Origin of the sequence: Pseudoalteromonas sp. 3D05, assembly GCF_002723455.1 — a bacterium.
Taxonomy (GTDB): domain Bacteria; phylum Pseudomonadota; class Gammaproteobacteria; order Enterobacterales; family Alteromonadaceae; genus Pseudoalteromonas.
The window spans coordinates 1-57,671 of sequence record NZ_PDUS01000013.1 but is presented as its reverse complement, the minus strand read 5'-3'; the positions used below and the strand labels follow the sequence as shown (position 1 = coordinate 57,671).

Below are 57,671 nucleotides of genomic sequence, written 5' to 3'. Positions count from 1 at the left end.
ACAAGTTATGTGTCACTTTTAAACTTATTGCCGTAAAACAAAAATAGTAAAAACAGCCTTACAAACCACAGCATAATTGTATATTATTAACTCACTTACCTTATTGGAGTTTGCGCTACGATGAATAACTAACATCTGTTGAAATTCGTTTTATTTATTTGAATTTACAGGGTTAGTGGGCGCAAAATTCGTCATATTTCTCGTTATCGACTTAACGAACCATAGTTAGTTTCATAGCTTTGCGCGCCATGCCCTGCTCATATCAGAGGCATTATGCAGTCATTACAAATCCATAATTTAAGCTATCAACACCCTGATGGCCATGTACAATTTAAACAGCTTAACTTTTCAATCAATAAAAAAATCACCGCGATTATTGGTGCTAATGGCAGTGGAAAATCAATTTTGGTAAATATTTTAGCAAACCAACTACAACCTAGTACGGGACATGTTGAGTTTAATGGCACACGTTTATTTGTATCACAGCAATTAAGTGATCACTATGTACAAGGCGCCTCAAACACCATTGCTCAACAGTTAGGAATAGATAAAAAACTGGCGGCTCTTGCACGTATTACACATGGAAGTATTGCTGAAGCGGACTTTGCGTTAGTAGGCGACGATTGGTTATGTGATCAATATTACCAGCAACAGCTATCAAGCATAGGTATTAATGCTCCCATCAACACCCCAATTACTCAATTAAGCCCAGGGCAACAACGTTGCTTAACACTCTATTGCGCATTAGCTGCTAAGCCAGATCTTTTAATCTTAGATGAACCTAGCAATCATTTAGACCGTGTAGCAAAGCTGTGGTTAATATCACAGTTACATACATTTAGAGGGCAAGTAATTATTGTTAGCCATGACAGCCAGTTACTTGAACACAGTGATGCTATTATTGAATTGAACAGTCGAGGCTACCACTACGAAACAGGCAACTTCACCCATTTTTGCCAGCAAAAAGAATTACAGCAAACCGCGCTGAAAAAACAAATAAATCACTTAGCAAAAGAGCAAAAAAAACATCAACAACAAACTCAAATTAACCATGAAAAAGCACAACAACGAGCCGCACAAGGCAATAAGCACCGCCGTAGTGCTAGCCAAGCTAAAGTCATGCTCGATTTTAATAAAAATAAAGCACAAGCACGTAAAGGCGCTAATGAGCGCTTAGCATCGACAAAGCTCAATGCCCTCGCCCAGCAGCACCAAGTCCTTAGGCAACAACAACCCCACAAGATTGAAAGCAACCTAACATTCACTCAATCGACCAGTAATAAACGCCTACTGTTCATTGACAAACTATGCTCAGCACAAATAAACCGCAACACCCCCATAACATTACAGGTACTCAGTGGTAACAAACTACATATAGATGGCCCTAATGGCTCTGGCAAATCAACGCTATTAAAGGCTATAAATGATTCAGCGCAAACGCGTATTAATCCAGCTATTCATCTGAACAGTCAGGTACTTTATATTGATCAACAATGTTCTTTTTTAATTCCCTCACAAAGTTTAATGGATGCAGTTCAGCTGCATTGCGGCCTTGAGCAGCAAGTAATACGAAGCGTACTGGCAAACCAAGGATTCAAAGGGGACGACGTTTATCGTCAGGTCGCTCAGTTAAGCGGGGGTGAGAAAATGCAATTAGCGATGCTGATAGCTAAACAAAATGCCTGCAGTCATTTATTGCTCCTTGATGAACCCGACAACCATTTGGATCTAGATAATAAGCGACACCTTGCTAAAAGCCTTGCCGATTTTATTGGTAGTGTTATTTTAGTTAGCCATGATGAAGTGTTTGTAAAACAAACGACAATAACAGCAACACTGACATTTAAGTAACCATGACAGAACTTTTTGGTCATTTGCTGTTCAAACTCATCGGATCACATAATAATAGAGAATAATATGAAAACGCTCGAACTGATTTTAGTATTCGTTATCGTATCTTTGGCAGGCTGCAGTACTATGCTCAGCCAAAATGCGAATCAAGAAACACGCTCTAGTAGTTTGGTGGATTTTCTATATCCTAATGAACAAAGTCGTCAAGCTCATCAACCAAGTATACCAACGCTTAATTTACCTGCCACTGTCGGTATTGCATTTATTCCCAATCAAAACGATGCAGGTATCCGTAGTAATGAAGAAATTGCGTTGCTTGAAAAAGTAAAAAAACAGTTTTTACAATACGACTATATCGACCGCATTGAGGTTATTCCCAGTAGTTATTTAAAAGGAGGTCAGGGGTTCACAACCCTTGATCAAGTATCTCGGTTATATGATGTAGATATAATGGCATTGGTTTCATACGACCAAGTATCGCAAACACTGGAAAACAATGCCGCCTTTTTGTATCTGACCATTGTTGGCTTGTATGTTATTCCTGGTAATGAAAATACGGTTCAAACGTTTGTCGATACCGCTGTTTTTGATGTGAAAAGTAAAAAAATGCTGTTTCGCGCACCGGGTATTAATAAGGTTGATCAGCGTAGTACGGCCGTCGGTATTGACGATACCTTAAACAATCAATCAAACAGCAGCTTTAATTTAGCCGTGGATGACATGATAGTAAATTTAGATGCTGAACTTGGCTCATTTAAAAGCCGAGTAAAAGAAGAGAAAATAGCAAACGTAAACCATAAAAATGGCACGAGTTCAGGCAGTGTTTTTTGGCTATTAGCGCTTCTTGCTGGTGGTTTAATTTTAAAATACCGCCAACAAACCCGCTTTTGCAAAAATGCATCAAACGTCGTTCATCGCTAAAGTTTTAGCATTCGTCTAAAAGGCTATATTCTGCCCTTTTGAATCAGATTAGATAAAGGGCTTATATGCTTTTTCGAGTACTAGGTTTAACGCTAGCTTTTACAACAGTATGTGATTCTTTTGCAAACCAAAACGATATTGAACGCATCACGACAACAGCATCTCGCTCGCAAGTAAATGCCGATCCTCTCCCTTTAGTTGTCAGCAGCATCACCCAAGCAGAACTGGATTTAATTGCCCCCACCCACATTGAACAAGTATTAAAACAAATCGCTGGCGCAAATTTACAGCATGGTAATGGCCAAGAATACCTGCCTGCACTGCGCTCCCCAGTGCTATCTGGCGCGGGCGCCTGTGGCGGTATTTTGACCGCTGAAGATGGCATTCCACTGCGTGCGGCTGGTTTTTGTAATATTAACGAGTTATTTGAAGCCCACACGGAAATGGCAGATCGTATTGAGGTTTTAAAAGGTCCAGGTTCAGCCCTTTATGGTTCAAATGCTGTGCATGGTGTTATCAATGTCATCACGCCAGATACCACTTACGATGAACAGTTACTGGGGGTTGATTTAGGCTCTTATGGTTACAGCCGTTTAAAACTGCGAAGCGGGAAGGACCTTGGTGATCAAGGGGTTGGGATCAACGCCAGTGTAACGCGCGATACCGGTTACCGTGATGATGAAAGTGTAGATCAAGAAAAACTCAACCTACGTCACCGTTATCTAAATGAAGATTTTTCGATTAATACAGGGTTGAGTTATACCCATTTAGACCAGCAAACAGCGGGCTTTATAACTGGCTTTGAAAGCTATAAAGATGACCAAATAGCTCAGCAAAACTTTAACCCTGATGCATTCAGAAAAGCGCGTTCTTTTCGAGTTTGGTCAAAAGCGCAGTGGCAAACCGAAAAAGATAGGATCACCCTGACCCCCTATATGCGCAGGCAAAGCATGACCTTTTTCAAGCACTTTTTACCAGGTACACCGCTTGAAGAAAATAGCCAAAATGGCTTTGGCGTACAGTCACTTTGGCAACATGTCTACTCGGATGAACTGACTGTTAATTTAGGCTTAGACAGCGAATATACTCGTGCTGACTATCTACAATATCAAGATAAGCCAACCCAAGGCTCTGCATTTTTAGTTGCGACAGTGCCGCAAGGCAAACATTACGATTACGACGTAAATAGCACGCTGATTGCGCCATTTATTAGTCTTGATTGGCAATGGCAACAACTTAATGTCAGCCTAGGTGCTCGCTTTGAACGACTCAATTACGACTATACCAATAAAATGTTTACTGGACGTACCGCCGAAGATGGCAGCGAATGTGGGTTTGGGGGATGTCGTTACTCTCGCCCACCCAGTGATGAAAATACCTTCACCAATACATCACCCAAATTGGGCTTGAGTTACCAACTAAGTGCAGATAACTATTTTTACGCAAACCTCTCGCGCGGCTATCGAGCCCCACAAGCAGCCGAGCTTTATCAGTTACAGCGTGAGCAACAAGTGGCTGATTTAAAATCTGAAACAGCAAACAACCTTGAGCTAGGCTTCAAAGGACAATATCAACAATTACACTATGTAGTGTCTGCCTACGCTATGGATAAAGAAAACGTCATTTTCCGCGACAGTGACTTTTTTACAATTAATGATGGGCAAACCCAGCACCGCGGTATTGAATTAGAGCTAGACTATCAGCTTAATCAATCTATACAGCTTAGCCTTGCAGCAAGCCATGCACAGCACACATATGACTATGACCGTGTTTTATCCGGTGTAAACATTAATGGAAATGACGTAGACACAGCACCTCGTAATATCGCCAACTTCCAAGCAAGCTGGCAAATCACTGATAACACATTAGCTTCGATTGAATGGCATCATGTTAGTGACTATTTTACCGACCCTGAAAATCTTCACAGCTATGATGGCCATAATTTACTCAATTTACGCAGTGCATGGCAGCTCTCTAAACAATTAAAACTTACCGCGCGAATTAACAACCTAACCAACACCAACTACGCAGAACGTGCCGATTACACTGGCTTCAGTGGAGACCGTTACTTTCCAGGCAGAGAACGTAACTTCATGTTTTCAGCAAGTTACGCATGGTAATAAATACACCTTTTTAGTTTGCGTGTTTTAGCACTGGTTTTATATTGCTCTTACAAGTGCACTTAAAGTATAGGTGCACTTTCGAACAGCACGCGAGCTGACTTTTTATAATCCATAATTCAAGCCACATTTAGCACCTTATTGGGCCATGATAGCCAAGGTCGATACGGTTAAAGCTACTATTAATGATTGTCACGTTTAATCAATTAAATTACTCAGCCTAAAGCCGTGTGGTTATAATAGCCTCCCCTATTTGTTATTGATGACTTTGATTTTGAATTCGACTCTCATTAAACGTAGTGCTTTTTCTTCTGCTATTTTAATTTTAGGCATTATCTTTATTGCCGCCAACCTACGTGCTCCTGTTACTGGGCTTGCTCCTGTACTTGAACATATTAGTTTTAGCTTTAGCTTAACCCCCTCACAAGCCGGTATGCTAACAACGCTACCGTTAATTGCTTTCGCACTGGCCAGTCCTGTGGCTGCAAACCTCGCTAAAAAACAAGGCTTAGAAAGCTCATTATTTATTGCACTCATTCTAATCGGTTTTGGCCTGGCATCACGGTTAATTGACTCTGTCACAATGCTGTATTTAGGTACTGCTATTATTGGAATTGGTATTGCGATAGGTAATGTGCTGCTACCGAGCTTAATTAAACGTGATTTCCCGCATAAAGTGGCAGTGATGACATCTACTTATGTATTGGCAATGGGGATTTTTGGTGGCTGTTACTCAGCATTAATTATTCCCTTAGCTGAATATAAAAATATTGGTTGGCAAATTGCACTAGCCTGTTATGGGCTACTCACTCTAATTAGCATTATTATTTGGTTACCCCAATTAAAGTCTCACACTAAGCCCACAAAAGATTTATTGGCGAGTGTTCATAACAACAAAGTATGGCAAGAGGCGCTCGCGTGGCAGATTACATTACTACTGGGCTTAAACTCATTTTTTACCTACATTATGATTGGCTGGTTACCAAGCATTTTGCTTGAAGCAGGCCACTCAAACCAGTATGCAGGTGCTCTACAGGGGTCATTTCAGATAGCTTCCGCAATCCCTGGTATTATATTAATCCCACTACTGGCAAAGCTAAACGATCAACGTATTTTAACTAGCTTATTAGCATCAATAGCCGCAACATGCTCACTTGGACTACTTTATTTTCCAGAGTTTGCTGCGCTGTGGACTATTACATTAGGGTTTTGCTCAGGTGCTTGCTTCATTCTCGGGTTGTCGTTTATTAGTTTACGAACCCACGATACAGATCAAGCAACTTCACTGTCTGGCATGGCGCAATGTTTAGGCTACTTGCTAGCAGCTGCAGGCCCTCTTATTGCTGGGTCATTACATAGTTATTTTGGCAATTGGGCAACCACCTTATGGTTGTGTGCTTTAGCAAGTGCACTCTGCGCTATCTTTGGCTATCTCGGGGGCCGCAATATTACGATGAAGCACACACTACAAAACCCTTAAATAAAAAATGCGCTATATGAATAACCATATAGCGCATTCTTATCATTTATATGATTTGTCTAACGCACTGCTAACACAATTAAACCAGGTACTACAAAGAACGAACCCAACACATAGCCCAGTGCTGCCGATTTATTTTTAGTGCCTACCTCAGCCAGCTTCTCAGCTAGTTTAATTGGAATCTCACGCAATACTGGAATACCGTAAATAAGCGCTACAGCAAACACATTAAACATAACATGCACAAGTGCGATAGTTAGCGCCACTTCAGCCATTGGGCCAGTTATAGATGTTGCAGCTAATAAAGCAGTAATAGTTGTACCAATATTTGCACCCAAGGTGAACGGATAAATTTGGCGCGTAGTAAATACACCACTCCCTGCAAGTGGAATCATCAAGCTTGTTGTTGTTGATGACGATTGCACCATAACCGTTACAGCCGCACCTGATGTAATACCCGCGACTGGGCCACGACCTATCGCGCCATGTAAGATATCTTTTGCCTTACCAACAAGTGCCTTTTTAAGAAGCTTACCTAACGTTGTTACTGCAAATAAGATTAAACAGATACCCGCAACGACCATTGCTGCGCCTAACATTTTTGTATCTAAGAAGCTAAATGCGTCTTTTATTACACCCACAGCAGGTTTCACTAAAGGTTTTACGAAGTTATAGCTCTTTAATGATAAGTCAGCGTCACCTACAAACAAATGCGACAACATGGCTGAAAGCTTTTGTAATAAACCAAACATGATTTCAAGCGGTAAGAAGATAGCAACCGCGAACAAGTTAAAAAAGTCATGAACTGTTGATGCTGCAAATGCACGCTGAAATTCATCTTTTGAGCGAATATGACCAATTGATACCAAAGTATTTGTTATGGTTGTACCAATGTTTGCACCCATTATCATTGGGATAGCAATACTTAAAGGTAAACCACCTGCCACAAGTCCAACGATGACTGACGTTACAGTAGAAGACGATTGTACTAAAGCGGTTGCTAAAGCACCTAGTAATAAAGCGATAAACGGGTTAGTTGCAAACGCAAAAATTTCTTGTGCGCCTTGAGTACCACCTGACGCTAACTTAAAACCACCACTGACTGTACCTACGGCAACCAGTACTAAATAAACTAAAAAGGCAATGGCTGCCCAGTTAAGTGTTTTAATTAATAGCGTGTTCTGCTTTGATTCACTCATGATTAAATCTCAATTGTTGTCTTGCCGATTGTGGCATTTTGATGACGTTTTTGTTTCAGGGCGCATTAGAACACTCCAATATTACAGAAATATTTCATTCAAATTAACAAGCGCTCGTAAAACAAACATTCATGAAGTGAGAACACTAAACCAAGATCAAACAGCGCTAACCAATTAAACTTTAAATTTAATTATCAATAAGTTAACACCAGTATTGAACTTTACATTGATTTACAGAGCAACTGACAACGCTTTATTCTATTTATCAAATAAATTGTATTTTTTTATCTAAGAGGCTTTGTAATTGGTCGGCAGTTTAATGCCATATATAAGAATAGAAACAACAGACAGGTAAAAGGAAGGGGTAATATACCCAAGCCACCTGAAGGTACGAGCGTCGTTGGAATTAAACGCGATTTAGGCGCTAGTAATAGTGGCGCTATTGTTAAAAGCAATAACGCACTAGAACGCGCCTTCAATGAAAGAGCATTACTCTTTGGTCATTGAGAAGCGCGAAACAAAAATGCCATTGGTACACAGTACTAACGGTGTTTGTATTGTGTTTTACAATGGCTTCGCATGATGGCTGGATCACGTAACTTTAAATGCTTTGTTGTGCGGCCACTATGTCGCTTGCGCCATACTTTAAATGAACCGCTAGAAACATTGCTGCGCATAAAAGAAACAAGCTGCGAGTGGTTTAAACCAAAAAGGTCTTCAATAGCTTCAAACGGCGTACGATCTTCCCACGCCATTTCAATAATTCGAGAAGTTTCACTGTCACTAAATTGCATAATTTCCCCAAATTACGTTCATACGCAGTCATTTCTACTTTAGCTCACCTTATTGAACACTTATATCAACTCGCCATGGTGGATTTAAGCGATTGCCTCCGGCCCAATACAGCTTAATTAGGTTTCCTGATGGATCTGTCAGTTTAGCCTCTCGCCATAAGTAACGCTGTTCAATAATCTCGGTATCAAATTTAATACCTTTCGCTTTTAGTAACTCAACCCACTCAGTGAGTGTGTTACTTTCAAAGTATATTGTTGCCCCATGACTAAACACACCATTTGTTAATACTAAGGAAAATGTAGCGTGATTAGCGCATTCAAAGCGCGAGTAATGGGGTGTTTTTACAATTTGCGTAAAGCCCAAAGTCAGGTAAAAAGCGTTGGCTTTTTCGATGTCAGTGACAGGTAAAGTGATTTGATTAAGATTCATAGTCGCTACCTAAATATAAAGTTAAGTAACGACTTTAAAACCTCAACAAAACTTGAGGTCAACTAGGTATTAAGAAGATTGATAACGATTCGCCTGCTTGATACTGGCAAAGTCATTAAACCGCACACCGTGTTTCTTCATAACCTCAAGAACCTTTTTACTGATCATTTGGCGTAAATAGAACGGCTGATTTGGCACAAAATGATGAATAGTATGAGTGTGTCCAAAGTTAAAACAGAACAAGTTAAACGGGGCAAATAAACGACTGGTTATTACGTGCGTTTGCTCCAGCATGTTATTAACGCCGCCATAATAATGCATTGATGACGTAACAAAGTTCAACGAACTTGAGCGCACGATATTTGGCACAATCAACACTACCATTAAAAACTCAAACACCGCCATCACATCTAACAATAAAACCGGTGAGTTAGCTTCAAGTGGCATAAATAAGTTCACTAAGTGAAATACAATAACGCTGTATAAAATGGCAAAGTAAGCTGTTGTTATCGGAAAACCAGCATTAAACACTTTCAAAAAGCTAAAGCCTTTAATTTCTTTACTAAAACGCTTTGCATTAACTAAAAGGCCAAGCAAACCATCAACAATCACCAAAGCACGTAAATAAGGGTTTTTAATACCATTACCGACTAAACGCTCTTCTAAATCTTGCTCAGTGCCTGATACCTTATGATGATGTAAATGCATTTTACGGCGATACCACGGGCTGATTGTATTAGGCCGCATCAGCCACACAGTTAACATCATAAAATTATGCAAAAATGGTTTATTACTAAAGTATTGCTTATGGATAAGGTCGTGTTCTAACTCGTGAGAAATTGAGGTGGCAATCGCAGCTAAAATAATACATAACCAAGCAGGTATAATAGCAAGGTAATACAGTGTGCCAACACCTATTAAGGCACTTAGTGAGAGCAATAAAATTGCCATACCTAAGGTATTTTGATGAGCTAATAGCGGATGTTTTTGACGAAGTTTGGCTTCTTCCGCTTTAATCACTTTAACAATAGCTTGAATATTTTCTTTGGCACTCAACGGGGTCATAAATAGCAACTAAAAATCAACGTTGGCCAAATGATACCCGAATAAATAAAAAGCTGCTATAGCGAGAGGAAGAAGCAAAATAAAAGTGCAGTTAGTTTACCCAAGGTGTTTTCAATGGGTATTAATCTTCAAGTTCATCCTCATTTACTTCTCATTCCTTTCTCTTTGTGCAAAAAATTAAGTGAATTATTCACAAAGAGAAAGAGGCTCTGCGCTTTTAGAGAACAAGAAGTAGATGCATGGCATAACAAAGTAAAAGTTTGTACGTTGCTTAACTTACGTTATGCCTCTTATTATTAAGCAGTCATACTTTTAATCAGCGCTAGCTTTTCAATACCGTGCTCAGGGGTCCATCGTTTAAACTCAACAAAGCCATGCTTTTTATATAGTTGAATCGCCGGTTCGTTAACTACGGCAGTTTCAACAACAATAGTCGATGGCTTTATTGGTGCGGTACTCGAAAAGTCATTAAGTACAAAATGCATTAACCTATTCGCAATACCTTTGCGAAAGTGATCAGGGTCAACCACTAAGCTATTTATTTCTAATTGACTATTTTTAACTTCTAGTTCAATAACACCTGCGATTGAGTCACCTACATACAGGCCATAAAAGTGTGTGATTGAATTTTTTATATTATTAGCTGTGCGTAGCAAAGGTGGAAAGTTAAGCGTACCTATTAGTTCAGCTTCAATTTTATATGAACGTTGAAAAGTAGTGTGGATTTGCTCAGCGACTAAAGCGTTCGCATTATTTAATTTGTTAACCAACCGAATAAGCTCTGCATCATGTAATTATATAGTTTAATTTATAAGTGTATTACGTTTTTATAAAGGCTTGCTATTTGAGGGAAACAGCAGGCTGTATAATACGCTCATAAAATAACAGCGCACAAAAGTGTGTTCAGCATGAAGCTAGCGCTGCGGTGTTCTAAACTTGAAAACAACGCAGCTTGCCAGTGAAATGCTATTGTAGCAATCCTCCATCAGCAATATTCCATTCGTGAATATCTGTTAAGATATCGCGTCCAATCTTTCCAGCTTCAGAATACTGGCTATTACCAGCATGAAAACCAATTTTTAGCGGTGGAGCCGATAATTTACTCCAGCCATTGAGTAGGGCATCGTAGTTTTCAACTGACAATGCAATCCCTTCGAACATGCTACGCATATCACTGAGGTTAGAAATATCCCAATCACTTAAGTTTTGATCAAATGAAACCGCATTGCGAAACATACTGTTCATATAGGCGACGTCGGACACATTCCAGCGGCCAATGTCTTGATTAAATGCTGATGCACCATCAAACATATTGCCCATATAAAATACAAACCCAACTTTCCAATCACCTAAATCTTGGTTAAACGACACTGCATTAGCAAATAGCCCTGTCATCCTATAAACACCGCCAACTGTCCATCTGCCAATTGGTTGGTTGAATTGGCTGGCATTATTAAACATACGTATCATGTCTTTTAAGCTCGATGTATCCCAATTGCTAATATCTTGATTAAAGCGCGTTGCACCATCAAACATATGCCCCATTCTTACGACACGAGACACATCCCAGCTTTCAAGAGGTTGATCAAATAAAATAGCTCCTTGAAACATACCTGTCATATCTGTAATGGTAGAAACATCCCAATCGTTTATGTCTTGGTTAAACGATTGCGCATACGAAAACATATAAGACAGATTTGTTACGTTTGATAAGTCAGGTGTATCTAAGGCATTAATAACAAGCTTAGAGCAGTTTATAAATGCACGCTCCATCGACGACCAACGAATATCACCCCACTGCTCGACAGTTAATAATTTGTTCCAATCAGCTTGCGTTTCATCAAAGTAAAAACGTGGAAAGTCACCACTTATTTTAATGGTATAAGTTCCGCTGGTGTCGTATGTGTGGGTAATTGTATTGACAACATTTCGGTCGATATTGCCATCGCCCCACTCTATCTGGAAATTATAACCCTCACCTTTCGTTGTAATTTTAATTGTATTAGCATCTGTCGAGAACAGTTGTGTATTATCCGTTTTCCATGTTGTGATAAATTCACGAGGTATAATCACCTCAACAGTGCGCTCAATACTTGCCGTGTTTCCTGCTTTATCCGTTGCTGTGTAGGTAACTGTGTATACACCTGCTTTATTAACGTCAACTTCACCAAATACTGTTGTACTGATTGCACCGTCAAAGTCATCAAATGCCGACGCCCCTTGTTCAGTGTATTCCTCATTTAAAAATAATTTAATATACCCTTTACCTATAAGAGTAAGCATCGGTGGAGCAGTGTCTTTAGCGTCAAGTACCGTCACTTTTCGGGTAATTGAACTCGTATTACTAGCTGAATCGACTGCAGTATATGTGATTATATAGTCGCCAGGTGTACTTTCATCCACAACGCCTGAAATAGCGACACTGACTGTTCCATCCACATTATCTTGAGCTTGCGCCCCTAGCTCTTGGTATGATTCGCCCAGCTCAAGAGAGATAGACTTTTCACCATTCAACGTTATATTCGGCGCTTGTGTATCATCGGGTGCAACCACTGTAATTGTTCTAATAACACTTGAAGAGTTTCCCGCACTGTCAGTCGCAGTGTATGTAAACGTATATACACCAGCTTGATTAAGGTTCAAAGAGCCTGACACGCTAACACTTACGCTACCATCCTTATCGTCTGAGGCAGACGCACCATACTCCTGGTAGCTATTGCCTATATTTAGTGTAATAGCCTGCGAACCGTTTAAAGTAATAACAGGCGCTGTTATATCTAGGTTTGAATTAGTTTCCGTATCAGCTTTTTCAGCACCACTAGAGCCACCGCCACAAGCAGATAATGTAAACAGAATGCACAAAATAAAAATATGCTTAAAGCTAAATAAGCGATTCGTTGTCATTTTCTTTCCTTTAAAATGCCCCAATGTACGAGTCTTGAGTAAGGGTAAATAAGTTATTAAATTAAAAATAGAGTTAGGTCGCGTATTCTACTATACCCACAATAGGTAATCTGTATTTATTTACCAAAAGGCTTTTGCTGATAAATGTTTTAAACCAATGTCAGAGAAAGTTAAAAATACAGACTGGCTAAAACGATGCTGGATCTTAATAATATTGCTTTAAGTGGCGCTCGCGTCCGCATTTCACTTTTAAACCTGAAACCATAATTCATCCATGAAGCTGCATCCATCGTTCATCCATGAACTCACTTCGAGCAACTGCGAAACTTCGTTTCGGTTTACTCTCACCCAGCGGGCGGACTTTAACTCATAACAGTGCCACTCTAAGTGGCGCTCGAGTCCGCATTTCACTTTCCTATAGGCATAAAAAAACCCCGACCAATTTGGTCAGGGCTATCAAAAGTGGTACCAGCGGGCGGACTCGAACCGCCACTCCTTTCGGAAGGGGATTTTGAATCCCCCATGTCTACCAATTTCATCACGCTGGCATCATTTTTCTTTAACCTTCTAAACACGAGAAGATAAAGAAAAACCACTTTAGAGCTAGGACTTATAAAGCTGTCTTCGTCTCTATACCAAGCATTATACAAACAATGGCCTTAGCGGCAAGCCTTTTTTACAAAAGCGTGAACAACCGCTTAACAATTGAGCAACCATTAACATTGTGCGGTTTTGCAGTCCTAGTATTTGTCACCCTATTTGCTAAACTAGCGCGCATATCAACTTTGTGAGTATATTTATGTCTGGTGACTTTCCAAGTGCGGGCTTTTGGCGCCGCTTTGCTTCATTAATTTACGACTCATTAGTCGTTATTTCATTGTCTATGCTAACGGCTATTTTATACTTTGCAGCAATACAAAGCTTTATTGCTTTGGGTGTTATCGCGCCAACCGAAGACCCTGCCGCTTTAATTCAAGACTCTCCACTACTGTACGGTCTGCGCAGTGCATTATTTGTTGCTGTTAACATTGTATTTTTTGCTTACTTTTGGACAAAGAGCGGTCAAACAATTGGTATGCGCGCATGGCGCTTAAAAGTGCAAACACGCGACGGTAATCTGATCAGTTGGCCACAAGCTATTATTCGTAGCCTAAGCGCATTATTAGGGCTGGGTAACCTGGTGGTGTTAGTGGATTTCCAAAATAAACGTGCATTGCAAGACTATATTGCTAAAACAGAAGTAGTGACATTATCAAAAGAAGAGAACAAACGAATTTATCGTTCATTAGATTAACAGTGTATTTTAAGGAGCTAGTACCTAGCTCCTTTTTTTAATTTCGTTTATTTAGCAGATAAGTCGCAAAACCAATAAATATAATACTCGGTAGTGTTGCGCCTATAATCGCAGGTATTTGATACACCATCACTACTGGACCAAAGATTTCATTAGTTAAGTGAAATACAATTCCGGTTACAACCCCCATCACTATACGTGCGCCCATAGTCACAGTCCTAAGGGGGCCAAATATAAATGATAAAGCAACCAATAACATAACGGCAATTGACACTGGCTGCATAATCTTACGCCATAGCGCGAGCTCATACGTACTCACATCTTGCTCGTTCTGTTCAAGATAGTCTAAGTATGACCAGAGCCCAGTAAACGACAGTGACTCTGGCTTTACAGACACGACTCCAAGCTTTTCTGCTGTAAGTTGTGACTCATAAAATTCTTCATCGAGCTGCTGGGTAATAATTTGCTCTTCACCTATTTGTACCTTACTTACATCACGTAATAACCAGCCATCGTTTCTGCTCACAGCTTCTCGTACTTTAGTTATCTCAGTCAGTTGTAATGAATTATCAAAGTGATACATATTAACACTGTGCAAAACACCATTTTGATCAACATCTTCAATATTGATGAAGTTATTACCATCTTTAGCCCAAACGCCTTTTTGTGCGTTAAATACATCACCACCGTAAATTGCTTGGTTGCGTATTTCTTTGGCTTTTTGCTGTGCCTCAGGTGCGCCCCATTCGCCAAGAGCCATCATGCAAATTGCCATAAACACGGCAGTCTTCATTACTGATATGATGATTTGCAAACGCGACATACCCGCCGCCTGCATTACGACCAGCTCACTATTAGAAGCAAGCGCTCCCAAACCGGTGAGACCACCTATTAAAGCAGCCATTGGGAAAAAAACCACTAAATCACCGGGTAGACTGTACACAGTGTAAAGCAGCGCAGTTGCAATATCATAACTACCACGGCCAACCGATTTAAGTTGCTCAATAAACTTAATTAAGGTGCTTATGCCCACCAAAACCATAAGCGCAAAGCCGGTAGTCTGAATAATGCTTCTACCCAAATATAAATCGAGAGTTTTCATCATGCGCCTAACTCCCGCTTAGTAACAATCGCTTTGAGCCAAGCACCCACTGGCCGCCCTTTTATAATTAAAAACCCACCTATAAATAGGGCTGTAATATGAATCCACCACAAACCAATTGACGGTGGTATTTTGCCATCTTCAACCGCAAATTTTGCAGCATTAAGTAGTATAAAATACCCTAAATACAGACTGATGGCGGGCACTAATTTTGCAAACTTACCTTGTCGTGGATTTACAACGCTTAAAGGAACTGCCAGCAATGTAAGTAATGGTATTGAGAGCGGAATTGCTAAACGCCATTGCCATTGCGCTACGGCCTCAGGCGTATTCATCGAGATTAAATTCATCGTTGGCACAGCTTCTAACTTACGACGCTGATGCTCTACTTCTTGCTCGCGTATTTGCACACTGTAACCATCGAACTCTGTTAGGTTAAGCGCTGGTGTTTGGCCATCAGTTTCATAACGTTTACCTTCGCTAAGCACGAGCTGCTGCTCACCATTTTCTTGCTCAACGACGACACCACGCTGTGCATAAACCAAACGAGCTAAGTTATCTTTTTCACTGTCTGGTAATTGTGCAACAAAAACTTTATTAAGTTCTTTCCCGCCGTTATCAATATTATGAATAAATACAACCGCTTTTTCATTGCCAGTTTGTTGAAATCGACCTGCTCTTAATGCAGACAATCCCGCATCAGCTTTGGCCTGCTCTTTTAATTGGTATTCGAGTTCGCTGGCCCAAGGAGCTACATAGAGTGTTAAAAATCCAGCCATTATTGCCAAACCAATGCTTGAAATAAGCGTAACACGAACAACATACCATTCACTGACTCCACAGGCTTTAAGTACGGTCATTTCGCTATCAGCGTAAATACGGCTATAAGCAAGTATGATCCCAAGAAAAATACTTAGCGGTAAAATTAATGAGGCTAATTGTGGAAGTTTAAGTGCAATCATCGACAGCACTAGCTTAGCGGGAATACCACCTTCGGACGCATCCCCTAAAATAACCACAAACTTTTGTGACAAAAAGATGGTCATTAGGGTTAAAAATACAGCGACCTGAGACTTTAAAACTTCAGTGGTCAAATAACGGAAAATTAGCAATGCTTGCCCCTGTTAAACATCGTGTTTCACTTCAATAGCGGGAAAACTAAGTAAACTTAGCGTTTTACTCTGTTTATTATATGTCATCAGCATTATACCCAAACCACCTCAAGATGCGAGCGTCGTTGTTACTTCTTAAAAGGGAGTGCCATTGTTGCAAAGTAACGCCTTGATATTAAGCCCCTGTGAAACGCTGAATTCTGCATCTTAAAGTGGCTTGGGTATATTTATCCTAGCTAACAACACGATATATTGCTGCTTTAGTGGTATTAATCGAGTCAAAGGTATAAAGTTCAAAAACACATAATGAGTTAAGGTTTTTAGACTAAGATTAAACCAATTAAATTACTTAGCACTAGAAATTTATTTAATTACCCATATTAAGGGTTCTATGACTCAAAATTAGGAGTGACAATGGAATTTAGCGTAAAAAGTGGTAGTCCTGAAAAGCAGCGTAGCGCATGTATTGTAGTTGGCGTTTATGAGCCACGTCGTTTATCCCCCATTGGTGAACAACTCGATAAAATCAGTGATGGTTATATCTCTAATTTACTTCGTCGTGGTGACCTAGAAGGCAAACCAGGGCAAGTGCTGTTATTACACCATGTGCCAAATGTACTGAGTGAACGAATTTTATTAGTTGGATGTGGTAAAGAGCGTGAGCTTGACGACAAGCAATACAAACAAATTATTTCAAAAACCATCAACACCCTAAACGAAACGGGTTCGATGGAAGCAGTATGCTTTTTAACTGAGCAACATGTTAAAAGCCGCGATACTTATTGGAAAGTTCGCCAGGCAGTTGAAACAACGCAAGACTGTTTATACACATTTAACCAATTAAAAAGTAAAAAGAGCGACCCACGTCGTCCACTGCGTAAGATTGTATTTAACGTGCCAACGCGTCGCGAGCTTACCATTGGTGAAAGTGCCATTGAACACGGTTTAGCAATTGCAGCTGGTAGTAAATTGTGTAAAGACGTAGCCAACATGCCACCAAATATTTGTAACCCTGCGTATTTAGGCGAGCAAGCCCAAGAACTGGCAGCCAATTTTGAAAACGTAAGCGTTGAGCTTATTGGCGAAGATAAAATGGCTGAACTTGGTATGAACTCATACTTAGCCGTTGGCCGTGGTAGTGACAACGAATCGGTTATGTCAGTTATCAACTACCAAGGGGGCGCAAAAGAACAAGCCCCTATCGTTCTAGTTGGTAAAGGCCTTACCTTTGACTCTGGCGGTATTTCTCTTAAGCCAGGCGAAGGTATGGACGAAATGAAATACGACATGGGTGGTGCAGCGGGTGTTATTGGTGCAATGCGCTCTCTTGCACAAATGCAACTACCTATCAATGTGATTGGTATTTTAGCAGGCTGTGAAAACATGCCTAGCTCAAATGCGTATCGCCCAGGTGATATTTTAACTACCATGTCAGGGCAAACAGTTGAAGTGCTTAATACCGATGCAGAAGGACGTTTAGTGCTATGCGACGCTCTTACGTATGTTGAGCGTTTTGAGCCAGAAACAGTAATTGATGTTGCCACTCTAACAGGTGCATGTATTGTTGCACTTGGCGCACATGCAACCGGTTTATTATCAAACCATAATCCACTTGCTCATGATTTATTAAAAGCCTCTGAGCAAAGTGGCGACCGTGCATGGCAGCTACCGCTGTGGGATGATTATCAAGATCAACTAGAAAGCCCATTTGCTGATTTTACTAACTTAGGCGGACGCGCAGCTGGCACAATCACTGCAGCCTGCTTCTTGTCTAAATTTACTAAGAAATATAACTGGGCACATTTAGATGTGGCTGGTACAGCATGGCGTAGCGGCAAAAATAAAGGCGCTACGGGCCGACCTGTTCCAATGTTAACGCAGTACTTACTTAATCGTGCAGGTGTAAGCGAAGCCGCACAAGATTAAGATTATTGTTTTTACATTTTAAAAGGCGCTTTTAGCGCCTTTTTTATTGCGTGATTTATAATACCTATAGCAGTGTATTCATTGAAGCAATCGGGCTTTTATGGCAAAATCCATGCTCTAATTTATGCGTACTTCTAAGTACCATATACAATGCTATGGGAAGCCCCGATACAATGAGCATCAACGCACAATTTTTTGTTCTAAAGCAACAAGATGAATCTCAAGCTAACGCGGATGATCATTTTAGCTTAGCGGCACAAATTGCTGCAGAACAGTATCGTCTTGGCCATCGTGTTTTCGTTTTTGTTGATAACACAGACACCGCCCATGCTATTGATGAAACGATTTGGTCTTTTGATCCTGACAGTTTTGTGCCCCATAACCTCCAAGGCGAAGGCCCTAAAGGCGGCGCCCCTGTTGAAATAGGCACGACCCCACCAGTTGGTAATCGTAAAGTTTTAATAAACTTGGCTGATCAGTTGCCGGATTTTATTCGTCGCTTTAACCAAGTTTTTGATTTTGTACCCGTAGAAGCATCAGCTAAACAAGCCGCCCGTGAGCGCTTTAAAAAGCTGCGTCAACTCGGTGCCAATATCACCACGCAAGATATTAATAGCTAACTACTTTAAGTTATTTAGCTAACTCATTTAAGTACTTATTTAAGGTTCTGTGTAATGGATAAAACCTACAATCCGCAAGATATTGAACAGTCGCTATATCAAGACTGGGAAGAAAAAGGCTACTTTAAACCATCAGGTCAAGGTGAAGCATATTCGATTATGATCCCACCACCGAATGTCACGGGTAGCTTACACATGGGCCATGCCTTCCAAGACACCATAATGGATACCTTAACGCGCTTCAAACGTATGCAAGGTAACAACACATTATGGCAAGTAGGTACAGACCACGCAGGTATTGCAACGCAAATGTTGGTAGAGCGTAAACTCTCTGCTGAAGAAGGTAAAACACGTCATGATCTAGGCCGTGAAGCTTTTATCGATAAAATTTGGGATTGGAAAAACCAATCTGGCGGCACTATCACCAAGCAACTTCGTCGTCTTGGCGCATCAGTTGATTGGGATCGTGAACGCTTTACGATGGATGACGGCTTATCTGAAGCGGTTAAAGAAGTCTTTGTTCGCCTTCATAAAGAAGACTTAATCTACCGTGGTAAACGCCTAGTAAACTGGGACCCGAAATTACACACCGCCATTTCAGACCTTGAAGTTGAAAACAAAGACAAACAAGGCCACATGTGGAACCTACGTTACCCGCTAGCGGACGGCGTAAAAACGCAAGACGGTAAAGACTACATTGTCGTTGCAACGACTCGCCCAGAAACCATGTTAGGTGACTCAGGGGTTGCAGTAAACCCAGATGACGAACGCTATCAAGATTTGATCGGTAAAGATATTTTACTGCCAATTGTTAACCGTCGAATCAAAATTGTTGCCGATGAGCACGCCGATAAAGACAAAGGCACGGGTTGCGTAAAAATCACCCCTGCCCATGACTTTAACGATAACGAAGTGGGTAAACGCCATCAAATGCCAATGATCAATATCTTTGATAAAGATGCTGCGGTATTAAGCCAAGGTGAAACTTACACCTTTGATGGTAAAGAGCTTGAGTTTGATGCGCCAATCCCTGAGCGCTTACACGGCCTTGACCGTTTTGATGCGCGAAAAGTAATTATCGCTGAGTTTGAAGAACTTGGATTACTTGAAAAAATAGAAGACCATGCGTTAACAGTGCCTTATGGCGACCGCTCTGGTGTGGTCATTGAGCCACTTCTTACCGACCAATGGTATGTGCGTGTTGCTCCACTGGCTGAGCCAGCCAAAGATGCAGTTAAAAATGGCGATATTCAGTTTGTGCCACAGCAGTATGAAAACATGTACTTTTCGTGGATGAACGATGTACAAGATTGGTGTATTTCACGCCAGCTTTGGTGGGGTCACCGTATTCCAGCTTGGTACGACAACGAAGGCAATGTATTTGTTGGTCGTGACGAAGCTGAAGTACGCCGTGAAAACAACATCGCCGATGATGTAGCACTAAGCCAAGACGAAGACGTACTTGATACTTGGTTCTCGTCTGCACTGTGGACCTTCTCAACCCAAGGTTGGCCTGAAAATACAGATGATTTAAAAACCTTCCATCCGTCTGACGTGCTGGTAACTGGTTTTGATATTATCTTCTTCTGGGTGGCGCGTATGATCATGATGACCATGCACTTCATCAAAGATGACAACGGCAAGCCACAAGTGCCATTTAAAACAGTTTACGTTACCGGTCTAATTCGTGATGAAAATGGCGATAAGATGTCTAAGTCAAAAGGTAACGTACTAGACCCAATCGACATGATTGACGGTATCGATCTTGAGAGCTTAGTGACTAAGCGTACTGGCAACATGATGCAGCCGCAGCTTGCGAAAAAAATTGAAAAGAACACCCGTAAAACCTTCGATAACGGCATTGAAGCACACGGTACCGATGCCCTGCGCTTTACATTAGCAGCAATGGCGTCAACAGGTCGCGATATCAACTGGGATATGAACCGCCTAGAAGGTTACCGCAACTTCTGTAATAAGTTATGGAACGCTAGCCGTTACGTACTTATGAATACCGAAGAACAAGATTGTGGTTTTACAAGCGATGCAGCTAAAGAGTACTCGCTAGCTGATCGCTGGATTTTAGGCCAGTATGAAGCGACCGTTAAAACGTATACTGAGCACTTAGATAACTACCGTTTTGACCTTGCCGCTAATACACTTTATGAATTCACATGGAACCAGTTCTGCGACTGGTACTTAGAGCTCACTAAGCCAGTATTATTCAAAGGTAATGAAGCACAACAACGTGGTACGCGTCACACGCTAATCACTGTACTTGAAAGCTTATTACGCTTAATGCACCCAATGATGCCATACATCACAGAAACAATTTGGCAGCGCGTTGCACCTCTAGCAGGCCTTGAAACAGAGAACACCAGCATCATGGTTCAAGCCTTCCCTGTTTATAATGCAGCCAGTGTTGATGCCAAAGCGATGGAAGACTTAGAGTGGGTTAAGCAATTCATTGTCGCTATTCGTAACATTCGTGGTGAAATGGACATCAGCCCAAGCAAACCACTTTCAGTGTTACTTGCTAATGCATCAGAGGAAGACAAGCGTCGTATTGAAGAGAACGAGAGCTTCTTAGCGTCACTTGCAAAAATTGAAGCATTCACATTGCTAGAGAACAAAGATGATGCGCCAGCTTGTGCGACATCATACGTAGGCAACCTTGAGATCATGATCCCAATGGCAGGTCTAATTGATGTTGATGCTGAACTTGCTCGTATCGCTAAGCAGCTTGAAAAAGCTGAAAAAGGCCTAGCACAAGTGCAAAATAAACTTGCCAACGAAAAGTTTGTTAATAATGCACCTGAGACCGTTCTTGCTAAAGAACATGAAAAATTGGCTGAGTATTCAGACGCTAAAGCCAAGTTACTTGAGCAAAAAACGAAAATTGAAAGCCTATAAGCACTGACGCTAATTTACCTTTCTGAAAAAGCGAGCTTTATAGCTCGCTTTTTTGTTTCTATTTAAAGTCCACCCACTTATACTTTCCGTGATAATTATAAATCACAGGAATCATTTAACAGTGAAAAATACACTCTTTATATCAGCACTATTGGCTATATCATTTTGCTGTACTTCAGTTATGGCAAAAAATACATTCTCTGCTGGCGCTGGGTTTTATGAGTTTGGCGGTCATGCTGGGGTTAAATACAAATATTCAATTGACGATTCACAGGCGCTTTCTGCTGCCGTAGGTGTTATTGGCTATTCACTCGGTTACGAGTACTCTTTGTCAGCACATACCACTGTCGGTCTAAGTGCTGGTCAACAGGTTGCCGTTGCTGAAGATGGCTATGTTGTTGCTAAGTTAAATTACTATTTCCAGGGTATTGATAATACGAGCTGGATACTAGGCTTAAGCGCAGGTGTAAAAGAAGAAGACGGGGACTGTTTAGTGTTTTGTGAAAAGAAAGACACTGAACAAATAGAAGGCACCGTCGGGATACACATTGGGTATCAATTTTAAAAAAGGCAGCGAAAGCTGCCTTTAATTTTTATTAACTCACTTAAAACGTGTAGTTATACTGCGCACCAAATAAATATGCGTGGCCATTTGACTCAAACCCCCACTGTTGCCCTAAGTTATCAGGCTCAGTGAACTTTTGCGTTTTACCACGTAAAATACTCATACCGATATCTAAGTTTGATTGCTCGCTCATTGTGTAGTTAACACCAAACGAGTACCAAAAACGGTCTGTATCTGGAATAGAGATAGACATGTGGTTCTTATCTGCAGGTGACTCATCATAGGCAATACCGGCACGCAATAATACAGCATCGTTGAACTGGTAATCAGCACCGATTGAGTAACGCATTGCGTCAGAGAAGTTCTCTTCTTTTGAGAATACAGGCTTATTAAGGCCTTCAACTTGTGCTTCTAGCTTGTCAAAGCTTTCCCAACCAGTCCACATTACACTGTAATGCAGACCTGTTTTACCATCTAACTGATGAGAGCCAGAAAACTCAGCAATTGCTGGTAAAGTGATTTCCACACTGCCTGGAATACTTGCACCAGCAAGACCATTAAATGGCGCTGACGCAGGCAGTTGATTTGAATATTGACCGTCAAAGGTAATATCAGTTTCACTGCGGTAGTTAAACCCAAAACGGCTATTTTGATCTAGCTGGTACATTGCACCCACGTTCCAACCAAAGCCTGTATCGTCACCTTCTAAATGAACTGCTTCTGTTTGAGCTGGCACACCGAACGGGTTTGCACCAAAGTTACGAATAATTTTTGCATCAGCATAAATATAATTTAGGCCTAAACCAACGCTAAACTGTTCGTTGATTTTATATGAACCACTGACGTTCATATTAACAGTAACAATTTCCGTTTCACCCGCTAATTGACCTGCAGGGTAATCCGCATCGAACTCGGTAGCTAAACCAAAGTTAGAAAAAGCGCCAAAACCGATTGAAAATTTGTCATCTACAGGCATAACAAAGTAGCCCGCTGGAATAACTGCTGAAGGCGCAATGCTGCTATCATTTAATTGATTTGGATTTGTTGATGCATTGTTCGCTTCTGTGCCACGCAAACTGACATCAGGAATTACCGCAATACCTGCGACACTGAGTTGCTTTTCTTTAAAAACTGACATTAACGCAGGGTTACGTGCTACGACCGAAGCATCATCGGCAACAGATGCTTCACCTGCGTATGCGCGTCCAAGGCCTGATGCATTTTGCTCTGCTAACTGAAAGGCAGCGGCAAAGCTGTCAGCAGATATAACAGCAAGCGATGCTGCGATAAGAGTTTTAGTAAATTTCATTGTGTTTCCTTAACCAAACAAAGTTTGGATACCCATGTGTGTTATTTTTAACCTGCGTACAGGTTATTTAGGATCAAGTTACTATATTCAAAACCTTGCTACACTACCTTAATTTTTATCGAAAAACTGTAACAATTCGTTAAAAAACCACATAAAAACCGTTTTTTAACATCGAAGTAACAGTTTTTTAAAACTCATCGGATGAGATAGCAAAACAACCGGATGCAATTAATTATCATTTGCGTTGACTTGCTGTTGGTAGCCAATTAGACTATTTGCAATGTTTTATTCTGGATGGAAAAGCAATGGAGATTGGGTTTATTGCTGTGGCACTTATTCTTTGCGGTGCGAGCGTTTATTGTTTTTGCAAAGCAAATTATTGTGCATGCACCCGAGCTGGCGAATGCGACAATCCCGTAAATCATTATTGGCTAGGTGCGATTGCAGCTGCATTTGTCGCACTAATTTGTTGCTGTGCAGCTCTTCACTCAGAGCAAGGCACATTGCTGTGGCTGGTATTAATGGTGAGTTGTTTTGGCGGCGCATTACTCTCAGCCAAGCATTCAGCCAAAAAAAGCTGCCAAAAAACTAAGCAAGCAAGTGCTCTTTTAACAAACGAGCCAAATTAAGCTGATAATCCAGCGGCTTGATACTTGCGATAATTTTTAAGTCATGGCCTTCTGCCGATAAATCGACGTCTTTTGGTGTTATGTGATGGTTATGCTTTGCATTATAAAACACTTTAACACTGGGTTTGATTGGGTTTTTCTGATTCCCTTGGGTAACTAGACCTAACCGTTCATTAGTCAATTTTACAACCGTACCAACGGGGTGAACACCTAAACACTTTATAAAACGTTGTACTAACTCACTATCAAAAAGATCTTTATTACTGAGTAAATAACGTAGCACATTGATTGGCTCAGTACCAAGTTGATGAGGCCTATCGGAGCTCATTGCATCATACACATCAACAATGGCCATGATCCGTGCTGGACGACTTAATTTATCTGCGCTGATCCCTCGTGGGTAACCACTGCCATCAAGTCGTTCATGATGATTAACTATCATATCAAGCATCAATGGCGTTATGCCTTTTTCGCCCTTAACAAGCCCCAAGCTCTGCACAACATGCTTTTTGATTGCTTGCATTTCAAGGTCATTCACTTCTTCTGTTTTTGAGAAAATACCTTGAGGCAACTTTGCTTGACCTAAATCATGCAGTAATGCCCCCATCGCAAGCTCTTGTACAATCGCTTCTTTGTAACCTAAATATTTGGCAAAAACAGTAACTAAAATGGCGCAGTTAGTCATATGGCGCCAGTTATACATATCTTTATCTTTTATACGCGTTAGTATTGCCATGGCATTGTGATTGCGAAAAACTGATGCCACAATATCTTTAGCAATATCATCTAACAACGCAAGGTTCATTTTTAAGCCTGAGGTCACATCACCATATAAGCTCTGTAATTTTCGATTGTGTTGCTCGTACGACACACTTGCTTTTGTAAACTCTTGCTCAACACTAATTGCTTTTTTTGCTTTTTTTGCTTTTGCTGGCTTCGCTTTTACCGCTGGCTTTTTTTCGGGGGACGCTTGTGGCTTAGGTTGATACTTAGCCGGGATCTTGACATCGCTTTGGGTGAAATCTATAACCAGCTCAGCAACACCTTCAGCGACTAGTCGTTTAATAATCGACTTATCACGAACTAAACCACGTGTTTTTATCTTTATGCTATCAACACCTTCATATTGCTTGCTGACACTGTCTACAAACATACCCGGCACAAGCTCAGAAATAGGAAGGGAAATAAGCATAAATGTGGTTGCGTTACTTTTATAGAATCGAATATATTATTATCAACTAATGACAATAAATGTCTACAGGTAAAACACCGAATACGAATTATGGATTAGTTTTTTAATCACGCGACGAGCATAAAGTTAGTTGGAGTGGATTAAGCAGGTTGGTAATAAATCGTACCTAGGCTCTCGTTCCAGAACCTAGGCGGAATCACAATTTATTCTTGGAAGTAAGTGCCCCAGCCGTCGTACTCAACGCCTGTATCGATAGCAAGCTGTGCAAGCTTATCAACATCTTCCATGATTACTTCAACATCAAGTTCGGCTTCAACAACAATGTCAAAACCCCAGATTTTTGCACCATCTTCAAGCTCTAGCTCAGCTGGCTCTTCAACGTCATAGCCAAGTTTAAATGCCGCTAGCGCTGCTTGTTCAAGCTTTACAAAGTCTTCACAAACAAAGTGGTGCTCTACTTCGTAAAGAATTTCAGGATCAGAACCATCTTCTAATAAAGAAGAGACGATGTCTTCACTAATTTCACGCCAATTTTCCATTACTTTTCTCTCACTTGGGCATCTAATTCGGTTATTCTAGCAGCCATCATAGTATGAATACGACTTGCGTGTTCACGCGCACCGATTTCTTTATCAAGGTGCTGAGGTGCTAACATGTCAATATAGATTGTACCATTGTCCCAACGATTTAGCTTAATGGTTTTGTCTGTTGTGCTCATACAAACAGGTACAACAGGTACACTTGCATTCATAGCAGTATGAAATGCCCCTGTTTTAAATGGCAGTAAGCCGCGTCCATAGCTTCGAGTGCCCTCTGGAAACATCCAAATAGACAATCCTTTTTGTTTAATTTTTTCAGCTGTTTTAGAAATAGTTCCTGCGGCTTTCGAACGATTACCTCTATCAATGAGTATGTTACCTGATAGCCAATAAAGCTGCCCAAAAAATGGGATCCACTTCAAACTTTTTTTACCCAAGCTAACGCAGCTTTGCGGCACTGCAGCGGGTATTGTAAATAAGTCATAATTGTTTTGATGGTTTGCAACATACACAGCTGGGCCAGAATTTTGCGCATCAGGGTGGCGAGTAATAACAACCTTTACACCCAACATTTTAGCCATTGAGCCAAACCAACTTGAAATTACATGCACATTGTTCTTATGAAAGGGTTTAACTACACACAGTAATAAGCCACAAAAACAACTTACTAATATAAACAAAGCCATGATTAAAATACGGATAAAAGCTAACAACAGAATTCTCCTCTACGTTCTAAAACGCATTATAGCGTTATTTAGGCTGTATAACGAGAGTTAAGCGCACACATGTACGCTTAAAATTTATCTTGATACTAACTAATTGGTTTTTTAAAGCTGTATACTTTGAGCTCTCTAGCGGCTTTACCTACCATTTGGCATTTGTATTCTTTTAGAGATTGCGTTGCCTCGCGATGTTTGCCAGCTTTTCTAAACGCTGAATATCTATTAGAGCACTCATTAAAATCTTTTTTTAGGGCATCCCTATTATCAAGGTAATAAGTTTTTATTTCTTCTCGCTGTTCACGAACTGCTTGCTTACTCAAGCTGCATTGAATTTTATCAAAAGAAAGACCCTTACAAACTCCGTCTTTATAATCCTCTAGCTCCTTATCTTTATACTTTTGCTTTAAAATATTAATTTGTTCATTTTCTTTAATTGGTTTTAACTCATTAAAAGCTTTACAAATAGGTTTTACTTTTTCAAAGGTAAGGCGTTTACAGTGTTGCTCTTGAACAACTAAAAAATCAGTATAGGGTAAGGTTTCAAGCTCGGTAATATGTTTTTTGTACTCAGCGTCGAACTTTTTAGATTTCTCCTCTTGCTCTTTTTTTAGCCTTTCCTGCTGTTGCTCATGTTCAATCTTTCTTAATTTACTTTTGTGAATTCGATAGATCTTATCTGCCGCTATACATTCTTTATCCTCTGATATTGACTGTAGTTTATCTTTGTCTTTTTCGATAAAAGCTTGCTTTGTGCGCTCTTCGCACTCTTTTACTTTTGTTTGAGCTGCTTCAAGGTTACCTGCGTAATATTCCTCATCGTGTTCTGAGCAACCAACCAAACTCACTGCGCACAATGTAAAAGCTAAAATTTTAAAATACATATACTTTATTCCTTATAAAAAACTTACAACTCCATGTTAACTACTGCTATTTAATCACATAACTGAAGACCGCCAATAGTTAAAACTATTAGGTACAAAATGTAAACTTTTTAGGAACAAAAAAGTTACAAACATAAAAAAACCTGCAAATGCAGGTCTCTTAATGAGTGTAATGATAAGCTAGCTTTAGCGTAAAATTACTCTAAACTACTTTGTTCAGCTTCACCATCATTGGAGATAGTAAGTTCAACTTCAGCTTCATCTACGCGCTGCAAGCCTCTGGGTAATTTATTACCTCTGCGCCCGCGCTCGCCATGATAATGTTCAAGATCGCTGGGTTTAAGCGTTAACTTTCGCTTACCTGCGTGCAATGTCACGCTCGAACCTTGCGGCACAACAGCGAGTACTTTTACAAACTCTTCACGGGCTTGTACTTTTGCACTTGGGATAGAAATTATTTTATTGCCTTTACCTTTGCCTAATTTTGGCAAATCACGAAGTGGGAACAGTAGCATCCGGCCTTCGTTTGAGATCGCCATACAGTAATCTGTCGCTACATCATTAACCCGAATAGGTGCTAATAACTGTCCACCTTTTGGCACACTAACTAGCGCTTTACCATTTTTATTCTTACTCACTAAATCGATAAAATCAGTAATAAAACCATAGCCAGCGTCTGAAGCCATTAGTAAGACTTGCTTATCTTCTCCCATTACAACGTGCTCAAAATTAGCACCTGTAGTTAGATTAAAGCGCCCTGTCATTGGCTCACCTTGACTGCGTGCTGAAGGCAAACCGTGCGCATCAGTGGCAAATGCTCGCCCTGCAGAGTCTAAAAATACTGCGGGTTGATTGCTCTTACCCCGGGCCGACGCTTTGTACTCATCACCCGCTCGGTAGTTAAGACCTTCAACATCTATATCATGGCCTTTACCAACACGTGCCCAGCCTTTTTCAGAAAGCACTACGGTTACTGACTCTGATGGGATAAGGTCTTTTTCGCTCAATGCTTTTGCTTCAATACGTTCAACAACTGGTGAGCGGCGCTCATCACCATAGAGTTCAGCGGCTTCTTGAATTTCTTTTTTCAGTAATGTCGACATACGACGATCTGAGCCTAAAGTAAGTTCAAGCTTGTCACGTTCTTTTGCTAACTCGTCTTGTTCACCACGAATTTTAAACTCTTCAAGTTTTGCTAAGTGACGTAACTTTAACTCTAAAATCGCTTCAGCCTGAATTTCAGAGATGTCGAAACGCTCCATCAAAACAGGTTTTGGCTTATCTTCAGTACGAATTATTTCAATCACTTCGTCAATATTTAAAAAGGCCGCTAATAAACCTTCTAATATATGTAAACGAGCGAGAACTTTATCCAAACGATGCTGCAAGCGACGACGTACTGTTTCACGTCTAAATACCAGCCATTCAGTTAAAATACTGCGTAAGTCTTTTACTTGTGGACGACCATCAAGGCCGAGCATGTTTAAGTTAACACGGTAATTTTTTTCAAGATCGGTAGTAGCAAATAAATGCGCCATTAGTGGCTCTGCTTTTATTCGATTTGACCGCGGGATAATAACGATGCGTGTTGGGTTTTCGTGATCTGATTCATCACGTAAATCAGCCACCATTGGCAATTTTTTTGCGTTCATCTGAGCTGCAATTTGCTCAAGTACCTTACTACCAGAACACTGATGCGGCAACGCAGTGATCACAATATCACCTTGCTCCTGGGTATACACAGCGCGCATTTTTATAGAACCACGCCCTGTTTGATAAATTTTTTGAATATCAGCTTTTGGCGTGATTATTTCAGCGTCTGTTGGGTAGTCAGGCGCGTGAACGAGTTCTAAAATCTCGTTAAGTTCTGTTTTAGGTTTATCAAGCAATAAGCAGCACGCACTAGCCACCTCACGTACATTGTGAGGTGGAATGTCGGTGGCCATACCGACTGCAATACCTGTAATACCGTTAAGGAGTATATGCGGCAGACGAGCTGGTAGCACCTGCGGCTCATTCATTGTACCGTCAAAGTTTGGGGTCCAATCAACAGTGCCTTGGCCTAGCTCTTTTAGTAATACTTCTGAAAACTTAGATAAACGCGCTTCCGTATAACGCATTGCAGCAAATGATTTAGGGTCATCTGCAGCACCCCAGTTGCCTTGTCCATCCACGAGCGGATATCGGTATGAAAATGGTTGCGCCATTAACACCATAGCTTCGTAACAGGCACTGTCACCATGGGGATGATATTTACCAAGTACATCACCAACGGTACGCGCTGATTTTTTATATTTAGCCGCAGCTGATAAACCCAGCTCACTCATAGCATAAATAATACGACGCTGAACTGGTTTTAAGCCATCACCAATATGTGGCAATGCTCTATCCATGATCACATACATGGAATAATTCAAATAAGCGTCTTCAGTAAAACGCCCCATTGTTTGTTGCTCAATTCCTTGCATCAGCAAGGTATCTGTATCACTCATCAAAGCCTACCTAATTTTTTTTATAGCTTACACGGTAGATCACATTGGCATAATCATCTGAGATCAATAAGCTGCCATCGGCAAGTTCTGCAAACGCAACCGGACGACCCAACGTTTCTTCGTTTTTCATAAAGCCCGTCATAAACGGCGTGTATTTTATCACACGTCCTTGCTCAATAGTGGCAACAGCCACTTTATATCCTGATTTTTTACTGCGATTCCATGAACCATGTTCAGCCACAAATAACTGCTGCTGATAGTTTACTGGAAATTGTTTTGACTTATAAAAATGCACACCTAATGGAGCAACATGGGCTCCAAGCGCTAAAGCAGGTGCTTTGTAATCAGTAATGTTTTTGCCTATGCCGAACTCGGGATCTAAAATTGAACCCGCATGGACATAGGGAAAGCCAAAATGATCCCCCTCTTCGCTAACACGGTTAATTTCACAAGGTGGCAGGTCATCGCCCATCATATCGCGGCCATTATCGCTGAACCAGAATGCTTGCGTACCAGGGTGATAATCAAACCCAACTGAGTTTCGCACCCCTTTGGCAATGGTTTGAATTTCTTTTGTGTCTATATTTAATGAGAATATACGCCCGTATTTTTCGTTTTCAGCACACACATTACATGGTACACCAACAGGCACTATTAACTCACCCGTCGGTGAAAAGCGAATAAACTTCCAACCATGATGGCGATCGGTAGGAAATTGATCATAAACCACTTCATACGTTGGTTTTTTTAAGTGTTTATCAATATCTTTAAAACGAATGATTCGCTCAACTTCTGCAACGTACAAGTCACCGTTTTTCATTGCCAAGCCCGAGGGCATATTCAAATCTTTCGCAATCACTATTTTTTTATCTGCAACACCATCACTGTTGTGATCAATCAGCGCATACACCTTACCCGCTTTACGAGAACCGGCGTAAACAATCCCTTTTTTTGATACTGCCAGCTGCCTTGCATTATCTACATCATCTGCGAATAAACTAATTTTGAACCCGTCAGCCACACTCAGCTCTTTGAGTATATCCACTGCAAAAGCTGGCATACTTAAACATCCAAGTAAAACGAATAACATGCGTAATTTATTCATAAACTTCCACCCTATTTCGACCTTTGGTTTTAGCTGAATACAAGGCTTTATCTGCTTGCTTCAGTAAGTCTTTGAATGTGTCAGTTTGGCTGCTTTTTTGAGTAATCCCCAAACTGACAGTGACTTTTGCTGTTTGCCCATTTTCACAATCTATAGTCTCTTTTTCTATTGCACTTTTGATGCGATATGCAATTTCAGTTGCTTCGGTTTGATTTGTATTATTTAACACAACTAAAAACTCTTCGCCGCCAATCCTGCCTAAACAATCAATATTACGAATAGCTTGTTGAGCTAATATCACCACTCTTTTTAATACAAGATCCCCCACAGGATGCCCATATTCGTCGTTAATTCTTTTAAAGTGGTCCAAGTCAAAACTAATAAGAGAGAAGCGACTGTCAGTTTTCGATAGTTCCTGCCATTGCAGCTCTGCTAGATCCATTATTTTTCTACGATTTGCAACACCCGTTAAATAGTCAGTATTGGCAAGTACGCTAAACTTTCGTTTAAGTCTGTATTGGCGCCATGCAAAAAGTAAAAACACCACTGATAGCAATAATACACTTACCATGATTGTTTTTTGGAGTACTTCCTGTTGCTCAAACTCTGTTAATCTGGCGTCTTTTAGCTCTTTATCTTTTTCTAGAAGTTGGTTTTCAAGTTCGGTTTTTTTCAATTCAAATTGCACTTTATAGCGAGAGCGAGAGAGCTCTCTCACTTTATTAAAATACTGCTTATTGAGGTTAATATAAGCCTGCTGAAAAGCGACAGCTTGCTGGTACTGTTCAGTTAAAATGGCATGTCTACTTTTGAGTTCAATGAGCTGGAGTCTAAAAGTAATACTATTTTGGACTGGAATGGTTTTAATTTTTTCTTCAACGCTGTCAAAAGTTCGTAAAGCTAAATCCAACTCACCTTTTTCAATCTCTATCTGAGCCTGAATTAATTGGTATCTAATAATACTTTTAATATCTTCGATTTCTGATAACCAAGAGGCACTTAAACTCAAAAAATGCTCGGCTTTTACCAAGTTACCCAATGCTAAATAACCTTGAGTCAGTAAAATATAAGCATAGTAATCAAAACTGGGGGTATCTAACTTATCATTTATTGTTAAGATTCTATTGGCTAATTCATTTGCATCGCCAGCACGGCCAACATCTAAATACGTTTTAGCTAAATAATAATATGACACCATAGTGTCAAACTTAAGATCGTTTTCTAAAAAGTATTTAAGCGCCTTTTCTTGTAGTTCAATGGCTTTTTCATAATCAAATAACGCTTCATACGTTCGTGCAATGCTGCCATCAAGATACGCTAGCTTTAGTCTATTCCCACTTGAGCGAACCAATGCGTAAGCCTTATAAAAGTAATCTATCGCATTGACTTCATCATGGTTATTTAAATAAAAATCACCTAAATCCGAGTAAACATCTGCAAGTAAAACGCTATCATTAAGAGGTTCAACCAGCTCTTTCGCTTTATTTAAATTTGCTAAGGCAAGTTCGGCACTTCCCAAATACATATTTATATCTGACTTTATCATCCAATAATGAATCTGAGTTGTTACATCCAGCTCATCCAAGTGCTCGCTAATTTGTTGTTCTAAAGCTTGAGCTTCGCTCAACTGACCATTAAAAAGGTAGTTTCTTGCAAGCTCTATTTGTAACTTCGAATGTTGTAAATCGGTTAATTTCCCACCATTATTGCGAAGTAAATCCAGTAGGTAATCAATGGCTAAACTTGGGTGTTTGATACTGTTTTTTTCAGCAGTTGATATTTTTTCCTCTAACCATTTATCTTCTTGTATCGCGCCTGAACTAGCGGCTGATACAAACAAACAATAAACAAAAAAGCAGCTTATTGTTAAGCGGTGTAAACTAGCTAATAGTAAACTGCTATTTTGTTGTCGATACATAAGATACCTTCGAGTTTATACTTGCGCACGATTTCCATGATCTTCTAGCCATTGGCGGCGATCAGATGAGCGCTTTTTAGCCAACAACATGTCCATCATTTCTAAGGTCTGCTCTTCTTCGTCCAGCGTCAATTGCACCAACCTGCGTGTATTGGGATCCATCGTTGTTTCGCGCAGTTGCAATGGGTTCATCTCACCCAACCCTTTAAATCGTTGTACGTTCACTTTACCGCGTTTTTTCTCTGCTTCGATTCGCGCTAATATGCCCGTTTTTTCATCTTCATCTAGTGCATAATACACATCTTTACCGATGTCGATTCTAAATAGTGGCGGCATAGCTACATACACATGCCCTTCCTTAATTAAGGTAGGGAAGTGACGAACAAATAATGCACATAAAAGCGTCGCAATATGCAGCCCATCCGAATCAGCATCAGCCAATATACATATTTTATTGTAGCGTAAGCCTGAAATGTCATTTGAATCAGGATCAATTCCTAATGCAACCGAAATATCATGCACCTCTTGTGAGGCTAATATTTGTCCAGACTCAACTTCCCATGTATTTAGGATTTTACCACGCAAGGGCATTATCGCTTGAAACTCACGATCTCGCGCCTGTTTAGCTGACCCGCCTGCTGAATCACCCTCCACTAAGAAAAGTTCAGTACGGTCATTATCAGCGGCACTACAATCGGTTAATTTGCCTGGCAATGCAGGTCCTGCTGTTACACGTTTACGCACTACTTTTTTCGCCGCGCGTAGTCGGCGTTGCGCATTAGAGATACACAGTTCAGATAACAGCTCTGCAATATCTGTATGTTCATTTAGCCAAAGGCTAAATGCATCTTTAACTATCCCCGATACAAATGCTGAACAAGACCGAGAGGATAATTTTTCTTTAGTTTGACCGGCAAACTGTGGGTCCTGCATTTTAACGGATAAAACATAGCTACAACGCTCCCAAATATCATCTGGCGTTAGTTTTACCCCTCTAGGAAGCAAGTTTCTAAACTCACAAAACTCACGCATTGCTTCTAGCAAACCTTGGCGAAGGCCATTAACATGCGTACCGCCTTGTGCTGTTGGGATTAAGTTTACATAACTTTCAGCAATCGACTCGCCGCCTTCTGGCAACCAAACAACCGCCCAATCAGCGCCTTCTGTCGAGCTTGAAAATTCGCCAGTAAACGGATCTTTAGGGATGACCTCATAGCCTTTCACTGCTTCATTTAAATAATCGCGCAAGCCCGTTTCGTAATACCATTCTTGGGTTTCTTTGGTTTGCTTATTGATTAGCTTAATTCGTAAACCTGGGCATAAAACCGCTTTAGCTTTTAATAAATGATGCAGCTTCGTCAGAGAAAAGTTTGCCGAGTCAAAATAGCTTGCATCAGGCCAAAACCTAACAGTAGTGCCCGTATTGCGTTTACCCACTGTACCAATAACGTTGAGGTCTTCAACTTTATCACCATTTTCAAATGCCATCATAAATTGCTGGGCATCGCGACGAACAATCACTTCAACTCGCGTTGATAATGCATTTACAACTGAAATACCTACACCATGGAGACCACCTGAAAACTGGTAGTTTTTATTTGAAAACTTACCACCAGCATGTAGTTTGGTAAAAATCAGTTCAACACCCGGAATACCTTCTTCAGGATGAATATCAATAGGCATACCACGACCATCATCTGAAACTTCTAACGAGTTATCTTCATGCAGAATGACATCTATTTTGCTCGCGTGCCCAGCCATCGCTTCATCCACACTATTGTCGATGACTTCTTGGCCTAAATGATTGGGCCGTGTGGTATCAGTGTACATACCAGGACGACGTTTAACTGGTTCTAAGCCATTTAATACTTCAATGGCTTCGGCGTTATAATTTTGCTGACTCATAGTTTTTATCTTTTTATGTGCTTAGCTATGTTTTACGTGATTTTAAGAAAGTCCACAATGCTTTCAAAGGTGCTCTCAAAGTTTTTAAAACTATGATCACCTCCAAATTCAACATTCTGTTTGCATTGCGAATAATATTTTACTGCTTGCTCAAATCCGAGTACTTCATCGCCAGTTTGTTGTAATAAATACAGTAGCGAGGGCTGCTTCAACTGTGTTACAAAGAGTGCTTTTAACGCATTAATATGGCTTTTATTTAGTTCGTAATGGGTATCTTGATACGGGTTATAATTCGACCCTAAAAATGAACTTAATAATAAAAACGGCTTAACCGCAGGGTTTATTAGCACTGCAGGAAGCTGATACCTTTGTGATAAATAAGTGGCATAAAACCCACCTAGTGAGCTACCTATCAAAACCGAGTTTGGCGTTAATAATTGCTCCAGTTGAATTATTGCATGCAATGGTTCGTGACTTAAGCGCGGTACACAATATTCTACATTGTAGTGTGCCATATACTCACCAAAGCGCACAGCTTTATATGACTTTTCACTGCTATTAAAACCGTGAATATAGATTACTCTTTTAGCCATATTACATCCGTTTCACAGCATAAGCTCTGTGTTTCATGATTTTTAAATACAGTCATCATTCGATACGTAGGCCCGAGGTTTTGCTGCAACCATTGTGATGTATTTTTGGTAAATTGCACCGAACTTGCTGGAGTGGCAACTACATTCATATTTCGAAAGTGAAAGTCATAGTCATTATGAACATGTCCATGAAAAAGCCAATTAACTTGATTACTGTTATTCAATACATTGAGTAATTGCGGACCATTTTCCAACATGTGTTTATCTAAATACCCGTTAATAGGCAAAGGGTTATGATGGCAAAAAGCAATACTTTGGCGCTGTGATGAGGCTAAATAGTTAGTAATATCATCCAAATGTGATTGTGTAACCCACCCAGCAGGTGTAATGCCTTTTGAATTAAGAAGTAAAATATCAAAACCATCTGCATTAATGATCTTGGCATTTGAAATCTGCTTGTTACTTAACTGTGTCAGTAGCTCAATCTCGTCATGATTACCTGGCAGCCAAACAACTGGGCAGCTTAATGGCGATTGCTCAATTAATTGAGCAAATAACGTATACGACTCTTGGCTATGATCTTGTGTTAAATCACCACCAAAAATCACACAATCGAAATTTTGTGTTGCCATGTGCGACAAACATGCAGCGAAGTGTTGGGCCGTATTAACACCAAAATATTCACCATCAGATTGTGCAAATAAGTGGCTGTCGGTAATGTGCGCAAGTTTTAACGTTTTTGTATCAAGCTTTAAGCTATCATCAAACCAAGCCATTGTTTACATCCCAATTCAGTACAGAACGGCCACTTTCAACGCATGCCACTAACCAATCATATAGAAATGCATTAAGTTGATATTTTTCATCTTTTTGATGCATTAGTGGATTGGGGTAACCATAAGAAGGCTTAATTCTTTGATGATAATCATGATGGATAATTTCAGCTACCTTAGCGTCGTGATAAAGTCTGACCGTCAAAAAAAGAGGGCTCATCCGCTTAATCGTGCCCGATAGTTGAGTAATTGAGATATCCATGGTGTATTTGGCACAACCATCTATTTTAATTTCAAATTGATGCCCACCTAATTGTACTTGGCGTTTTTCTGCCAGCTCTTTTTTAGCTGGCAATAACTTTAATGCGCGCAAATAGTTGTGCTCACATAAAGTAAGGTACTTAGGTAGACTTTGAATATATCGTTGTTTCGCTGCTATTGATGTCAAATTTGCGCCCTAAAGTTAATGGTTAAAGGTAGCTTATTTAGATTGATTGAGTACACGCTCACGATTTAGCGCCAGCCACTGTAATGAAATCACAGTGGCTGCATTGTCTATTTCACCATTATTTAAACGCGCAATGGCATCGTTAAAACTTATGATGTGAGTCTTAATATCTTCGCCTTCAGTTTCAAGACCAAAAACACCACTTTGCAAATTACTCAAATCCGCAAGCGCTAAGTACAAATATAACCGCTCTGTCGTTCCACCCGGGCTAGATAAATAAGATAACATATACTCTAGGTGCTGTAATTCAAGCCCCGCTTCTTCAAGTGCTTCGCGTTTGACTACTGCTTCATAATCGGTGCTTTGGTCTGTCATTCCAGCTATACATTCAAGCAACCAAGGCGAGTCCTTACTTCGCATAGCGCCAATACGAATTTGCTCAATGAGTAATAGTTGATCTGTTTTAGGATCATAGGGCAATACAGCCACCGCATCTCCGCGCTCTAAAATTTCGCGTTTGATGGTCTGTGACTCTCCACCTGCAAACAACGCGTGTTTAAACTGGTATAAGTTAATTTTAAAAAAGCCATCATATAAATTTTCAATTGGCTCCAATTTGACATCATCATTGTTAAATTGATCGATTATTTTGTTTGCCATTACAGCTCCATTATTTGTTGCTTAACTCAAAATGTTTGTGAGCTATTATATTCTGTTACACTTGTTTGCGCTGTTTTACACAATTTTTTTGTTGTTATTTTACAAAACAGGTTAACATGCTTTTAGTACGCAAATTGTCTAAGGACTGAACGACCAATGAAAAAGAACATTTTATCTGCGCTGATCGGTTTATCATGTGCATTGACTGCTACAGCATCAAATGCTGAAGATCTATTACAAGTATACGAAATCGCCACTGCAAATGATCCCACTGTTTTAAAAGCAAAGGCTCAAGCCGATGCGCAATCTTATAACAGTGACCGTGCTTTAAGTGCCTTACTTCCTCAAATCGGTTTCTCGATGGGTTATGAAAAAAGAGATGGCACCTCATATGATGGCACCGATGCCCTTGGTTATGCAAAAATAGAGAGTGAATCTGACACCTTCAGCCGTGGTTTAACTTTAAACCAAACTCTTTTTGACTTAGGTGCATGGAATTCTCTTGGTATTGCAGATAAACAAGCTTTACAGGCAACAGCACAATATGACTTTGCACAACAAGATTTGATTGTACGCGTAGCAGATGGCTACTTTAACGTATTGAGTGCTATCGATAAGCTTGAATTTGTGCAATCTGAAAAACGTGCTATTGAACGTCAACTCGAGCAAACAAAACAGCGCTATGCCGTTGGCCTAACAGCGATAACTGATGTACACGAAGCACAAGCACAGTATGATAACTCAGTCGCACAAGAAATTGTTGCTAAAAATGGAGTTGAAACAGCGCGTGAGTTACTGCGTGAAATAACCGGTAAATATCATGCAAAACTCGATACTTTAAACACCGAGACATTTTCAACGGTTAAACCTAACAAACAATCGGTTGATTTTGTAAAAATAGCCGAACAAAACAATTTGAACCTTCAAGTTGCGAAAGTCACTGTTGATATCGCGAAAGATCAAATCGATTTGGCTCAAGCTGGGCATTATCCAAAATTAACTCTTAGCGCAACTTATGGCGATTCATTAACTGACACTGCGCGTAATAATATGAAGCCCCGTGGTGATAGCACAACAGTAGGCCTTAACTTTAGTGTACCAATCTACTCTGGTGGAGCAACAACGGCTGCGACAGACCAAGCACGTGCGTTTTATGTTGCAGCAAGTGAAGATTTAGAGTCTTCACTTCGTGGTGTTACCCGCTCTGTAATTACATCTTATAATCAAGTTGTATCAGACATTGCAACTTTCAAAGCGCTTGAACAAGCTGTTGTTTCAGCTGAAAGTGCGCTAAAAGCGACTGAAGCAGGCTTTGAAGTTGGCACACGTACTATTGTTGACGTACTCATCAGCACACAGAATCTATTTAACGCAAAAAGTAACTTAGCGAATGTTCGTTATCGTTATGTTGTTTCTACATTGCGCTTAAAACAAGCTGCTGGCACATTAACGAGCGAAGACTTAGTTGCCATTAACCAAGGCTTAAAGGAAATTTAAACAACTTTAAAATTTCTTTTAAAAGCCAGCTTTGTGCTGGCTTTTTTGTATTTTTTATCGCTTACAGTTAAACTGCCTTTTTTAACGTTTGAGATGTTTTTGTGGTTAACTCTTCTGCTTTTAAGTTGTCTTTTTTAGGTCCCCGTTATTGGCTTACGTGGGTAGGTGTGTTTTTCCTTTATGTAATCTCTTGGCTTCCGCAAAAATTACAGTTAGCCATGGGCAAGTATTTAGGCCGATTAGTTCACCGCTTTATGAAAAATCGCCGTCATATTGCTGAAGTAAACGTCAAACTATGCTTTCCAGAATTATCGGCCCAAGAACAGCAACAGCTCGTTTTAAAGAATATGGAAAATACTGGCATTGCAATGATGGAAACCGGTATGGCATGGTGGTGGCCACAATGGCGAATAAACAAAGTATGCGGTTCATTTAAAGGCATTGAGCACCTAGAGAGCATTCAGCGCTCAAAAAAGGGCGCGCTGCTTTTGGTACCTCACATGCTGCATTTGGAAATGACTGGCCGTGTAATGGGTATCAAGTGCCAAGGTGTTGGCTTTTACCGCCCCCATAACAACCCATTAATGGAATACTTTACTACAAAAGGCCGTTTACGCTCCAATGAGTACCTCGTGGGCAAACGAGATGTAAAAGGTCTATTACAAGCGCTTAAAAATAAAAAGGTTTGTTATTATTTACCGGACCAAGATTATGGCCGTAAACGCTGTGAATTTGTGCCATTTTTTGCAGTACCCGATGCAGCAAGCACGACTGGTACCTTACTTTTTTCTGCAAGTAAACATTGCGAAGTTGTCAGCCTTACAAGTCGCCGTGATGAACAGGGGAAATATCATTTGGAAGTATTACCCGTGCTCAATAACTTCCCTAGCGGCGATGATAAAACCGATGTAACACGGGTTAATCAACGTATGGAGCAAGCAGTCAACATCGCACCTGAGCAGTATATGTGGTTACACAGGCGTTTTAAAACTCGTCCTGATGAAAATGCACCGTCTTATTACAAGTAGCAGGTGACTTTGCGTTTTGAATATGATTTTATAAACAAAAATAAACAAGAGTATTAATTATGTGGTTTTGGGTTAAGCATTTATCATTAGCTGTTATTCTCATATTGGCTGCTCTTTATTTTTTATTTGGCCACGGCCCTGTCGTTAACGTAAAAGAATCGACCAATGCCGCTGCGCAAGGGCTGTCTCGTTTTTATGCGTCTTTACGCAACCAAATAAACAAAAGTAATGAGCGTGATAAATATGTATTAAAGCTCTCTGCGCCTGACGTAAATATTGATGCTGCATTGATTGAGCGAGCCAAAGTTGTTGAGCCATCAACGCCCAATTGGTCTGGAGAGTTAATGCCAAGACGTTTTGAAAATGGATCTACATTAAAAAAAGTGCTTTCTAATTACGCTCGTGAAGAAGACATTGTTTTGTATTGGTATCTAAGTAAAGATTATGTTGTTAAAGATCATTTTCGCGTCGACAGTAATTTTAACTCCACCTTGTATCAAGTTGGCCGTGCAATCAACGATGACTTTGAAAATGAGGTGTACACGTTTTTTTGTTATAAACAAAGAGCAGCCGTTATTACCGAACTACCCTCTGAATATGTACGTGAAAACTGCCGCCGTTTAAAAAGTTAGGGTCTGTTGACCCTATTTGTCTAATGCAAAAATGCTGTGCCAAGCATTAACCACTAAATCAATATGTTGCTTAACATGCTCACGTTCAATACAACGTCCTTTTTGATCAAGACTTAGGACATGATAGTGCGAGCGATAATCAATATAGGCCGCTATCAGCCCTTCTTTAACTTTTTGACTGATACACCCTAATTTTGCCGCATCGGTTAAAATTCTAACGTTGTCCGAGTAAGTTGTTAGCTGCTCAAATGTATGCGCATTTTTAAGTACTAAATATTGTGTTATGAATTCAATATCAGTCATTGCACCTGCATCCTGCTTTAAATCAAATAACAGACTACTGCCCTTGGCCAAGTGACCACGCATTTTTTCCCGCATTTTAATAACGTCATCACGCAACAGTTGTTGATCACGGGCTTGGCATAATATTGCAAGACGTATTTGTGCAAATCGCTCCACCAGCTCAGCTTGGCCGAAAATCATGCGTGAACGAACCAACGCCTGATGCTCCCATGTCCATGCTTGAGTTTGTTGGTAATGATTAAAGCTTTCTAGGTTTATAGCCATTAACCCTGATGCGCCTTCGGGTCTGAGCCTTGTGTCGAGTTCATAAAGGATACCCGATGCTGTGCGAGTGTTGAATAAGTGCATTAAACGCTGAGCTAGCTTTAAATAGTATTGTCTAGAAGAAATTCCTTTATCGCCATTCGTGTGACTTGTGCCATCGTGATTATGAACAAAAACAAGATCTAAATCGGAATCATAGCCAACTTCAAAGCCGCCAGTTTTACCATACGCAATCACTCCAAACCCTTTATTTTCGTCGTTTGTATTAGGCGGTGTGCCAAACCGTAAAGCCATTTGCTGCCACGCTATATTAATCGCTTGTTCTACAATCGCTTCTGCAAGTGCTGTCAGGTGATCGCTCACTTTCATAACATCAAGCACGCCAGTAGCATCAGCCGCAGCAATCCGCAATTGATGAGTTTGCTTAAATTGACGTAGCGCTTCCATTTGCTGCTCTAAATCTTCGTTATCGATACGTAAAAAGTATTGACGAATTTCATCTTTATAAGCGCTAAGCGATGTAGGTTTATAAAGCACTGCAGGATCGATAAGTTCATCGAGTAAAATAGGATAGCGAGAAATGTGTTCTCCAATCCATTTGCTGTGACAGCATAAAGACACAAGCTGTTTCAATGCTCCTGGGTTTTCAAAAAGCAGCTCAAGGTATGCAGTACGCGAAATAATTTTATTAAGCACTTGGCTAATCATTCTAAAAACATCACCTGAAGCATTGCACTGCGAAAGCTGCTTTAGCAACAGTGGCATCAGTTTGTCGAGAATGTCACGGCCGCGTAGCCCTATTTTTGCCTTAGCTAAGCGCCCTTTAAAGTCATTTAACGGTTGCTGCCATGCATCATTTGGCTCTGTGAGTAGACTTATATCACCATGCTCCCAGGCACTAACAAAAGCACTTTCACAAGGGTCGTCAGGTTCATTCTCATAGCCTATAACTAATTCGAACTCACCATGGATGGCGGTCATTTTTACATTTATATCTGCGAGCGTTTTCTCAAAATCGGTGTAGCCTGTTAAATAATTTAAGCGCTGTTGATTGAGTTCATCATCAGGCAAAGTCTGAGTTTGCTGATCATCAAAAATCTGTAAGTACTGCTCTACCTTTCGCAAATATAAATAATTTTGTTCTAATAGCTGTGCTTCACTTTGAGCAATAACTTGGTTTTTACTTAGTTGAGCCAACGCTTTTATTAATGATTGCGTTTGTAAATTTGCTTCTCGGCCACCACGTACCATTTGCAGCGCTTGAACGACAAATTCAACTTCGCGGATCCCTCCCGCCCCTAGCTTTATATTATTTGTAAGGCCTTTACGGCGAACTTCTTGGGCTATCATTTGCTTCATTTTTCGTAATGATTCAATGACAGAAAAATCAATATATCTTCGGTATACGAACGGTTTTAACAATTGATAAAACTCGTTAGTGTAGTTTGTAGGTGCTCCAATCAAACGTCCTTTGAGCATGGCATATCGTTCCCACTCTCTGCCTTGCTCTTGGTAATAATCTTCAATGGCATTAAAACTCATCACTAAAGGGCCACTTTCACCAAAGGGGCGTAATCGCATATCCACACGAAACACTTGGCCATCAGCTGTATTTTGGTTAAGTGCTGCAATTAATTTTTGAGCGACCTTGGTGTAAAAAACTTGGGCTTCTAAAGAGCGCCTACCACCTTGTGTCTTGCCTGTATGAGGGTAAGCAAAAATCAAATCGATATCTGAAGAGTAGTTGAGTTCTCGTCCACCGAGTTTACCCATACCTAAAACGAGCATAGGGATTGGATTGCCCTGTTCATCTACAGGCTGCCCATTCACTTTAGCTACCTGTGAAAATGCCCATTGGTTAGCGCCGTTTATGAGGCTGTCAGCCAATTGCGAAATATAGTTAATACTATCGGCAATTTCATTGCTACAGCATAGATCGAGAAAGGCAACTTTAAGCCAATAACGTTGACGATACTGGCGCAAAATCTTATATCCTGCGGCTTCTTCTAATTCTGTTAAGTCAAAATCTAAAAATGGACATGGGCAGTCGCGAAGAGACATTTCATGCTCACAGAGTAACATATCAATGAGTTCAGGCTGAGCGTCGAGACAGCGCCATGCAAAGTCACTTAACCCCAATAATTGGACTATTTTTTTATTAACCGTCCGCTGCCCATAAAGCGCTGAAAATCGTTCTTCGCCAAGTTTTTGTAATTGCTGGGGGAATATTGCACTTTTACTCATTAAAAACTCTCTTTTATATCAAGCATATCCATACTAGAATAACTAACATACTAAAACCAATTAGGTTAACCATGTCATATTTGTCTTTATCTAACACTAGTTTAGTGGCTATTGCTATTTGTTTTACAGTTATTTGTATCGCAGTCTTTAGTTTGCGTGGATTAAACCACTTAAAGGCAAAACAAGCTTTAAAAGAAGAGCTTGCGCAGCATGATAACTTTGCAATGGGGATCAGTTTTGCCTCAGAGATTACTGTAGTCATTGCAACCATTGCCTATTTATTTGATGAAATAAGCCTTAGCGCCGCACAATCGAATCCATTAAAAATTATGATTCTAATCGTGCTGTTGTTCGCGTTTATTAAAGTTGGTCACCTAATTCATCGAAAATGGATTTTGTACCGTTTTAACGAAGAAGCCGCTATTTTAAAACAAAATGTATGTGCAGCCATGGTTGATTCTGGCATGTTAATAGCTAACTGTATAATTTCATTAGGATTATATAATTGGTCCCACACGCAAGGGTTTAGTAGTTTATTGATTGCCTTTGTTAGCTTCTTTTTACTACAAGGTTTTTTTGCCTTAGACAGCAAAATACGAGAATACCGTTTTGCAAAAGCAAACCAAGGTGCTTCATTACAAAGCAACTTTAACCTAGAAAATACCTCTATTGGCATTCGTTATGCGGGAAAATCAATAGGCCTCGCATTAGCAATGTACGCTGGTTTAGCCAGCGCTACCTTCCACAATGGTAAAATGGTCGAAAACTTATTCACATTAGCTTTACATTGCGGCTCGATGTGGTTATTACTGTATATATTAACGTCCGTCATCAAGTACATCTCTTTACCTAATATTGATACTGCGCTTGAGATTGATCATCAAGATAACATTGGGATAGCCTGCATTGAGTTTGCAGTTTTTTGCGCTATAGGCTATTTACTAATAAGTATGTTTTCAATTTAATTATTGAAAATACCCAAAATGCGGGGCCTTATGCCGTTTCAAGTAAGTAACTTTTTATTGATTGATAATGACAGTGAGTTTAGTAGACGATTTACTGAGCACTATTTTGGCGCCTCAAAAAACAGCACACTAGTATCAGCAGGTGCAAATACTCGCCAATTAGTTAGGCTGATGTTTGATCAACTTATCAAAGATTATTGTTACTGTGACTTCGCGAATGAAATTAGCGTCTCTGAGCTGGCAACCTACTTACATGAGCATCACGAAATTGACGGTGTTTTATTCAACCAAACGGATTATCTTTTAGCTGATGATAACCAACGCTTTATTTATAACTCACTTCATAGCGTGCGCTTTTTAGTCAGTGAAAGCGAGCAAGGTTTTCAATTTACGCCTGTCGCAGATGAAGCACAAAACAACCACTTATCATGCCAAAGTGACATTGCAGAAACCCCTCAAAATTTAGATGCTCTAAGCGAAAAGCTCAACAGTTAGCTCTGATCCAGTAACAATAGTATTTGCACCCAAGCCCAGCCTTTCATACCATAGCCATATTAGCTATTTATCTTAAGGTCATCATGCGCGTTCCTCATATTTACCAAGCAAGCGATATTGTTTTATCAACCCCAGTTCAACTTGATGATGATGCTGCAGGCCATATCGGTCGCGTTCTTCGAATGAAAGTTGGTGAGCAAGTTTCTCTATTTAATGGCCAAGGTGGCGAATATTTATGTGAATTGATAGAGGTTGGCAAAAAGTCTGTGGTTGCGATGCCAATTGTTTTCAATGACATAGATGTAGAGTCACCACTGCGTATTCACCTCGGCCAAGGTATTTCTCGCGGTGATAAAATGGATTTCACCATTCAAAAGTCAGTAGAATTAGGAATTACAGAGATAACACCTATTTTTAGCAAACGATGTGGTGTTAAGTTAACTGCAGAACGCTTAGCCAAAAAGCACCAACAATGGCAAAAAATAGCGATTGCTGCGGCTGAACAGTCCGGCCGAAATCGTATTACAACCATTCACCCTCCGATTGATATCAGTGACTGGCTCCGCCAAAAAAGCGATGAAATAAAATTAACTTTGCACCCACGAGCAGAGCATTCAATAAAAACAATTACCGTGCCCGATAGCGGTGTGCGCTTTTTAGTCGGCCCTGAAGGCGGTTTTACTGATGAAGAAATTACGCAAACTAAAGAGCAAGAATTTGTCGATATCCGTATTGGACCACGTGTTCTGCGAACTGAAACTGCCGCTTTAACGGTGTTAAGTGCATTACAACTGCAGTTTGGTGACTTAGCGAATTGAAATTACTAAAACTACCCTCATATCAATAACACTGTATTTAGTAAGGTAACAACATGGCGATTAAATTAGGTATCATTTCAGACCCTATTAGCGGGTTTAATATTAAAAAAGACACGGGCTTTGCAATGATGATGCAAGCTCAAAGCCGTGGTTACGAAATCTACTACATGGAAATGGATGACCTATCGCTGCGTAAAGGTAAGGCATATGCAACAGCCGCTAAAGCAACTGTATTTGATGATGAAAATCACTGGTACGAGTTAGAACAAAAGAGCACAATTGCTTTGGCCGATTTAGACGTCATTTTAATGCGTAAAGATCCGCCATTTGATACCGAATATATTTATGCAACCTATATTCTTGAACGCGCAGAGCTTGAAGGCACGTTAATTATCAACAAACCCCAAAGCTTGCGCGACGCCAACGAAAAGCTATTCACAGCTTGGTTTAGCGAGCACACGCCAGATACTTTGGTGACACGCGATAAAAATCAAATTCGTGAGTTCCTCAAGGAGCATAAAGACATTATTCTCAAACCTTTAGATGGTATGGGTGGCGCATCTATTTTCCGCGTAACTGAAAATGATGCCAATTTTGGCGTGATCTGTGAAACTTTAACAGAGCATGGTACACGCTTTGCGATGGCACAAAACTTTATTCCAGAGATCAAACAAGGTGACAAGCGCGTATTAGTCGTTAATGGTGAAGTTATTCCGTATTGTTTAGCACGCATACCGCAAAATGGTGAAACACGCGGAAATCTAGCTGCAGGAGGGCGCGGTGAAGCTCGTCCAATTAGTGACGCAGACCTTAAGATCGCTCAAGCTGTGGCACCAACACTCAAAGCTAAAGGGCTCGTTTTTGTTGGTTTGGACATAATTGGTGACAAACTTACAGAAATAAATGTTACCGCACCAACGTGTGTAAAAGAAATTGAAGCAGCGTTTGATATTTCTATTACTGGGATTTTATTTGATGCAATTGAAGAAAAATTAGGTCGCAGTTAAACAAACTATGCCATACTTCAATTACTAAAAATGTGAGCTCTGGTGTTAGAGTTATTTCTAACAGCTTAATATTTCATTCTATTTGCTTGTGAATTTAATCCAGAGCTTTCGACATCACAAAAATCTTGATGCACCAAAGCTTTCCTATTTAACTGAAATAAATGCAGCACATGTTAACGTGCTACTTAATTAAAGTGACTCCCCCTGCAATGGGGCAAAATAAGGGGTATCGTTATGCAATCATTAGAAAATCACTTTTTAATCGCAATGCCATCAATGCAAGACCCTTTTTTTAAACGTGCTGTTACATACATTTGTGAGCACAATGAAGATGGGGCTATGGGCTTGGTGATTAACCAACCCATTAATATCACCGTTGGTGACTTACTTGATAAAATTGAAATCGATAACGACAAATCAAATCAATCTGCACAAGTAGCAGTGTACGCCGGTGGACCAGTAAAAACCGACCGCGGATTTGTTTTACACTCACCCAAGCCCGGCTATGCTGCCAGCCAAGAGCTTAGCAGTGACATCATGATTACCACATCTAAAGATGTATTAGCCAGCCTTACAACCACACAAGCACCTGAGCAATTTATAATTACTTTAGGCTATGCAGGATGGGAGCAAGGCCAGCTTGAACAAGAGCTACTAGAAAACTCTTGGCTTATAATCAAAGCAGACCCTGATATTATTTTTAACACTCCCGTGGAAAAACGTTGGGAAAAAGCGGTCGAAACTCTCGGTTTTGACATCGGCCAACTCTGTACTGAGGCTGGACATGCTTAAGCTTTATTAGATAAAACAGAAGATACAATGACCAAAAGACAACTCAAGCCCAAAGGTGAACGTACTGTGATGGGCTTTGACTTTGGCACAACCAGTATTGGTGTTGCCATTGGCCAAGAATTAACAGGCACTGCATCAAGTCTCAGTGCTGTGAAAGCAAAAGACGGCATTCCAAATTGGGATTTTATAAAGAAACATATTGATGAATGGCAACCCGATTTGCTGGTTGTTGGCTTACCATTAAATATGGATGGCACTAATCAAGAAGTTACTTTTAAAGCTAAAAAGTTTGCAAACCGCCTTCACAACAATTTTGGCCTACCTGTGGAGACTCAGGACGAGCGTTTAACAACGGCAGATGCCAAGGCGCGTTTATTTGAACAAGGTGGCTACAAGCGCTTAGGCAAAGGCAATGTAGATAATATGTCTGCTGTCATTATTTTGGAAAGCTATTTTGAACAAGCTTACGGGTAAGTGGTAAGTTGATAATAACCTGATCGTTAAGCTGTGGTATGAACCCAGCTTGGCGATATGCTTTTTCTATGGCGCCTTTTTCGCGTAAAATTTTCAACCCTTTTTGCAATGCTTTAAAAGCCCGCAAGCCATCAGGGTGTAATTTAGATACAACAAAGTGACGACTGTCATCTAATAACACAAGCATATTAGGGACGGCACTGAGTTTAATTCCCTCAAGTACATACTCATTATTCATTTCAGGCATTAATGGCATCAACATAAAGTCGACCCACTGCATAGACACCATTCTTACTTGACTTAACCACTCATCTTCCCTAATTAACTCTTTAAGAGGTAATTGCGACAGTGTATGCCAATCGGTTCGCCAGCGAGGTGTTGATACACTCGTGAGAGTATTAAAATCAGACAGATTTTTTATATTAAAGACAGCTTTGTTGTCAGGCGAGGCAAAGATACCAGCAAAATACTCCCCTTTACGGATCACCGGATCACTGATAAACACTTCACCATTAAAAGCCTTAGTATCTTCATACCAATAGCTATCAAAGCTGATTAACAGATCTCCTTTTTCCAATAGACGGGTATTGCGAAAGTTTATTTTTCCAACTTGATAATCAAAGGTTTTTGTAAATCCACCTAAGTGTAACGCTTGTTGGGCGATAATCATATCGACCACATCACGACGGATAAACTTAGTATTAAAATCTTTAACTTGGATGGGCTCTTTACCGCCTAAAAAACGCTTATAGTCATTATAAACATCATCTCGAAGGTAAATAGCAATGGGTTCAGACTGAGAGGCAACAAAAAATGGCGTGCACACGCAATAAAATAAAAAGAAAGTACAAAACCATTTTTTGCCAAACTGCATACGGCTAACCTTTGTTGTCTAAGCCATCAATGGTTACACCTTGTAAAAAGCCAGCTCCTTGCTGTTCATTGTTTCTAAGTTTAATCATCAAACGTAAGTCGTTTGGTGAATCAGCGTGATGAAGCGCATCTGCGTAATTAATACGTTGTTGCTTATAAAGCTCAAACAAAGCCTGATCGAACGTTTGCATGCCCATATCTTTGGCTTTTGCCATGGCTTCTTTAATTCCGCCAATATCTCCTTTTTTAATTAGCTCACCTACAATCGGAGAATTAAGCAAAACTTCAATGGCAGCAACACGGCCATTGCCATCAGAGGTTGGGATCAATTGCTGTGCAATAATTGCTCGTAAATTTAATGATAGATCATATTTGAGTTTGTCGTGTTTTTCTTTTGGTACCAAGTGCATAATGCGGTCAATAGCTTGGTTGGCGTTATTTGCATGCAGCGTTGCTACACAAAGGTGGCCTGTCTCCGCAAAACTAAGTGCATATTCCATAGTCTCTTGTGAGCGAATTTCACCGATTAGAATAACGTCAGGAGCTTGGCGTAATGAGCTTTTTAAAGCAGATTCAAAGCTATCTGTATCAAGACCGACCTCACGTTGAGTAATAATACTCTTACGGTGCTCATGCACAAATTCGATCGGATCTTCTATTGTTAGAATATGTCCCCGCTGATTGCGGTTACGATAACCGAGTAGTGCAGCTAGTGACGTTGATTTACCTGTTCCAGTTCCACCAACAAAGAGTACCAACCCCCGCTTAGCCATGATCACATCAGTCAATGTTGAAGGCAGCCCTAGGTCGTTCACGTCCGGTATTTGGGTTACGATACGGCGAATGACCATGCCTGCACGATCGCGCTGCCAAAAAGCTGAAACCCTAAATCGGCCTTCATCCGTCGCAATGGCAAAATTACACTCTTTCGAGTTATGAAACTCTGCTTTTTGTTTTTCACTCATCGCTGATTCAACAAACGCAAGCGACTCCTCATCAGTAAGTTTATCATCGCCTAAGGCGATCAACTCACCATTTATTTTAGCACTGACAGGTAGTTGGCTTGATACAAATAAATCAGACCCTTCCTTATCTATCATCAACTGTAAAAAGTAATTTAGAGAGTGAGACATACTTTTCCTTATTGCATGGGCAAAGGGTTAACCGCCAAAGTTAGCTTTATCTTGGGCTTTAGCGCGTGCTTCAGCGTTGGAAACAACACCATGATTGACAAGATTGATTAAACATTGATCCATGGTTTGCATACCATGAGATGACCCTGTTTGGATTGATGAATACATTTGTGCAATTTTATCCTCTCGGATTAAGTTTCTTATTGCTGGTACGCCTATCATAATCTCGTGTGCTGCAACTCGCCCTCCCCCCACTTTTTTAAGTAAGGTTTGTGATATAACAGCTCTTAATGATTCAGAAAGCATGGATCTCACCATGTCTTTTTCTTCACCCGGGAACACATCGATAATACGGTCAATGGTTTTTGGCGCAGAAGTAGTATGCAAAGTACCAAACACTAAGTGACCGGTTTCAGCTGCAGTCATTGCCAGACGAATGGTTTCTAAGTCACGTAATTCCCCTACCAAAATAACATCAGGGTCTTCACGTAACGAACTTCTCAGTGCATTGGAGAAGCTGTGTGTATCGCGATGAACTTCACGTTGGTTGATCAGCGATAGTTTATTGTCGTGGACAAATTCAATTGGATCTTCAATCGTTAAGATGTGGTGGTGCTTATTTTGATTAATATAATCGACCATAGCTGCCAAAGTCGTTGATTTACCCGAGCCCGTTGGTCCCGTGACAAGCACCAAACCTCGAGGGTTATCTGAAATCGTTTTAAATATATCAGGGGCACCCAAGTCGTCTAATGTCAGTACTTCACTTGGGATGGTACGAAATACAGCAGCAGGCCCCCGGTTAGAATTAAAAGCATTAACACGAAAACGCGCTAAATTAGGCACCTCAAAAGAGAAATCGACTTCCAGGTTTTGCTCGTAATCCTTTCGTTGATTATCATTCATAATGTCGTAAACTAAGCTGTTTACATCTTTATCTTCCAGTGCTGGAATGTTTATACGACGCACATCGCCATCGACACGGATCATAGGGGCAACACCTGATGATAAGTGCAGATCCGATGCTTTATGTTGAACACTAAAGGCCAATAATTCGGTAATATCCATTTATGACTCCACAACCAACTGATAATTATATGGTTACAATACCAGAACGACTTAACGCCGCCTATGCAAGAATTGTAAATGCGGCAAAAAAAAGCCACCGTAATGAACACGATATCAGCTTACTTGCGGTATCAAAAACAAAACCTGCTGAATACATTTTAGCCGCTTATCAGCAAGGGCACAGAGAATTTGGTGAATCTTATGTTCAAGAAGCCGTTGATAAAGCCATTCAACTTGAAGAATATAGCGATATAACTTGGCATTTCATCGGCCCTATTCAATCGAATAAAACAGCGTTGGTCGCTAAACATTTTGATTGGGTGCAAAGCATTGAGCGTGAAAAAATTGCTAAACGCTTAAATGATCAACGCCCAGAAAATAGACCACCACTGAACGTATTAATTCAAGTAAATATAAGTTTAGAACCAGCTAAATCGGGCTGTCACCCTGACGAGCTTATGGATTTAGCTAAATATGTTGATGATTGCGCAAATTTAACGTTACGTGGAATCATGGCTATCCCCGCAAAAACTGACGATTCACAGCAGCAAACACAATATTTTGAGCAATTAGCGACTTGCTTTGATAGACTTAAGGCCTTATATCCTCAAATAGACACCTTGTCGATGGGTATGAGTGGTGATGTAGAAGCAGCAATTGCTGCAGGCTCGACCATGGTACGGATCGGCACGGATATTTTTGGCCAACGAAGCTAAGGTGATAACTAAAGTATGACAGATAAAACAATTGCGTTCATAGGCACAGGTAATATGAGCTATGCCATTATTGGTGGCATGGTTAAAAATGGGTTTGCAGCATCGAATATCATTGCGACAAACAGAAACCAAGAAAAACTCGCTAAGGTAGCAGCAGACTTCGGGGTTAAAACCACCGCCGACAACAACGCAGCACTGCGTGATGCCGATGTAATTGTGTTATCCGTTAAGCCACAAATGATGGGCGACTTATGCCAATCTTTCCAAGATTCGGGTGTGGACTTTAGTGATAAACTGTTTATCTCTGTTGCAGCAGGCTTAACAGTTAATCGATTACGTGAAATGCTTGGCCAAAAAGTGAAAATGGTGCGCTGTATGCCTAACACCCCTTCTTTACTTGGTCGTGGTGTATCAGGTTTGTTCGGCGCAGATGAAACGGCTGACGAACATGACTTTGTACAACAGGTCTTTGAGTGCACAGGTATTGCGGTTTGGGTTGAACAAGAGTCTGAAATAAACAATATCATTGCCGTGACCGGCTCATCGCCTGCTTACTTCTTTTTATTCATGGAAGCCATCGAAGAAAAAGCAAAAGCCTTGGGCTTTAGTGATGACGATGCGCGCCGTTTAGTGCAACAAACCGCATTAGGTGCCGCAGAAATGGCTTTATCGCAGCCTGATATCAGTATTTCGCAACTGCGTGCCAATGTTACTTCGAAAGGTGGCACAACGCATGCTGCTGTTGAGCACTTAAAAGAGCAAGGTCTAACAGGTACCGTTGCAGATGCAATGGATGCTTGTATTGCTCGCGCAGAACAAATGGAACAAGAACTTTAACTAGGACCTATTGACCTTTTTAGGTTGAATTTACACCAGTCTGTTTGGTATTTAGATAAGGCCGCGCCTATGTTGTGTGGTTGTTCATCATAAATAAGTTAAACGCAGTATTAATGCCAAATAGACGCTGCCCGAAAGGTTCTGCCTCGGGGCGATTTACTCTTTGTAGCTCGGTTTTTACTTAGTCCACTAAGTTACAAACTTGGCGCTGCGATTGAACCGCCCTTAGCTTGAACAAATTTTAATCCGTGAAGGTCAACTGACCCTAAGCGATAACGCTCATTTTTCGAGGTAAATTATGAATGCCATGCAATTTTTAGTCGGGATTGTATTTGATCTGTTTTTGATGGTGGTGCTGCTTCGCTTTTGGCTCCAAACAGCCAAAGCTGACTTTTACAATCCATTGAGTCAGTTTGTTGTTAAAGCAACCTCATTTGCTGTTAACCCACTACGCAAAATTATTCCCGGTTTTGGTGGCTTAGACTTAGCCTCGCTGTTGTTGGCATTTATTGTTGCGGTAGCAAAAATTTCAACCTTAATGCTTTTGTTTTATGGTGGCTGGGCTGCACAAACGGTTTTCGTATCAGCTTTTGTAACGGTAATAAAAGAAGCACTTAACCTGATGTTTTGGGTCCTAATTATTCGTGCTTTATTAAGCTGGGTAAGCCAAGGTTACAACCCTATCGAGGCTGTTTTCCATCAGTTAACTGAGCCAATGTTGAAACCAATCCGTAGAATAATACCGCCATTGGGTGGCTTTGACCTATCGATAGTTGTACTCATAATTGCTCTGCAATTTGGTCAAATCCTCTTTATGGATTTAATTGGTTAAAACATTTTCATGATTGAGGCCATTAGGCCTCTTTTTTAAAGGTTAAATATGAAAAAGCTAGTTAGTATTTTATTTTTTGCATTCGCAGGTATCACGTTTAGTGCGCATAGTGAGCAGCAACTAGGAGGCCAATATAAAGAACTTGGGCCTTGGCAAGTGCATTACATTGCATTTCCCTCAACATTTATCCAACCGCAAATAGCAAAAGCGTATGGCTTAGAGCGCAGTGACTACAAGGGTATTATTAATATTTCGATTTTAAAAAACAATGCCGATAAAACCGCACAAACCGCTATTCTTAGTGGCACAGCTAAAAACTTACTTGGCAATAAACAAACCCTCACGTTTAAAGAAGTGATTGAAGGCGAGTCTATTTACTACCTTGCCCAAGTGAAGTTTACTAATGAAGAGATTTTACGTTTCGATATCGAGATAAAACAGAACAATCAATTTCAAAAGTTACAGTTTCAACAAAAATTTTATGTAGATTAAATCATGACAAAAACCTTAGTTTTAGCCACAGGTAACCAAGGAAAGGTTAAAGAACTAGCACAGATGCTCAGCCCACTCGATATTAACGTAGTCCCGCAAAGTGACTTTAACGTTTCTAGTGTGCCAGAAACCGGCACGACGTTTGTTGAAAATGCCATAATTAAAGCCCGTCATGCAGCAAAAGTAACCGGATTACCCGCTATTGCTGATGATTCAGGTTTAGAAGTAGATGCACTAAACGGTGCTCCGGGCGTATACTCTGCTCGCTTCGCCGGGGACGATGCCACTGACCAAGACAATATCGACAAGCTTTTAATTGAGTTAGGTGATAACCCTATTCGTAGCGCTCGATTTTGGTGTGTATTGGTACTAATGCGCCATAGCGATGACCCTACACCTCTTATTTGCAGTGCAAGTTGGGAAGGTCAAATAACACAAGCCCAAGATGGTCAAGGTGGCTTTGGCTACGACCCCATTTTTTATGTCTCTGAACTTGATTGTACCAGCGCACAACTAACCAAAGAGCAAAAAAATGCCATCAGTCACCGTGGCCAAGCATTAAACTCTCTATTATCAGAGCTTAAACTTAAAGGCGGCCTGTGAAATTACCCCCTTTAAGTTTATACGTGCACGTACCTTGGTGCGTGCAAAAGTGCCCATATTGTGACTTTAATAGCCATGGCCAAAAAGGTGATATTCCTGAAAAAGAATATGTTCAGCATTTAATTGACGATCTAAAGACCGATTTGCATTTAGTGCAGGGGCGTAAAATTCATTCTATCTTTATCGGCGGTGGCACACCCAGCTTACTAACGGGTAACGCGTATGTGAGCTTATTAAATGCTGTTGACTCGTTAATTGGTTTAGCAGACAACTGTGAAATCACCTTAGAAGCAAACCCGGGGACCGTTGAAACAGGCCGCTTTAAAGAATACGTCGCGGCAGGTATTAATCGTATCTCGATTGGTGTGCAAAGCATGCAAAACGACAAGCTCAAAGCGCTTGGTCGAATTCATGGTGCTGATGAAGCCGTTTATGCTGCACAGCAAGCCCATGAAGCTGGTTTAAATAGTTTTAACCTCGACCTTATGCATGGCCTTCCAGGACAATCCTTAGACGACGCGCTTAGCGACTTAAAAAAAGTCATTGCATTAAATCCTCCCCACATATCATGGTATCAATTGACTATTGAAGCCAATACCCAATTTGCTTCAAAACCCCCCACTCTTCCACCTGACGACACATTGTGGGATATCCAAGAGCAGGGTCAAGCTTTACTAGCTGATGCAGGTTACCAACAATATGAAATTTCAGGCTATGCAAAACCGGGTTATCAATGCCAACATAACTTGAATTATTGGCGCTTTGGCGACTATTTAGGAATAGGCTGCGGCGCACATGGTAAAGTTACTGATACAGCCTCAGGGGAAATCACACGTACGATGAAAGTAAAACATCCACGTGGCTACATGGACTTGGCAAAACCTTATTTATTTAAGCAGTGGACGGTTGAAAAAGACGACTTACCTTTTGAATACTTTATGAATCGTTTTAGACTTTTCGAAGCCTGCCCTAAAAGTGATTTACATGCACTTACAAATTTATCGCTACAAAATCAGTCGCAAGCCTTGAACAAAGCGATAAATAAGGGCTTACTTATTGATATGGACAACTACTGGCAAGTAAGCCAAAAAGGTCACCGTTTTTTAAATGACCTGCTAGAATTGTTTGTGTAGTGGCGAGCGTAAAGCTTGTCGCCTCATACTAATAATAATTAATTTATAACCTTTATTGGTTTCTAACAACAAAAGGGAAAACATGCGTAAACTTACCTTTATCGCTGCCGCAGTGAGTATTGCACTGCTAGGTGGCTGCCAGCAAATGACTGAGCAAAAAAGCACTCAAACAGTTCAAGTGCAACCTGTTCAAAGCGAAATTGACAAAGCCAATGCGTTTTTTGAAGATACATTTAACCGTGATGTGATGAGCAGTCCTATTTATCAAACCTACATGGGTATCAAAAAAGATTACGATAAATGGGATGATGGCAGCGAAGAAAAAGCACTTAAAGATCTTCAGCAAACTAAAGACGACTTGGTAGCATTAAATGCGATTAACCGTGACCTACTCGATGAAAATACGAAAGTAAGCTACGACCTTAAAAAACAAGACCTTGAAAACAGCATCGCTGATTTTAAGTGGCGCTACCATAATTACCCAGTGAACCAAATGTTTGGTGTTCACTCGATGATCCCTGCGTTTATGATAAACCAGCATCAAGTGTCTGACTTATCAGATGCTAAAGCGTATATCTCGCGTCTGAACGGTGTAACAACCGTTATCGATCAGTTAATTAAAGATTTAGAAACACGCGCTGACAAAGGCATTATTGCGCCTAAGTTTGTGTTTCCACATGTGATTGACTCAAGCAAAAACATCATTGTTGGCGCGCCATTTGAAAAAGGCGAAGATTCGACGTTACTTGCTGACTTTAAGCGTAAAGTAGACGCACTAGAAATCGATCAAGCAGAGAAAGATAGCCTGATCAGCGATGCTGAAGCAGCACTTAAGTCAGCTATAAAGCCGTCTTACTCTAAGCTTATTAATTACTTAGCGCAGCTTGAAAAACGTGCTGACGACCGCGATGGTGCATGGAAATTCCCTGATGGTGAAGCGTTCTACAACAACGCATTAGCACGTACAACAACGACTGACCTAACAGCAAAAGAAATCCACACTATAGGCCTAGCTGAAGTGTCTCGTATTCATGATGAAATGCGTGAAATCAAAGACAAAGTCGGTTTTAAAGGTGATTTAAAAGCGTTTATGCAGTTTATGAAAACTGACAAACAATTTTATTACCCGAATACAGCTGAAGGTAAGCAACGCTACCTTGATGAAGCAACTGCAATGATCGATAACATGAAGACGCGTTTAGACGAGCTTTTCATTGTTAAGCCAAAAGCTGATTTAAAAGTAAAAGCAGTTGAAGCATTCCGTGAAAAAGCTGCAGGTAAAGCATTCTATCAGCAACCTGCACCAGATGGTTCACGCCCTGGTATTTACTACGCAAACCTCTATGATATGGAAGCAATGCCAACGTACCAAATGGAAGCACTTGCTTATCATGAAGGTATGCCTGGCCATCACATGCAAATAGCTATTTCACAAGAGCTAGAGGGTGTGCCTAAATTCCGTAAATTCGGTGGCTACACAGCGTACATTGAAGGCTGGGGTTTATACTCTGAATTAGTACCAAAAGAAATGGGCCTGTATGAAGACCCATATTCAGATTTCGGTCGTCTTGCTATGGAACTATGGCGTGCATGTCGATTAGTTGTAGATACCGGTATCCACGAAATGAAGTGGACTCGCCAACAAGGTATCGACTATTACGTGAATAACACACCAAACGCGACCTCAGATGGCGTAAAAATGGTTGAACGTCACGTTGTAATGCCTTCACAAGCAACAGCCTACAAAGTAGGTATGCTTAAGATTTTAGAGCTACGTGAAGCTGCGAAAGTGAAACTTGGTGACAAGTTTGATATTCGTGAATTCCATGACGTTGTACTAAAAAATGGTGCAGTACCATTAAACGTACTAGAAACATTTGTTGACCAATGGGTTGCAAGTAAATCAGCTGCTTAACAACACCTGTATACGTATATTAAAGGCCGCAATTGCGGCCTTTTTGCTGTTTGTAAACCTCGCTAACCTGTACTTTGGATAATAAATCTAT

General features: G+C 40.5%; 51 protein-coding genes and 1 tRNA gene. 26 read left to right on the top strand and 26 right to left on the bottom strand.

The window, feature by feature from the left end; genetic code table 11:
- Positions 1–273: 273 nt before the first annotated feature.
- The 4 genes from CSC79_RS13605 (at position 274) to CSC79_RS13590 (ending at position 6,372) form a co-directional block, all read left to right on the top strand.
- Positions 274–1,851, top strand: coding sequence for an ATP-binding cassette domain-containing protein (locus CSC79_RS13605; RefSeq protein WP_099296309.1), 1,578 nt, complete (start codon positions 274–276; stop codon positions 1,849–1,851).
- Positions 1,852–1,917: 66 nt separating this feature from the next.
- Entirely contained in the window at positions 1,918–2,772 is an 855-nt protein-coding gene (rhlP, locus tag CSC79_RS13600; RefSeq protein ID WP_099296308.1) for a rhombotarget lipoprotein, read from the top strand.
- A 65-nt stretch (positions 2,773–2,837) separates the two neighbouring features.
- A complete protein-coding gene (locus tag CSC79_RS13595) occupies positions 2,838–4,892 on the top strand; it encodes a TonB-dependent receptor (protein WP_099296307.1) in 2,055 nt (684 codons plus the stop codon).
- Between the two features lie 262 nt (positions 4,893–5,154).
- Positions 5,155–6,372 (top strand): MFS transporter, encoded by a 1,218-nt coding sequence (locus CSC79_RS13590; protein WP_099296306.1) that lies wholly within the window; start codon positions 5,155–5,157, stop codon positions 6,370–6,372.
- Positions 6,373–6,431: 59 nt separating this feature from the next.
- Here CSC79_RS13590 and CSC79_RS13585 read toward each other — a convergent pair whose 3' ends face one another.
- From CSC79_RS13585 to CSC79_RS13550, 7 genes are all read right to left on the bottom strand, one after another.
- Positions 6,432–7,571 carry a Na/Pi symporter gene (locus tag CSC79_RS13585; RefSeq protein ID WP_099296305.1) on the bottom strand — a complete coding sequence of 380 codons (1,140 nt, stop codon included), beginning with the start codon at positions 7,569–7,571 and terminating at the stop codon, positions 6,432–6,434.
- A 542-nt stretch (positions 7,572–8,113) separates the two neighbouring features.
- Complete coding sequence (locus CSC79_RS13580) at positions 8,114–8,365, bottom strand: TIGR03643 family protein (protein WP_099296304.1); 252 nt, start codon at positions 8,363–8,365, stop codon at positions 8,114–8,116.
- Between the two features lie 49 nt (positions 8,366–8,414).
- Positions 8,415–8,795, bottom strand: a complete 381-nt coding sequence (locus CSC79_RS13575; protein ID WP_099296303.1) for a VOC family protein — start codon at positions 8,793–8,795, stop codon at positions 8,415–8,417.
- Positions 8,796–8,864: 69 nt separating this feature from the next.
- The gene (locus tag CSC79_RS13570; protein ID WP_099296302.1) at positions 8,865–9,860 is read right to left on the bottom strand and encodes a fatty acid desaturase; all 996 of its coding nucleotides are present in this window, start codon (positions 9,858–9,860) and stop codon (positions 8,865–8,867) included.
- 296 nt (positions 9,861–10,156) lie between these two features.
- On the bottom strand, positions 10,157–10,630 hold the full coding sequence (locus tag CSC79_RS13560) for a GNAT family N-acetyltransferase (RefSeq protein ID WP_099296300.1): 474 nt from the start codon (positions 10,628–10,630) through the stop codon (positions 10,157–10,159).
- Positions 10,631–10,826: 196 nt separating this feature from the next.
- A complete protein-coding gene (locus CSC79_RS13555) occupies positions 10,827–12,764 on the bottom strand; it encodes a BspA family leucine-rich repeat surface protein (protein WP_099296299.1) in 1,938 nt (645 codons plus the stop codon).
- Positions 12,765–13,227: 463 nt separating this feature from the next.
- Positions 13,228–13,312: transfer RNA gene (locus CSC79_RS13550), tRNA-Leu, on the bottom strand.
- 251 nt (positions 13,313–13,563) lie between these two features.
- Here CSC79_RS13550 and CSC79_RS13545 point away from each other — a divergent pair.
- Complete coding sequence (locus CSC79_RS13545; protein WP_099296298.1) at positions 13,564–14,058, top strand: RDD family protein; 495 nt, start codon at positions 13,564–13,566, stop codon at positions 14,056–14,058.
- Between the two features lie 37 nt (positions 14,059–14,095).
- Here CSC79_RS13545 and lptG read toward each other — a convergent pair whose 3' ends face one another.
- Positions 14,096–15,163, bottom strand: a complete 1,068-nt coding sequence (gene lptG, locus CSC79_RS13540; protein ID WP_099296297.1) for an LPS export ABC transporter permease LptG — start codon at positions 15,161–15,163, stop codon at positions 14,096–14,098.
- Positions 15,160–16,272, bottom strand: coding sequence for an LPS export ABC transporter permease LptF (gene lptF / locus CSC79_RS13535; protein ID WP_099296296.1), 1,113 nt, complete (start codon positions 16,270–16,272; stop codon positions 15,160–15,162). Before lptF ends, lptG begins: the two co-directional genes overlap by 4 nt.
- Positions 16,273–16,686: 414 nt before the next feature.
- On the opposite strand from lptF, the gene pepA reads away from it, so the two are divergent.
- The 4 genes from pepA (at position 16,687) to CSC79_RS13515 (ending at position 22,293) form a co-directional block, all read left to right on the top strand.
- Positions 16,687–18,198 (top strand): leucyl aminopeptidase, encoded by a 1,512-nt coding sequence (gene pepA, locus CSC79_RS13530; protein ID WP_099296295.1) that lies wholly within the window; start codon positions 16,687–16,689, stop codon positions 18,196–18,198.
- Positions 18,199–18,371: 173 nt separating this feature from the next.
- A complete protein-coding gene (locus CSC79_RS13525) occupies positions 18,372–18,818 on the top strand; it encodes a DNA polymerase III subunit chi (protein WP_099296364.1) in 447 nt (148 codons plus the stop codon).
- A 54-nt stretch (positions 18,819–18,872) separates the two neighbouring features.
- On the top strand, positions 18,873–21,728 hold the full coding sequence (locus CSC79_RS13520; protein ID WP_099296294.1) for a valine--tRNA ligase: 2,856 nt from the start codon (positions 18,873–18,875) through the stop codon (positions 21,726–21,728).
- Positions 21,729–21,849: 121 nt separating this feature from the next.
- Positions 21,850–22,293: a hypothetical protein gene (locus CSC79_RS13515; protein ID WP_143483832.1), complete on the top strand. Its 444-nt coding sequence runs from the start codon at positions 21,850–21,852 to the stop codon at positions 22,291–22,293.
- 40 nt (positions 22,294–22,333) lie between these two features.
- On the opposite strand, the gene CSC79_RS13510 is transcribed toward CSC79_RS13515, so the two are convergent.
- Complete coding sequence (locus CSC79_RS13510; protein WP_099296292.1) at positions 22,334–23,602, bottom strand: outer membrane protein transport protein; 1,269 nt, start codon at positions 23,600–23,602, stop codon at positions 22,334–22,336.
- Between the two features lie 305 nt (positions 23,603–23,907).
- Between CSC79_RS13510 and CSC79_RS13505 the strand changes: the two genes are divergently transcribed.
- The gene (locus CSC79_RS13505; RefSeq protein WP_099296291.1) at positions 23,908–24,231 is read left to right on the top strand and encodes a hypothetical protein; all 324 of its coding nucleotides are present in this window, start codon (positions 23,908–23,910) and stop codon (positions 24,229–24,231) included.
- Here the strand turns inward: CSC79_RS13505 and CSC79_RS13500 are convergent.
- From CSC79_RS13500 to CSC79_RS13445, 12 genes are all read right to left on the bottom strand, one after another.
- Positions 24,191–25,423, bottom strand: a complete 1,233-nt coding sequence (locus CSC79_RS13500; RefSeq protein WP_099296290.1) for an HD-GYP domain-containing protein — start codon at positions 25,421–25,423, stop codon at positions 24,191–24,193. The two genes, CSC79_RS13505 and CSC79_RS13500, sit on opposite strands and share 41 nt — an antisense overlap.
- Positions 25,424–25,626: 203 nt before the next feature.
- Entirely contained in the window at positions 25,627–25,962 is a 336-nt protein-coding gene (rraB, locus tag CSC79_RS13495) for a ribonuclease E inhibitor RraB (RefSeq protein WP_099296289.1), read from the bottom strand.
- Positions 25,962–26,675, bottom strand: a complete 714-nt coding sequence (locus CSC79_RS13490; RefSeq protein WP_180270439.1) for a 1-acylglycerol-3-phosphate O-acyltransferase — start codon at positions 26,673–26,675, stop codon at positions 25,962–25,964. The genes rraB and CSC79_RS13490 overlap by 1 nt, the downstream gene beginning before the upstream one ends.
- 98 nt (positions 26,676–26,773) lie before the next feature.
- Entirely contained in the window at positions 26,774–27,565 is a 792-nt protein-coding gene (locus CSC79_RS13485) for a hypothetical protein (RefSeq protein WP_099296288.1), read from the bottom strand.
- Positions 27,566–27,762: 197 nt separating this feature from the next.
- Complete coding sequence (gene parC, locus CSC79_RS13480; RefSeq protein WP_099296287.1) at positions 27,763–30,057, bottom strand: DNA topoisomerase IV subunit A; 2,295 nt, start codon at positions 30,055–30,057, stop codon at positions 27,763–27,765.
- 10 nt (positions 30,058–30,067) lie between these two features.
- Positions 30,068–31,162: a PQQ-dependent sugar dehydrogenase gene (locus CSC79_RS13475; protein ID WP_099296286.1), complete on the bottom strand. Its 1,095-nt coding sequence runs from the start codon at positions 31,160–31,162 to the stop codon at positions 30,068–30,070.
- Positions 31,155–33,080 carry a tetratricopeptide repeat-containing diguanylate cyclase gene (locus CSC79_RS13470; protein ID WP_099296285.1) on the bottom strand — a complete coding sequence of 642 codons (1,926 nt, stop codon included), beginning with the start codon at positions 33,078–33,080 and terminating at the stop codon, positions 31,155–31,157. Before CSC79_RS13470 ends, CSC79_RS13475 begins: the two co-directional genes overlap by 8 nt.
- 15 nt (positions 33,081–33,095) lie before the next feature.
- Positions 33,096–34,985, bottom strand: coding sequence for a DNA topoisomerase IV subunit B (gene parE / locus CSC79_RS13465; protein ID WP_099296284.1), 1,890 nt, complete (start codon positions 34,983–34,985; stop codon positions 33,096–33,098).
- A gap of 32 nt (positions 34,986–35,017) precedes the next feature.
- Positions 35,018–35,578, bottom strand: coding sequence for a YqiA/YcfP family alpha/beta fold hydrolase (locus tag CSC79_RS13460; RefSeq protein WP_099296283.1), 561 nt, complete (start codon positions 35,576–35,578; stop codon positions 35,018–35,020).
- Entirely contained in the window at positions 35,563–36,354 is a 792-nt protein-coding gene (locus tag CSC79_RS13455) for a metallophosphoesterase (RefSeq protein WP_099296282.1), read from the bottom strand. Before CSC79_RS13455 ends, CSC79_RS13460 begins: the two co-directional genes overlap by 16 nt.
- Complete coding sequence (locus CSC79_RS13450) at positions 36,341–36,799, bottom strand: DUF1249 domain-containing protein (protein WP_099296281.1); 459 nt, start codon at positions 36,797–36,799, stop codon at positions 36,341–36,343. The genes CSC79_RS13455 and CSC79_RS13450 overlap by 14 nt, the downstream gene beginning before the upstream one ends.
- A 33-nt stretch (positions 36,800–36,832) precedes the next feature.
- On the bottom strand, positions 36,833–37,459 hold the full coding sequence (locus CSC79_RS13445) for an NUDIX domain-containing protein (protein ID WP_099296280.1): 627 nt from the start codon (positions 37,457–37,459) through the stop codon (positions 36,833–36,835).
- A gap of 156 nt (positions 37,460–37,615) precedes the next feature.
- On the opposite strand from CSC79_RS13445, the gene tolC reads away from it, so the two are divergent.
- The 3 genes from tolC to CSC79_RS13430 all read left to right on the top strand — a co-directional run bounded on the left by tolC (position 37,616) and on the right by CSC79_RS13430 (position 40,616).
- Positions 37,616–38,956, top strand: a complete 1,341-nt coding sequence (tolC, locus tag CSC79_RS13440; RefSeq protein ID WP_099296279.1) for an outer membrane channel protein TolC — start codon at positions 37,616–37,618, stop codon at positions 38,954–38,956.
- Between the two features lie 101 nt (positions 38,957–39,057).
- On the top strand, positions 39,058–39,984 hold the full coding sequence (gene lpxL, locus CSC79_RS13435) for an LpxL/LpxP family Kdo(2)-lipid IV(A) lauroyl/palmitoleoyl acyltransferase (RefSeq protein WP_099296278.1): 927 nt from the start codon (positions 39,058–39,060) through the stop codon (positions 39,982–39,984).
- Positions 39,985–40,043: 59 nt separating this feature from the next.
- Positions 40,044–40,616 (top strand): TcpQ domain-containing protein, encoded by a 573-nt coding sequence (locus CSC79_RS13430; protein ID WP_099296277.1) that lies wholly within the window; start codon positions 40,044–40,046, stop codon positions 40,614–40,616.
- Between the two features lie 12 nt (positions 40,617–40,628).
- Here CSC79_RS13430 and glnE read toward each other — a convergent pair whose 3' ends face one another.
- Positions 40,629–43,427 carry a bifunctional [glutamate--ammonia ligase]-adenylyl-L-tyrosine phosphorylase/[glutamate--ammonia-ligase] adenylyltransferase gene (glnE, locus tag CSC79_RS13425; RefSeq protein ID WP_099296276.1) on the bottom strand — a complete coding sequence of 933 codons (2,799 nt, stop codon included), beginning with the start codon at positions 43,425–43,427 and terminating at the stop codon, positions 40,629–40,631.
- Between the two features lie 71 nt (positions 43,428–43,498).
- Here glnE and CSC79_RS13420 point away from each other — a divergent pair, with 71 nt between their 5' ends.
- From CSC79_RS13420 to ruvX, 6 genes are all read left to right on the top strand, one after another.
- Positions 43,499–44,392, top strand: coding sequence for a hypothetical protein (locus tag CSC79_RS13420; RefSeq protein WP_099296275.1), 894 nt, complete (start codon positions 43,499–43,501; stop codon positions 44,390–44,392).
- 30 nt (positions 44,393–44,422) lie between these two features.
- On the top strand, positions 44,423–44,887 hold the full coding sequence (locus CSC79_RS13415; RefSeq protein WP_099296274.1) for a hypothetical protein: 465 nt from the start codon (positions 44,423–44,425) through the stop codon (positions 44,885–44,887).
- Positions 44,888–44,970: 83 nt separating this feature from the next.
- Positions 44,971–45,705 (top strand): 16S rRNA (uracil(1498)-N(3))-methyltransferase, encoded by a 735-nt coding sequence (rsmE, locus tag CSC79_RS13410; RefSeq protein ID WP_099296273.1) that lies wholly within the window; start codon positions 44,971–44,973, stop codon positions 45,703–45,705.
- A gap of 53 nt (positions 45,706–45,758) precedes the next feature.
- Positions 45,759–46,712 (top strand): glutathione synthase, encoded by a 954-nt coding sequence (gene gshB / locus CSC79_RS13405; protein ID WP_099296272.1) that lies wholly within the window; start codon positions 45,759–45,761, stop codon positions 46,710–46,712.
- A gap of 234 nt (positions 46,713–46,946) precedes the next feature.
- A complete protein-coding gene (locus CSC79_RS13400; protein ID WP_099296271.1) occupies positions 46,947–47,504 on the top strand; it encodes a YqgE/AlgH family protein in 558 nt (185 codons plus the stop codon).
- A gap of 27 nt (positions 47,505–47,531) precedes the next feature.
- A complete protein-coding gene (gene ruvX, locus CSC79_RS13395) occupies positions 47,532–47,978 on the top strand; it encodes a Holliday junction resolvase RuvX (protein WP_099296270.1) in 447 nt (148 codons plus the stop codon).
- On the opposite strand, the gene CSC79_RS13390 is transcribed toward ruvX, so the two are convergent.
- The 3 genes from CSC79_RS13390 to CSC79_RS13380 are packed head-to-tail and all read right to left on the bottom strand — an operon-like array spanning position 47,941 to position 51,052.
- Positions 47,941–48,852 (bottom strand): hypothetical protein, encoded by a 912-nt coding sequence (locus CSC79_RS13390; protein ID WP_237114022.1) that lies wholly within the window; start codon positions 48,850–48,852, stop codon positions 47,941–47,943. The genes ruvX and CSC79_RS13390 overlap by 38 nt on opposite strands.
- A gap of 4 nt (positions 48,853–48,856) precedes the next feature.
- Positions 48,857–49,984, bottom strand: a complete 1,128-nt coding sequence (locus CSC79_RS13385; protein ID WP_099296269.1) for a PilT/PilU family type 4a pilus ATPase — start codon at positions 49,982–49,984, stop codon at positions 48,857–48,859.
- Positions 49,985–50,011: 27 nt separating this feature from the next.
- Complete coding sequence (locus CSC79_RS13380; RefSeq protein WP_099296268.1) at positions 50,012–51,052, bottom strand: type IV pilus twitching motility protein PilT; 1,041 nt, start codon at positions 51,050–51,052, stop codon at positions 50,012–50,014.
- A 2-nt stretch (positions 51,053–51,054) separates the two neighbouring features.
- Here CSC79_RS13380 and CSC79_RS13375 point away from each other — a divergent pair, with 2 nt between their 5' ends.
- The 7 genes from CSC79_RS13375 to CSC79_RS13345 all read left to right on the top strand — a co-directional run bounded on the left by CSC79_RS13375 (position 51,055) and on the right by CSC79_RS13345 (position 57,580).
- Positions 51,055–51,768, top strand: a complete 714-nt coding sequence (locus tag CSC79_RS13375; protein WP_099296267.1) for a YggS family pyridoxal phosphate-dependent enzyme — start codon at positions 51,055–51,057, stop codon at positions 51,766–51,768.
- 15 nt (positions 51,769–51,783) lie between these two features.
- Complete coding sequence (gene proC / locus CSC79_RS13370) at positions 51,784–52,605, top strand: pyrroline-5-carboxylate reductase (RefSeq protein WP_099296266.1); 822 nt, start codon at positions 51,784–51,786, stop codon at positions 52,603–52,605.
- A 298-nt stretch (positions 52,606–52,903) separates the two neighbouring features.
- Positions 52,904–53,437: a YggT family protein gene (locus tag CSC79_RS13365; protein WP_099296265.1), complete on the top strand. Its 534-nt coding sequence runs from the start codon at positions 52,904–52,906 to the stop codon at positions 53,435–53,437.
- 48 nt (positions 53,438–53,485) lie between these two features.
- Positions 53,486–53,929 (top strand): DUF4426 domain-containing protein, encoded by a 444-nt coding sequence (locus CSC79_RS13360; protein WP_099296264.1) that lies wholly within the window; start codon positions 53,486–53,488, stop codon positions 53,927–53,929.
- 3 nt (positions 53,930–53,932) lie between these two features.
- The gene (locus CSC79_RS13355; RefSeq protein WP_099296263.1) at positions 53,933–54,532 is read left to right on the top strand and encodes an XTP/dITP diphosphatase; all 600 of its coding nucleotides are present in this window, start codon (positions 53,933–53,935) and stop codon (positions 54,530–54,532) included.
- Entirely contained in the window at positions 54,529–55,665 is a 1,137-nt protein-coding gene (hemW, locus tag CSC79_RS13350; RefSeq protein ID WP_099296262.1) for a radical SAM family heme chaperone HemW, read from the top strand. Before CSC79_RS13355 ends, hemW begins: the two co-directional genes overlap by 4 nt.
- 82 nt (positions 55,666–55,747) lie before the next feature.
- Positions 55,748–57,580: a DUF885 domain-containing protein gene (locus tag CSC79_RS13345; RefSeq protein ID WP_099296261.1), complete on the top strand. Its 1,833-nt coding sequence runs from the start codon at positions 55,748–55,750 to the stop codon at positions 57,578–57,580.
- Positions 57,581–57,671 lie beyond the last annotated feature (91 nt).

Coding starts and splice junctions, on each gene's coding strand:
- CSC79_RS13605 (WP_099296309.1), top strand. CDS start 274: ATGCAGTCATTACAAATCCATAATTTAAGCTATCAACACCCTGATGGC.
- rhlP (WP_099296308.1), top strand. CDS start 1,918: ATGAAAACGCTCGAACTGATTTTAGTATTCGTTATCGTATCTTTGGCA.
- CSC79_RS13595 (WP_099296307.1), top strand. CDS start 2,838: ATGCTTTTTCGAGTACTAGGTTTAACGCTAGCTTTTACAACAGTATGT.
- CSC79_RS13590 (WP_099296306.1), top strand. CDS start 5,155: ATGACTTTGATTTTGAATTCGACTCTCATTAAACGTAGTGCTTTTTCT.
- CSC79_RS13585 (WP_099296305.1), bottom strand. CDS start 7,571: ATGAGTGAATCAAAGCAGAACACGCTATTAATTAAAACACTTAACTGG.
- CSC79_RS13580 (WP_099296304.1), bottom strand. CDS start 8,365: ATGCAATTTAGTGACAGTGAAACTTCTCGAATTATTGAAATGGCGTGG.
- CSC79_RS13575 (WP_099296303.1), bottom strand. CDS start 8,795: ATGAATCTTAATCAAATCACTTTACCTGTCACTGACATCGAAAAAGCC.
- CSC79_RS13570 (WP_099296302.1), bottom strand. CDS start 9,860: ATGACCCCGTTGAGTGCCAAAGAAAATATTCAAGCTATTGTTAAAGTG.
- CSC79_RS13555 (WP_099296299.1), bottom strand. CDS start 12,764: ATGACAACGAATCGCTTATTTAGCTTTAAGCATATTTTTATTTTGTGC.
- CSC79_RS13545 (WP_099296298.1), top strand. CDS start 13,564: ATGTCTGGTGACTTTCCAAGTGCGGGCTTTTGGCGCCGCTTTGCTTCA.
- lptG (WP_099296297.1), bottom strand. CDS start 15,163: ATGATGAAAACTCTCGATTTATATTTGGGTAGAAGCATTATTCAGACT.
- pepA (WP_099296295.1), top strand. CDS start 16,687: ATGGAATTTAGCGTAAAAAGTGGTAGTCCTGAAAAGCAGCGTAGCGCA.
- CSC79_RS13525 (WP_099296364.1), top strand. CDS start 18,372: ATGAGCATCAACGCACAATTTTTTGTTCTAAAGCAACAAGATGAATCT.
- CSC79_RS13520 (WP_099296294.1), top strand. CDS start 18,873: ATGGATAAAACCTACAATCCGCAAGATATTGAACAGTCGCTATATCAA.
- CSC79_RS13510 (WP_099296292.1), bottom strand. CDS start 23,602: ATGAAATTTACTAAAACTCTTATCGCAGCATCGCTTGCTGTTATATCT.
- CSC79_RS13505 (WP_099296291.1), top strand. CDS start 23,908: ATGGAGATTGGGTTTATTGCTGTGGCACTTATTCTTTGCGGTGCGAGC.
- CSC79_RS13500 (WP_099296290.1), bottom strand. CDS start 25,423: ATGCTTATTTCCCTTCCTATTTCTGAGCTTGTGCCGGGTATGTTTGTA.
- rraB (WP_099296289.1), bottom strand. CDS start 25,962: ATGGAAAATTGGCGTGAAATTAGTGAAGACATCGTCTCTTCTTTATTA.
- CSC79_RS13485 (WP_099296288.1), bottom strand. CDS start 27,565: ATGTATTTTAAAATTTTAGCTTTTACATTGTGCGCAGTGAGTTTGGTT.
- parC (WP_099296287.1), bottom strand. CDS start 30,057: ATGAGTGATACAGATACCTTGCTGATGCAAGGAATTGAGCAACAAACA.
- CSC79_RS13475 (WP_099296286.1), bottom strand. CDS start 31,162: ATGAATAAATTACGCATGTTATTCGTTTTACTTGGATGTTTAAGTATG.
- CSC79_RS13470 (WP_099296285.1), bottom strand. CDS start 33,080: ATGTATCGACAACAAAATAGCAGTTTACTATTAGCTAGTTTACACCGC.
- parE (WP_099296284.1), bottom strand. CDS start 34,985: ATGAGTCAGCAAAATTATAACGCCGAAGCCATTGAAGTATTAAATGGC.
- CSC79_RS13460 (WP_099296283.1), bottom strand. CDS start 35,578: ATGGCTAAAAGAGTAATCTATATTCACGGTTTTAATAGCAGTGAAAAG.
- CSC79_RS13455 (WP_099296282.1), bottom strand. CDS start 36,354: ATGGCTTGGTTTGATGATAGCTTAAAGCTTGATACAAAAACGTTAAAA.
- CSC79_RS13445 (WP_099296280.1), bottom strand. CDS start 37,459: ATGGCAAACAAAATAATCGATCAATTTAACAATGATGATGTCAAATTG.
- tolC (WP_099296279.1), top strand. CDS start 37,616: ATGAAAAAGAACATTTTATCTGCGCTGATCGGTTTATCATGTGCATTG.
- CSC79_RS13430 (WP_099296277.1), top strand. CDS start 40,044: ATGTGGTTTTGGGTTAAGCATTTATCATTAGCTGTTATTCTCATATTG.
- glnE (WP_099296276.1), bottom strand. CDS start 43,427: ATGAGTAAAAGTGCAATATTCCCCCAGCAATTACAAAAACTTGGCGAA.
- CSC79_RS13420 (WP_099296275.1), top strand. CDS start 43,499: ATGTCATATTTGTCTTTATCTAACACTAGTTTAGTGGCTATTGCTATT.
- CSC79_RS13415 (WP_099296274.1), top strand. CDS start 44,423: ATGCCGTTTCAAGTAAGTAACTTTTTATTGATTGATAATGACAGTGAG.
- rsmE (WP_099296273.1), top strand. CDS start 44,971: ATGCGCGTTCCTCATATTTACCAAGCAAGCGATATTGTTTTATCAACC.
- gshB (WP_099296272.1), top strand. CDS start 45,759: ATGGCGATTAAATTAGGTATCATTTCAGACCCTATTAGCGGGTTTAAT.
- CSC79_RS13400 (WP_099296271.1), top strand. CDS start 46,947: ATGCAATCATTAGAAAATCACTTTTTAATCGCAATGCCATCAATGCAA.
- ruvX (WP_099296270.1), top strand. CDS start 47,532: ATGACCAAAAGACAACTCAAGCCCAAAGGTGAACGTACTGTGATGGGC.
- CSC79_RS13390 (WP_237114022.1), bottom strand. CDS start 48,852: ATGCAGTTTGGCAAAAAATGGTTTTGTACTTTCTTTTTATTTTATTGC.
- CSC79_RS13385 (WP_099296269.1), bottom strand. CDS start 49,984: ATGTCTCACTCTCTAAATTACTTTTTACAGTTGATGATAGATAAGGAA.
- CSC79_RS13380 (WP_099296268.1), bottom strand. CDS start 51,052: ATGGATATTACCGAATTATTGGCCTTTAGTGTTCAACATAAAGCATCG.
- CSC79_RS13375 (WP_099296267.1), top strand. CDS start 51,055: ATGACTCCACAACCAACTGATAATTATATGGTTACAATACCAGAACGA.
- proC (WP_099296266.1), top strand. CDS start 51,784: ATGACAGATAAAACAATTGCGTTCATAGGCACAGGTAATATGAGCTAT.
- CSC79_RS13365 (WP_099296265.1), top strand. CDS start 52,904: ATGAATGCCATGCAATTTTTAGTCGGGATTGTATTTGATCTGTTTTTG.
- CSC79_RS13360 (WP_099296264.1), top strand. CDS start 53,486: ATGAAAAAGCTAGTTAGTATTTTATTTTTTGCATTCGCAGGTATCACG.
- CSC79_RS13355 (WP_099296263.1), top strand. CDS start 53,933: ATGACAAAAACCTTAGTTTTAGCCACAGGTAACCAAGGAAAGGTTAAA.
- CSC79_RS13345 (WP_099296261.1), top strand. CDS start 55,748: ATGCGTAAACTTACCTTTATCGCTGCCGCAGTGAGTATTGCACTGCTA.